Annotated in this window: 56 protein-coding genes and 1 pseudogene (1 of these 57 only partly in view); 25 read left to right on the forward strand and 32 right to left on the reverse strand. The window is 70.1% G+C overall.

Going from position 1 to position 56,109, the window contains the following annotated elements; all coding sequences use genetic code 11:
• The 7 genes and pseudogenes from fbiC to DAI17_RS20080 all read right to left on the reverse strand — a co-directional run.
• Positions 1-317, reverse strand: a pseudogene (gene fbiC, locus DAI17_RS20050) (7,8-didemethyl-8-hydroxy-5-deazariboflavin synthase); the annotation flags it as partial.
• A 1-nt stretch (position 318) separates the two neighbouring features.
• The gene (npdG, locus tag DAI17_RS20055; protein WP_107775020.1) at positions 319-981 is read right to left on the reverse strand and encodes an NADPH-dependent F420 reductase; all 663 of its coding nucleotides are present in this window, start codon (positions 979-981) and stop codon (positions 319-321) included.
• A gap of 119 nt (positions 982-1,100) precedes the next feature.
• Positions 1,101-2,249 (reverse strand): acetyl-CoA C-acyltransferase, encoded by a 1,149-nt coding sequence (locus DAI17_RS20060; RefSeq protein ID WP_107775021.1) that lies wholly within the window; start codon positions 2,247-2,249, stop codon positions 1,101-1,103.
• 1 nt (position 2,250) lies between these two features.
• Positions 2,251-3,051: an enoyl-CoA hydratase/isomerase family protein gene (locus tag DAI17_RS20065; protein ID WP_107775022.1), complete on the reverse strand. Its 801-nt coding sequence runs from the start codon at positions 3,049-3,051 to the stop codon at positions 2,251-2,253.
• On the reverse strand, positions 3,048-5,180 hold the full coding sequence (locus DAI17_RS20070) for an acetate--CoA ligase family protein (RefSeq protein WP_107775023.1): 2,133 nt from the start codon (positions 5,178-5,180) through the stop codon (positions 3,048-3,050). Before DAI17_RS20070 ends, DAI17_RS20065 begins: the two co-directional genes overlap by 4 nt.
• Positions 5,177-6,025 (reverse strand): amidohydrolase family protein, encoded by an 849-nt coding sequence (locus DAI17_RS20075; protein ID WP_107775024.1) that lies wholly within the window; start codon positions 6,023-6,025, stop codon positions 5,177-5,179. Before DAI17_RS20075 ends, DAI17_RS20070 begins: the two co-directional genes overlap by 4 nt.
• Entirely contained in the window at positions 6,022-7,164 is a 1,143-nt protein-coding gene (locus tag DAI17_RS20080; RefSeq protein ID WP_107775025.1) for an acyl-CoA dehydrogenase family protein, read from the reverse strand. Before DAI17_RS20080 ends, DAI17_RS20075 begins: the two co-directional genes overlap by 4 nt.
• Positions 7,165-7,326: 162 nt before the next feature.
• Between DAI17_RS20080 and DAI17_RS20085 the strand changes: the two genes are divergently transcribed.
• The 3 genes from DAI17_RS20085 to DAI17_RS20095 are packed head-to-tail and all read left to right on the forward strand — an operon-like array spanning position 7,327 to position 10,102.
• On the forward strand, positions 7,327-8,529 hold the full coding sequence (locus DAI17_RS20085) for a thiolase family protein (protein WP_107775026.1): 1,203 nt from the start codon (positions 7,327-7,329) through the stop codon (positions 8,527-8,529).
• Positions 8,530-8,546: 17 nt separating this feature from the next.
• Entirely contained in the window at positions 8,547-9,311 is a 765-nt protein-coding gene (locus DAI17_RS20090) for an SDR family NAD(P)-dependent oxidoreductase (RefSeq protein ID WP_107775027.1), read from the forward strand.
• On the forward strand, positions 9,308-10,102 hold the full coding sequence (locus DAI17_RS20095; RefSeq protein WP_107775028.1) for a crotonase/enoyl-CoA hydratase family protein: 795 nt from the start codon (positions 9,308-9,310) through the stop codon (positions 10,100-10,102). Before DAI17_RS20090 ends, DAI17_RS20095 begins: the two co-directional genes overlap by 4 nt.
• A 17-nt stretch (positions 10,103-10,119) precedes the next feature.
• Here the strand turns inward: DAI17_RS20095 and DAI17_RS20100 are convergent, their stop codons facing one another.
• The 3 genes from DAI17_RS20100 to DAI17_RS20110 all read right to left on the reverse strand — a co-directional run bounded on the left by DAI17_RS20100 (position 10,120) and on the right by DAI17_RS20110 (position 13,138).
• Positions 10,120-10,869, reverse strand: a complete 750-nt coding sequence (locus DAI17_RS20100; protein WP_199905233.1) for a FadR/GntR family transcriptional regulator — start codon at positions 10,867-10,869, stop codon at positions 10,120-10,122.
• Between the two features lie 141 nt (positions 10,870-11,010).
• A complete protein-coding gene (locus tag DAI17_RS20105) occupies positions 11,011-12,210 on the reverse strand; it encodes an acyl-CoA dehydrogenase family protein (protein ID WP_107775029.1) in 1,200 nt (399 codons plus the stop codon).
• A 61-nt stretch (positions 12,211-12,271) separates the two neighbouring features.
• The gene (locus tag DAI17_RS20110; protein WP_159081664.1) at positions 12,272-13,138 is read right to left on the reverse strand and encodes a TIGR03619 family F420-dependent LLM class oxidoreductase; all 867 of its coding nucleotides are present in this window, start codon (positions 13,136-13,138) and stop codon (positions 12,272-12,274) included.
• Positions 13,139-13,212: 74 nt separating this feature from the next.
• Between DAI17_RS20110 and DAI17_RS20115 the strand changes: the two genes are divergently transcribed.
• The 3 genes from DAI17_RS20115 to DAI17_RS20125 are packed head-to-tail and all read left to right on the forward strand — an operon-like array spanning position 13,213 to position 16,138.
• Positions 13,213-14,325, forward strand: coding sequence for an acyl-CoA dehydrogenase family protein (locus DAI17_RS20115; protein ID WP_234412627.1), 1,113 nt, complete (start codon positions 13,213-13,215; stop codon positions 14,323-14,325).
• Between the two features lie 8 nt (positions 14,326-14,333).
• Positions 14,334-15,368: an acyl-CoA dehydrogenase family protein gene (locus tag DAI17_RS20120; protein ID WP_159081665.1), complete on the forward strand. Its 1,035-nt coding sequence runs from the start codon at positions 14,334-14,336 to the stop codon at positions 15,366-15,368.
• Positions 15,365-16,138 (forward strand): enoyl-CoA hydratase/isomerase family protein, encoded by a 774-nt coding sequence (locus tag DAI17_RS20125; RefSeq protein WP_107775033.1) that lies wholly within the window; start codon positions 15,365-15,367, stop codon positions 16,136-16,138. The genes DAI17_RS20120 and DAI17_RS20125 overlap by 4 nt, the downstream gene beginning before the upstream one ends.
• A 36-nt stretch (positions 16,139-16,174) precedes the next feature.
• Here the strand turns inward: DAI17_RS20125 and DAI17_RS20130 are convergent, their stop codons facing one another.
• Together DAI17_RS20130 and DAI17_RS20135 are read right to left on the reverse strand one after the other, a co-directional pair.
• Entirely contained in the window at positions 16,175-17,686 is a 1,512-nt protein-coding gene (locus tag DAI17_RS20130) for an aldehyde dehydrogenase family protein (RefSeq protein WP_159081666.1), read from the reverse strand.
• Positions 17,687-17,717: 31 nt separating this feature from the next.
• Positions 17,718-18,497, reverse strand: coding sequence for an SDR family NAD(P)-dependent oxidoreductase (locus tag DAI17_RS20135; RefSeq protein WP_159081667.1), 780 nt, complete (start codon positions 18,495-18,497; stop codon positions 17,718-17,720).
• Between the two features lie 145 nt (positions 18,498-18,642).
• Between DAI17_RS20135 and DAI17_RS20140 the strand changes: the two genes are divergently transcribed.
• Genes DAI17_RS20140 through DAI17_RS20165 form a run of 6 tightly spaced genes read left to right on the forward strand, consistent with a single transcriptional unit; the run spans position 18,643 to position 25,700 of the window.
• Positions 18,643-19,677 (forward strand): LLM class flavin-dependent oxidoreductase, encoded by a 1,035-nt coding sequence (locus tag DAI17_RS20140; RefSeq protein WP_159081668.1) that lies wholly within the window; start codon positions 18,643-18,645, stop codon positions 19,675-19,677.
• A complete protein-coding gene (locus tag DAI17_RS20145) occupies positions 19,674-21,095 on the forward strand; it encodes an OB-fold domain-containing protein (RefSeq protein WP_107775037.1) in 1,422 nt (473 codons plus the stop codon). Before DAI17_RS20140 ends, DAI17_RS20145 begins: the two co-directional genes overlap by 4 nt.
• The gene (locus DAI17_RS20150) at positions 21,092-22,282 is read left to right on the forward strand and encodes an acetyl-CoA acetyltransferase (protein ID WP_107775038.1); all 1,191 of its coding nucleotides are present in this window, start codon (positions 21,092-21,094) and stop codon (positions 22,280-22,282) included. Before DAI17_RS20145 ends, DAI17_RS20150 begins: the two co-directional genes overlap by 4 nt.
• Positions 22,279-23,214 carry an SDR family oxidoreductase gene (locus DAI17_RS20155; RefSeq protein ID WP_107775039.1) on the forward strand — a complete coding sequence of 312 codons (936 nt, stop codon included), beginning with the start codon at positions 22,279-22,281 and terminating at the stop codon, positions 23,212-23,214. Before DAI17_RS20150 ends, DAI17_RS20155 begins: the two co-directional genes overlap by 4 nt.
• Before the next feature lie 6 nt (positions 23,215-23,220).
• Positions 23,221-24,426 (forward strand): NAD(P)/FAD-dependent oxidoreductase, encoded by a 1,206-nt coding sequence (locus DAI17_RS20160; protein WP_107775040.1) that lies wholly within the window; start codon positions 23,221-23,223, stop codon positions 24,424-24,426.
• Complete coding sequence (locus DAI17_RS20165; RefSeq protein WP_107775041.1) at positions 24,423-25,700, forward strand: MFS transporter; 1,278 nt, start codon at positions 24,423-24,425, stop codon at positions 25,698-25,700. The genes DAI17_RS20160 and DAI17_RS20165 overlap by 4 nt, the downstream gene beginning before the upstream one ends.
• Before the next feature lie 29 nt (positions 25,701-25,729).
• On the opposite strand, the gene DAI17_RS20170 is transcribed toward DAI17_RS20165, so the two are convergent.
• From DAI17_RS20170 to DAI17_RS20210, 9 genes are all read right to left on the reverse strand, one after another.
• Positions 25,730-27,445 carry a UGSC family (seleno)protein gene (locus DAI17_RS20170; RefSeq protein WP_159081669.1) on the reverse strand — a complete coding sequence of 572 codons (1,716 nt, stop codon included), beginning with the start codon at positions 27,443-27,445 and terminating at the stop codon, positions 25,730-25,732.
• A gap of 79 nt (positions 27,446-27,524) precedes the next feature.
• The gene (locus tag DAI17_RS20175; RefSeq protein ID WP_107775043.1) at positions 27,525-28,370 is read right to left on the reverse strand and encodes an NAD(P)/FAD-dependent oxidoreductase; all 846 of its coding nucleotides are present in this window, start codon (positions 28,368-28,370) and stop codon (positions 27,525-27,527) included.
• Positions 28,357-29,991: an FAD-binding protein gene (locus DAI17_RS20180; RefSeq protein ID WP_325049886.1), complete on the reverse strand. Its 1,635-nt coding sequence runs from the start codon at positions 29,989-29,991 to the stop codon at positions 28,357-28,359. Before DAI17_RS20180 ends, DAI17_RS20175 begins: the two co-directional genes overlap by 14 nt.
• The gene (locus DAI17_RS20185) at positions 29,979-30,836 is read right to left on the reverse strand and encodes an ABC transporter permease (protein ID WP_107775045.1); all 858 of its coding nucleotides are present in this window, start codon (positions 30,834-30,836) and stop codon (positions 29,979-29,981) included. The genes DAI17_RS20180 and DAI17_RS20185 overlap by 13 nt, the downstream gene beginning before the upstream one ends.
• Positions 30,833-31,636, reverse strand: coding sequence for an ABC transporter ATP-binding protein (locus tag DAI17_RS20190; protein WP_159081670.1), 804 nt, complete (start codon positions 31,634-31,636; stop codon positions 30,833-30,835). Before DAI17_RS20190 ends, DAI17_RS20185 begins: the two co-directional genes overlap by 4 nt.
• Positions 31,637-31,695: 59 nt before the next feature.
• Positions 31,696-32,742, reverse strand: coding sequence for an ABC transporter substrate-binding protein (locus DAI17_RS20195; RefSeq protein WP_159081671.1), 1,047 nt, complete (start codon positions 32,740-32,742; stop codon positions 31,696-31,698).
• Positions 32,743-32,854: 112 nt separating this feature from the next.
• Positions 32,855-33,055, reverse strand: a complete 201-nt coding sequence (locus tag DAI17_RS20200) for a ferredoxin (protein WP_107775048.1) — start codon at positions 33,053-33,055, stop codon at positions 32,855-32,857.
• On the reverse strand, positions 33,055-34,293 hold the full coding sequence (locus DAI17_RS20205; protein ID WP_159081672.1) for a cytochrome P450: 1,239 nt from the start codon (positions 34,291-34,293) through the stop codon (positions 33,055-33,057). Before DAI17_RS20205 ends, DAI17_RS20200 begins: the two co-directional genes overlap by 1 nt.
• 26 nt (positions 34,294-34,319) lie before the next feature.
• The gene (locus DAI17_RS20210) at positions 34,320-35,099 is read right to left on the reverse strand and encodes an SDR family NAD(P)-dependent oxidoreductase (RefSeq protein ID WP_159081673.1); all 780 of its coding nucleotides are present in this window, start codon (positions 35,097-35,099) and stop codon (positions 34,320-34,322) included.
• Between the two features lie 99 nt (positions 35,100-35,198).
• Here DAI17_RS20210 and DAI17_RS20215 point away from each other — a divergent pair, with 99 nt between their 5' ends.
• From DAI17_RS20215 to trxB, 5 genes are read left to right on the forward strand one after another with little or no spacing between them, the layout of a single operon-like run.
• On the forward strand, positions 35,199-36,053 hold the full coding sequence (locus DAI17_RS20215; RefSeq protein WP_234412629.1) for a sugar phosphate isomerase/epimerase family protein: 855 nt from the start codon (positions 35,199-35,201) through the stop codon (positions 36,051-36,053).
• Positions 36,050-36,466, forward strand: a complete 417-nt coding sequence (locus DAI17_RS20220; protein ID WP_107775051.1) for an FAS1-like dehydratase domain-containing protein — start codon at positions 36,050-36,052, stop codon at positions 36,464-36,466. The genes DAI17_RS20215 and DAI17_RS20220 overlap by 4 nt, the downstream gene beginning before the upstream one ends.
• Positions 36,463-36,906 carry a MaoC family dehydratase gene (locus DAI17_RS20225; protein WP_107775052.1) on the forward strand — a complete coding sequence of 148 codons (444 nt, stop codon included), beginning with the start codon at positions 36,463-36,465 and terminating at the stop codon, positions 36,904-36,906. Before DAI17_RS20220 ends, DAI17_RS20225 begins: the two co-directional genes overlap by 4 nt.
• Complete coding sequence (locus DAI17_RS20230) at positions 36,903-37,466, forward strand: carboxymuconolactone decarboxylase family protein (RefSeq protein ID WP_107775053.1); 564 nt, start codon at positions 36,903-36,905, stop codon at positions 37,464-37,466. The genes DAI17_RS20225 and DAI17_RS20230 overlap by 4 nt, the downstream gene beginning before the upstream one ends.
• 21 nt (positions 37,467-37,487) lie before the next feature.
• Complete coding sequence (gene trxB, locus DAI17_RS20235) at positions 37,488-38,465, forward strand: thioredoxin-disulfide reductase (protein ID WP_107775054.1); 978 nt, start codon at positions 37,488-37,490, stop codon at positions 38,463-38,465.
• On the opposite strand, the gene DAI17_RS20240 is transcribed toward trxB, so the two are convergent.
• The 10 genes from DAI17_RS20240 to DAI17_RS20285 all read right to left on the reverse strand — a co-directional run bounded on the left by DAI17_RS20240 (position 38,396) and on the right by DAI17_RS20285 (position 47,006).
• Positions 38,396-39,181, reverse strand: coding sequence for a FadR/GntR family transcriptional regulator (locus tag DAI17_RS20240; protein ID WP_107775055.1), 786 nt, complete (start codon positions 39,179-39,181; stop codon positions 38,396-38,398). The two genes, trxB and DAI17_RS20240, sit on opposite strands and share 70 nt — an antisense overlap.
• Complete coding sequence (locus DAI17_RS20245) at positions 39,178-39,987, reverse strand: enoyl-CoA hydratase/isomerase family protein (protein ID WP_159081675.1); 810 nt, start codon at positions 39,985-39,987, stop codon at positions 39,178-39,180. The genes DAI17_RS20240 and DAI17_RS20245 overlap by 4 nt, the downstream gene beginning before the upstream one ends.
• A 1-nt stretch (position 39,988) precedes the next feature.
• Positions 39,989-40,309, reverse strand: a complete 321-nt coding sequence (locus DAI17_RS20250) for an AtuA-related protein (protein ID WP_107775057.1) — start codon at positions 40,307-40,309, stop codon at positions 39,989-39,991.
• Entirely contained in the window at positions 40,302-41,669 is a 1,368-nt protein-coding gene (locus DAI17_RS20255; RefSeq protein ID WP_159081676.1) for an acyclic terpene utilization AtuA family protein, read from the reverse strand. Before DAI17_RS20255 ends, DAI17_RS20250 begins: the two co-directional genes overlap by 8 nt.
• A gap of 99 nt (positions 41,670-41,768) precedes the next feature.
• Entirely contained in the window at positions 41,769-42,527 is a 759-nt protein-coding gene (locus DAI17_RS20260) for an SDR family NAD(P)-dependent oxidoreductase (protein WP_107775075.1), read from the reverse strand.
• Between the two features lie 23 nt (positions 42,528-42,550).
• The gene (locus DAI17_RS20265; protein WP_107775059.1) at positions 42,551-43,267 is read right to left on the reverse strand and encodes an ABC transporter ATP-binding protein; all 717 of its coding nucleotides are present in this window, start codon (positions 43,265-43,267) and stop codon (positions 42,551-42,553) included.
• Complete coding sequence (locus DAI17_RS20270; protein WP_107775060.1) at positions 43,260-44,054, reverse strand: ABC transporter ATP-binding protein; 795 nt, start codon at positions 44,052-44,054, stop codon at positions 43,260-43,262. The genes DAI17_RS20265 and DAI17_RS20270 overlap by 8 nt, the downstream gene beginning before the upstream one ends.
• A complete protein-coding gene (locus tag DAI17_RS20275) occupies positions 44,051-44,968 on the reverse strand; it encodes a branched-chain amino acid ABC transporter permease (protein WP_199905234.1) in 918 nt (305 codons plus the stop codon). The genes DAI17_RS20270 and DAI17_RS20275 overlap by 4 nt, the downstream gene beginning before the upstream one ends.
• Before the next feature lie 29 nt (positions 44,969-44,997).
• The gene (locus DAI17_RS20280; RefSeq protein ID WP_107775062.1) at positions 44,998-45,891 is read right to left on the reverse strand and encodes a branched-chain amino acid ABC transporter permease; all 894 of its coding nucleotides are present in this window, start codon (positions 45,889-45,891) and stop codon (positions 44,998-45,000) included.
• Positions 45,892-45,974: 83 nt separating this feature from the next.
• Positions 45,975-47,006, reverse strand: coding sequence for an ABC transporter substrate-binding protein (locus tag DAI17_RS20285; protein ID WP_159081677.1), 1,032 nt, complete (start codon positions 47,004-47,006; stop codon positions 45,975-45,977).
• Between the two features lie 448 nt (positions 47,007-47,454).
• Here DAI17_RS20285 and DAI17_RS20290 point away from each other — a divergent pair, with 448 nt between their 5' ends.
• From DAI17_RS20290 to DAI17_RS20320, 7 genes are read left to right on the forward strand one after another with little or no spacing between them, the layout of a single operon-like run.
• Positions 47,455-48,726 carry a cytochrome P450 gene (locus tag DAI17_RS20290; RefSeq protein WP_159081678.1) on the forward strand — a complete coding sequence of 424 codons (1,272 nt, stop codon included), beginning with the start codon at positions 47,455-47,457 and terminating at the stop codon, positions 48,724-48,726.
• Positions 48,727-48,737: 11 nt separating this feature from the next.
• A complete protein-coding gene (locus DAI17_RS20295; protein WP_159081679.1) occupies positions 48,738-50,270 on the forward strand; it encodes a class I adenylate-forming enzyme family protein in 1,533 nt (510 codons plus the stop codon).
• Positions 50,267-51,682, forward strand: coding sequence for an acyclic terpene utilization AtuA family protein (locus DAI17_RS20300; RefSeq protein WP_107775066.1), 1,416 nt, complete (start codon positions 50,267-50,269; stop codon positions 51,680-51,682). The genes DAI17_RS20295 and DAI17_RS20300 overlap by 4 nt, the downstream gene beginning before the upstream one ends.
• A gap of 3 nt (positions 51,683-51,685) precedes the next feature.
• The gene (locus DAI17_RS20305) at positions 51,686-51,991 is read left to right on the forward strand and encodes a DUF4387 family protein (RefSeq protein ID WP_107775067.1); all 306 of its coding nucleotides are present in this window, start codon (positions 51,686-51,688) and stop codon (positions 51,989-51,991) included.
• Positions 51,988-52,809: an SDR family NAD(P)-dependent oxidoreductase gene (locus DAI17_RS20310; protein ID WP_159081680.1), complete on the forward strand. Its 822-nt coding sequence runs from the start codon at positions 51,988-51,990 to the stop codon at positions 52,807-52,809. The genes DAI17_RS20305 and DAI17_RS20310 overlap by 4 nt, the downstream gene beginning before the upstream one ends.
• Before the next feature lie 20 nt (positions 52,810-52,829).
• Positions 52,830-53,594 carry an SDR family NAD(P)-dependent oxidoreductase gene (locus tag DAI17_RS20315; RefSeq protein WP_159081681.1) on the forward strand — a complete coding sequence of 255 codons (765 nt, stop codon included), beginning with the start codon at positions 52,830-52,832 and terminating at the stop codon, positions 53,592-53,594.
• A 28-nt stretch (positions 53,595-53,622) separates the two neighbouring features.
• Positions 53,623-54,183: a nuclear transport factor 2 family protein gene (locus tag DAI17_RS20320; RefSeq protein ID WP_159081682.1), complete on the forward strand. Its 561-nt coding sequence runs from the start codon at positions 53,623-53,625 to the stop codon at positions 54,181-54,183.
• Between the two features lie 61 nt (positions 54,184-54,244).
• Here the strand turns inward: DAI17_RS20320 and DAI17_RS20325 are convergent, their stop codons facing one another.
• Positions 54,245-55,069 (reverse strand): mycofactocin-coupled SDR family oxidoreductase, encoded by an 825-nt coding sequence (locus DAI17_RS20325; protein WP_107775071.1) that lies wholly within the window; start codon positions 55,067-55,069, stop codon positions 54,245-54,247.
• A 98-nt stretch (positions 55,070-55,167) separates the two neighbouring features.
• Between DAI17_RS20325 and DAI17_RS20330 the strand changes: the two genes are divergently transcribed.
• On the forward strand, positions 55,168-56,109 hold the 5' portion of the coding sequence (locus tag DAI17_RS20330; protein WP_159081683.1) for an FAD-dependent oxidoreductase. It continues 762 nt past the right edge of the window; only the first 942 of its 1,704 coding nucleotides appear in the window; the start codon lies at positions 55,168-55,170; the stop codon falls past the right edge of the window.

The following is a 56,109-nucleotide window of genomic DNA, read 5'->3' on the forward strand; positions in this document are numbered from 1 at the left end:
TCGGGAGACATGTACGGCGCCCGGCCTTCGCGCTCGGCCTGCGCGGGCGTCTCGACGAACGTGCAGTAGTGGCACCGGTCCCGGCACAGCCGGGTCACCGGGATGAACACCTTCGGCGAGTAGGTCACCACGCCCGGGCGACCCGCTGCCACCAGCCCGGCGTCGCGGACCCGCGCCGCGACGGCCGTCAGGCGGTCGAGGTCCTCCCCGGCCGCCGCGAGCAGCACGGTGGCCTCGTCGACGTCCAGCGCGGCGCCGCGCTCGGCGCGCGCCAAGGCGCGGCGCACCTGCTGCGGGGTAGGTGTCTCGCGGCTCATCTCACACGTCCGTGACCCGCACGCCCGCGTGGGCCTCGTAGCGGCGGTTGATGCTGATCAGGTTGGCGGTCAGGGCCTCGACCTGGTGGGCGTTGCGGATGCGCCCGGCGTAGATCCCGCGCATGCCGGGCACCGCATCGGCGAGCGCCTGGACGGCGTCCGTGGCCTCCCGGTCGTCACCGAGCACCAGCACGTCGGTGTCCACCGACTCCACCTCGGGATCCTCGAGCAGCACCGCCGACACGTTGTGGAAGGCCCCCACCACGCGCGACTCGGTGAGGATCGCGGCCGCCTGCTGAGTCGCCGACCCCTCGGGCACCGGCAGGGCATAGGCACCCTGCTTGTCGAAGCCCAACGGGTTGACGCAGTCGACGACGATCTTGCCGGCGAGCTCGCCCTTCAGCGACTCGAGCAGCTCGCCGTGGCCGTCCCACGGCACGACCACCAGCACGATGTCACCGGCCGCCGCCGCGCCCGCGTTGGACGCGCCCTCGACGTGGCCGCCGGTCACTTCCGACAGCTCGGCGGCCGCCTTCTCGGCGCGCTCGGCGGCCCGGCTGCCGAGGACCACGTGGAGGCCGGCCTGTGCGAAGCGGCGCGCCAGGCCGCGTCCCTGGGGGCCGGTGCCACCGAGCACGGCCACGGTGCGTCCGGGAGAATCCATGATGACTCCTTGCGTGTGAAGAATGCCGCACACGATAGCAAACCATGCATATCATTCGGCGCTTACTGGTTGTCGTCCCACATGTGGGGACCGCAGTGCCGACCGACTAACCGAGCACCTCAGATGATCTCGATGACCGTGGCGTTGGCAAGGCCGCCTCCCTCGCACATGGTCTGGAGCCCGTAGCGCCCGCCGGAGCGGCGCAACGCATGGACCATGGTCGTCATGAGCCGTGCGCCGGTCGCACCCAGGGGGTGACCGAGGGCGATCGCACCCCCAAGAGGGTTGGTCCGCTCGGGGTCGGCGCCGGTGGCCTTCAGCCAGGCGAGCACGATGGGGGCGAACGCCTCGTTCACCTCGAAGTGGTCGATCTGCTCGAGCTTGAGCCGGGACCGCTCCAGCACGCGGGCAGTCGCAGGGATCGGGCCGCTCAGCATCGTCACCGGGTCGCAGCCGACCACCGCGGTCGTGTGGACCCGAGCCAGCGGCTCGAGCCCGTGGCGCTCGACGGCCTCGCCGGAGGCGATGACCAGGGCCGCTGCCCCGTCGGAGATCTGGCTCGCGACGGCGGCGGTGAGCACGCCGCCCTCGGTGACGGGCGCCAGCCCAGCCATCTTCTCCAGGGTCGTGTCGGGCCGGGGACCCTCGTCCCGTTTCACGCCTTCCCACGGCTCGATCTCGTCGTCGAACGCGCCGGCCTCGACCGCGCGGGCCGCGCGCTGGTGGCTCTCGAGCGCAAACTCCTCCATCTGCCGGCGATCGACGCCGTACTCCGCGGCGATCATCTCGGCGCCACGGAACTGGCTGATCTCCTGGTCGCCGTAGCGTTCGGCCCAGCGGAGGCCCGAGCGCGGATGCCCCATGCCGGCCTCCTGACCGAGCACGGCCGGGCTGCCGATGGGCACCAGGCTCATCACCTCGACACCACCGGCGACCACCAGGTCCATGTCCCCGGACCTGATCGCCTGGGCGGCGAAGTGGACGGCCTGCTGGGAGGAGCCGCACTGCCGGTCCACCGTGGTCGCAGGCACCGTCTCCGGAAGGCCGGCGGCGAGGGTCGCGGTGCGCGCGACGTTGAAGGCCTGGGCCCCGACCTGCGAGACGCAGCCGAGGATGACGTCATCGACGAGCTCCGGAGCCACGCCGCTGCGCTCGACCGCGGCTCGGATCGCGTGGCCCGCGAGGTCGACGGGGTGGGCGCTGGAGAGTCCGCCCCGTCGACGGCCCACGGGGGTGCGGACGGCGGAGACGATGTAGGCGTCGGTCATGTCACTGCTCCGTGCTCGGGTCGGTCGGGATCCAGCTGGGGCGGCGCTTGCCGAAGAAGGCGTCGACGCCCTCGGCGAGGTCGGTCCCGAGGAAGAACGGCAGGTTGAGGAACTGCGCAGCGTCGAGCGCCTGCGAAGCGGGCATGTCGGCGAGCAGGGTGAAGGTCTTGCGGCCCAGCCGCAGCGCGACAGGGCTGACCTTCTCCAGCTTGGCGGCGTACTCGGCGAGCGCGTCGTCGAGCCCGGCTGCGGGCACGACCCGGTTTGCGAAACCGATGCGGTGGGCCTCGGCGGCGTCGATCGCGTCTCCCGTCATCATCATCTCGAGCAGGACCTTGCGCGGGATCGAGCGCGCGAGGTGAGCGACGATGATCATCGGGAAGAGACCGAGCTTGGCCTCGGGCATCGCGAAGCTCGCCCGGTCGCTGGCGATCACGATGTCGCACATCCCGGCGAGTCCCATGCCACCGGCGAATGCCGGACCGTTGACGGCCGCCACCACCGGCTTGGGGGCGTCGAGCATGTCCTTGTGGAGGTCGACGATGGCCTGGGGCCAGGCGTAGGCCTCCTCGACCGGGATCTCGCGGAAGCGGGCCATCTGGCGCAGGTCGCCGCCGGCGCAGAAGGCGTCGCCGGCGCCGGTGATGCCGACGGACCGCACCGCCGGGTCCTCGAATGCCGCGTGCAACGCCGCGCGCAAGGCGCTCGAGGACTCCCGGTCCAGCGGGTTGCGCTCGCCGGGGCGGTTGAGGACCAGCACCTCCATCGATCCGCGGCGCTCGATGCGGACGAGGTCGCTCATGCCGGGCCCTCCGCCCGCAGGACGAGGGCGTCGACCGCGACCGCACCACGTCCGTCGGGGCGGACCAGAACGGGGTTGAGGTCGAGCTCGCTGATGGCGGTGGGGTGGTCCGCGCCGAGGCGCGAGAGGTCGGCGACGACCTGCGCGAGCGCCTCGACGTCGGCCGGGGGCGCGCCGCGGAAGCCGTCGAGGAGCGCGAAACCCTTGAGCGAGCGCACCATCGCGACGGCCCGCTCCGGCGTGACGGGCGCCGGGTGCAGCACGGCGTCGTCGAGGAGCTCGGTCATGACCCCACCGGTGCCGACCACGACGAACGGGCCGAACTGCGGGTCGACCACGAGACCGACGAGGATCTCGACCCCGTCCACGACCTGCTGCTGCACGAGGATCCCGTCGGCGTCGTCACCGCCGAGCGCCTCGCGAGCCCGCTCGGAGAGGAGATCGAAGGCGGACCGGGCACCGGCCTCGTCCTCGACGCGCAGCACGACGCCCCCCATCTCGGTCCGGTGCAAGATCCGGTCGCTGACCACCTTCATCGCGACGGGGAACCCGATGTCGCTGGCGGTCTTCGCGGCGCCGTCCGCGTCGGTGACGACGGTCTCCGCGGGGAACGGGATGCCGTAGGCCGCCAGCAGCGCCTTGGCGTCCTCGTCGGCCAGCGCACCGGTGCGACCGGCGGGGATCGCTGCGACCGGCTCGCGCTGCACTTCGAGCTCGAGGGTCGTCGGGCGCGCTGCGAAGTCCGCAAGACCGCGAACCGCAGCGAAGAGCTCGCTCGCCGAGGCGAAGACGGGTACGCCGTGCGTGGCATAGGTGGCGCGCTCGTCGTCGTTGCAGCTGCCGTCCATCGCGTAGACCACGAGCGGGAGGGAGGTGCGCCCAGCGGCCTCGGCCAGATGGGTCGCACTGTCGCGACCCATCGCGCCGGTCAGCTCCTTGCGCGCGTAGACCAGGAGGTCGACGCCGTTGTCGGCGGCGAATGCCTCGTAGGCCAGGGCGGCCAGGTCAGCGCGCTTGGCGACGTCACCGGTCAGGTCGCACGGGTTGAGCGCGTTGCCGTGGGGGAACAGCGCGTCGAGCCGCTCGGCCGTAGCCGGCGACACGGCCGGCAGCCGGAGGCCGAAGTCGGCCGCGCGGTCGGCAAGCGCGCCGGCCTGGCCGCCGGACACCGACATCACGGCGATGTCGCGGCCCGCGACGTTCGCGCCCTTCGACTGCACCGCGAGGTGCAGCTTGGCGATCGCCACGACCTCGCTCAGCTCATCCACGCGGATCACGCCGAGGGAGTCGAAGAGCGCCTGGTAGATCCGGTCCTCACCGGCCAGGGCGCCGGTGTGGGCGGCGGCGCGTGCCGCCGCCTGGTCTGTACGCCCCACCTTGATGGCGACGATCGGCTTGCCGAGCTCGGCGGCGAGGCGGGCGACGGCGACGAAGTCGTCGGGGCGACGGATCGCCTCGACGAACGAGAGGACCATCTCGACCTCGGGGTCCTGCAGGGCGACGGAGAGGTAGTCGGCGTAGCCGAGGTCGATCTCGTTGCCGGCGCTGGCGTAGTACTTCACGCCGATGCCCTCGTCCGCGAGGCGGGACACCAAAGACCCGGCGGTCGCGCCGCTCTGCGTGATGACGGCGACCTTGCCGGGGGATACACCCTGGCCCAGGACGGGCTGGATGGAGAGCACCGTGCCGTTGGCGAAGTTGGCGATTCCGTCGGAGTTCGGGCCGTGGATCCGCATGCCCGCCGCACGGGCGACCTCGAGTATCTCGCGCTCGACGCGCTTTCCGTCCTCGCCACCCTCACCGAAACCCTGGGCGGGGAGCACGACCGCGCCGACACCGGCGGCGGCACACTCGGCGACAGCGCGGGCGGTCCCGATGGCGTCCATCGTCACGACCGCTACGTCCACGTGGCCCTCGACGTCGGCGATCGAGGGCGCGCAGCGCAGCCCGCCGATCTCGTCGCGGTTCGGGTTGACGGGGATCAGATCCCCGGCGAAGCCGTACTGCTGCAGGAGCCGCTGCGGCCACCAGGCCAGGCTGTGTTCGCGGCCGCTGGCGCCCACGATCGCGACCCGCTCGGGGTGCCACATACGGTGAATCGACTCCTCGGAGCCGGTGACGAGCCTCATCGGGGGTGGTCCTCCTGCAGGTCGGTGCTGGTCTGTGGCGTGGTGGTGCTTGGCGTGGTGACCCCCATCAGGCCCGCCAGGGTGTCCCCGAGGATCGCGTCCTCATCAGCGGTCGGGAGCCCGAGGGAACGAATGAAGGCGATCTCGTCGCTCGGGTCGGCCATGGGCCAGTCCGACCCGAAGACGACCCGCCGCGGTCCGTGCCGCTCGATCAGTGCGCGGACGCGGTCGGCGCCCAGGTCAGCCAAGCGCGGCGGCCACGACGTCTCGACGTAGATCCGCGGGTCGCCCAGCGTCTGCTCCTCGCTGCCTGACAGGTCGTGGTAGCCGCCGTAGTGGAAGGCGACGAAGACCAGGTCGGGGACGGCGTCCATGATCGCGGAGACGTGCTTGGTGGCACCGCGCTCGGTCGCGGCGTCGTCGTTGCCGTGGCCGACGTGCGCGAGGACGGGGATGCCCTCCTCGGCGAGCGCCGCGAAGATCTCGTGGACCGCAGGGTCACCGAGGGACAGGCCCTGGAAGTTGGGGTGGAACTTGACGCCCACGATCCCGTTGTCGCGGAGGTGACGCAGGTTCTCCTCGACGCTGATGCCGGTGTGGACGGTCCCGCACGGGATGAAGCGGCTCCGGTCGAGGCCGCCGACGAACTCATTGGTCCGCGCGACGTGGCGCGCCTCGTTGGCGATCGCGAGAGTGCAGCCGTAGTCGATCCCGGCGGCGTCCATCGCCCGGAGCAGGCCTGACACGGTCCCGTCGCCGACGGCGTCGAGCCCCGCCGGACGGGCGGCGACGAGTCGCGCGGCAAGGGCGTCGGGCCAGACGTGACAGTGTGCGTCGACGATCACCGCGGGCCTCGCTTCATCAGCTGACGTGCCAGCGAGTCGAGGATGACCTCGGTCGAGCCCTCGTAGATGCGCATCGGTCGCACCTCGCGATAGAGCCGCTCGACGGTGCCACCGGTGACGAGCCCGAAGCGCCCCATGACCTGGACGGCGCGGTCGACGACCCTGCCGGCGACCTCAGTGGCACCGACCTTCGCCATCGACGAGAGGTGCAGGTTGGCCTGCGGGTCGCGGGCTGCGGCCGCCGCGGCGCGGTAGGTCAGGGAGCGGGCCATCTCGATCTCGACCCATGACATGGCGAGGGTCGCGGGCACCCCGCCGAGGCGGGAGAGGGTGGTGCCGAACATCTCGCGGCCCTGCGCGTGCGCCATCGCCTCCTCCAGCGCCCGGTCCGCCACGCCGATCGCGGCGCCGGCGACCGATACCCGGAAAGTCGCCAGGGTTGCCAGCACGTGTGTGAAGCCCTCGCCCGGCTCGCCCACACGGTTGCCGACCGGGACGGTGACTTCGTCGAGCACGACGTCGCCGAGCACGTGCTCGTCCATCACGTCATGCGGGCGACTGATGGCCAGGCCCGCGCTGTCGGCGGGCACCAGGACGAGCGAGTACCCCTCGCCCTCGCGGGCCAGGATGCAGTAGAAGTCGGCTTCGCCGGCGTTGGTGATGAAGGACTTGTGCCCGTTCAGGTGGAGGACGCCGTCGCGTTCCTCGACCGTGGTCGACAGGGCCTTGAGGTCCGAGCCGATGTGCGGCTCGGTCAGGCCGAGCGCAGGAACGGCGTCGAGCCGGGCGACCCGCGGGAGCCACTCCTTCCGCAGCGCGTCGCTCCCGGCGCGGGTGAGGGCGAACGAGCCGATCCCCTGCATGGCGAACATCGAGTCGAGGTGCCCGCTCTCGGCCGCGAACGCCTCGCGGACGATGGTGACGGCGAGCGAGTCGACCTCGTCGAAACGACCTCCGTAGGCCCGGGGGACCGTGGTGCCGACCAGCCCGCTCGCGGCGAGCACACGGCGTACGTCGGGGTTGAAGCCCCGCTCGAGCGGCCCGTCGTCGCCGAGCTCGGCGATCGACGCGGCCACGGCCCGCGCCTCGGCCTGGAGCTCGAGATAACGCTCGGGCAGCGCATAGAGCGCGTCAGACATCTGCGATCCACCTTCGGTCGTGTTGGCCCTCGAAAGGCGACCATCCTGCACCGGAAGCGTGCCACTCCCAGACGAATCAGATCTACGGTCGACATTCATGATCACCATATCTACTATTATCCCGAAGTCAACGCAGCCCATCACCTGGACCAGGAGGTCCCCATGGCCCTATCGGCCCCCACCGGACTGGCCGACGCAGTGGTCGTCGGCGCGGTGCGCACCCCGATGGCACGAGGGAAGGAGTCCGGTGCCCTGGCGGCCCTCCACCCCGTGGAGCTCCTCGCCCAGACGTTCACCGAGCTCTTCGACCGCACCGGGGTGGACCCCGCGCTTGTCGACGACGTGCTGGTCGGGTGCGTGAGCCAGAGCGGCGAGCAGGCCTCGACGCCCGGCCGCCAGGCCTGGCTGTCGGCGGGCTTCCCCGTGCACGTGCCCGCGACGACCATCGAACGCAAGTGCGGCTCGGGGCAGCAGGCCGTGGACTTCGCCGTCCAGGCGATCACCTCCGGCGCCAGCGAGATCGTGGTCGCAGCCGGGCTGGAGGTGATGAGTCGGGTGCCGATGGGCTCGTCCACCCTGGGCAAGGACCCCTTCGGCCCGGGCGTCCGGGCCCGGTTCCCCGAGCTCACCTCGCAGGGCGTGGCCGCCGAGCTCGTCGCCGACAGGTGGGGCTTCACGCGGACCCAGCTCGACGAGTACGCCGCGCGCTCACACCAGCTCGCAGCCGCCACGCGCGACGCCGGTGGGTTCGACCGCGAGATCGCCTCGATCCTCACGCCCGCCGGCGCGGTATCCACGGACGAGACCATCCGACCCGGCACCACGTCCGAGGGCCTCGCCGGCCTGCGCACCGCGTTCGCTACCGAGGCCAACCTCGAGCGCCACCCGACGATCGACTGGAAGATCACCGCCGGCAACTCCTCACAGATCACCGACGGCGCAGCGGCACTCCTGCTGATGAGCGCCCGCAAGGCGGCCGAGCTCGGCCTGCGTCCGCGGGCACGGGTCCACATCGGGTCCGTCGCCGCCGACGACCCGGTCCTCATGCTCACCGCGCCCATCCCGGCGACGGAGAAGCTGCTCAAGCGCACGGGGCTCACGCTCGACGAGATCGACGCCTACGAGGTCAACGAGGCTTTCGCGCCGGTGCCGCTCGCGTGGGCGGCGACCCTCGGCGCCCCGCTGGACCGCCTCAACCCCCGCGGTGGCGCGATCGCCCTGGGCCACCCGCTCGGCGCCTCCGGCGCACGCCTGATGACCACCCTCCTCCATCACCTTGAGGACACCGGCGGCCACTTCGGCCTCCAGACCATGTGCGAGGCCGGCGGGATGGCGAACGCCACCCTCGTCGAAGTCCTCTCCTGAACCGAACGGACATCCAGATGGATCTCACCTCAGCATCGGCGATCGTGACCGGCGGCGCCTCCGGCCTGGGCCGGGCGACCGCTGCCCGCCTCGTCGAGGCCGGCGCACGGGTCGTCATCCTCGACCTCCCCTCGTCGGCTGGCGCCTCCGTCGCCGAGGAGCTGGGCGATCACGCGACCTTCGCCCCCGGCGACGTCACCGTGGCGGCCGACGTCGCCGCCGCGGTGGAGACCGCGGCCGCCCTCGGCCCGTTGCGCGCGCTGGTGCACTGCGCCGGGCGCGGCGCCACGGTTCGGGTGCTCGACCGCGAGGGACGCCCGGGGGACGCCGGGGCATTCGAGGAGGTGGTACGCCTCAACCTCGTCGGCACCTACACGGTGCTCTCGCACGCCGCGTCTGCGATGGTGCAGAACGAACCGGTCGACGGGGAGCGCGGTGCGTGCATCCTCACCGCCTCGGTCGCGGCGTGGGAGGGCCAGATCGGCCAGACCCCCTACGCCGCGTCGAAGGCGGGGATCGTCGGCATGACTCTCGTGGCGGCGCGTGACCTCGCGGCCAAGCAGGTGCGCGTGTGCTCGATCGCTCCGGGCATCTTCGACACCCCCATCCTCGACCGGCTCGGCGACGACCTGAAGGCCAAGCTGGCCGCGGGTGTTCCGCACCCCGCGCGTCTGGGCGAACCCGACGAGTTCGCCCGCCTCGCGCTGGCCATCATCGACAACTCGATGCTCAACGGCGAGACGATACGGCTCGACGGCGCGATCCGGATGGCTCCGCGATGAGCGCCGCTCCCGACGTCGCGCCGGTCTCCTCGGACCTGCTCCTCCTGGAGCAGCATGGCGCGACCCTGGTCATCACGATCAACCGGCCCGAGGTGAAGAACGCCGTGAACCTCGCCCTCGCAATCGAGATCGCCGCAGCCATGGACCACCTCGACTCGCGGCCCGACCTGACCGTCGGTGTGCTCACCGGCGCCGGGTCGACCTTCTGCGCGGGCATGGACCTCAAGGCTTTCCTCGCGGGCGAGCGCCCCTCGCTCCCTGGGCGCGGGTTCGCCGGCCTCGTGGAGCAGCCCCCGGCCAAGCCGCTGATCGCGGCCGTGGAGGGTTACGCCCTCGCGGGCGGGTTCGAGATCGCCCTCGCGTGCGACCTCGTCATCGCGTCGCGTACAGCGGTCTTCGGGCTGCCGGAGGTCAAGCGCAGCCTCGTGGCGGCCGGTGGCGGTCTGCTCCGCCTCCCGGCCCGGATCCCGTACCACCTCGCCATGGAGTGGGCGCTGACCGGACGTCTCGTGCCCGCGGAGGAGGCACACGATGCGCGCCTGGTCTCCCGGATCACCGAGCCCGGCGAGGCGCTCGCGCAGGCCCTCGAGCTCGCCGGGACCATCGCCGAGAACGGGCCGCTCGCGGTCCGCGCGACCAAGCAGATCCTGTCGAGCGCCCGCGACTGGCCCAGCAACGAGGCGTTTGACCGGCAGCGCGAGATCAGCGAGCCGGTGCGGTCGTCCGCGGACGCGCGTGAGGGCGCCACCGCATTCCGGGAGCGCCGCACGCCAGTGTGGCGCGGTCGCTGAGCAGCCCGTGAGGGTGGTCAACCCTGGATCGCCTGGTCCCACAGGATCAGGCGGTCCAACACGTCCGGGAACTTCTTCTCGGCGTAGGTGACGTAGGCATCGATGTGCTGACGGCTCAGGATCTCGGCCTGGTCGACGTCCTTGCTGCGCATCGCGTCGAAGATGCCCACGTGGGCGTCCAGGATCGCCTTGCGGCGGGGCGTCGGGTAGTCGATGCCGATCGCGGTGCCGTCCATGATCCCGAGGATCGACTCGTTGAAGAAGCCGAGCATGGCGTTGCCCGATCCCCAGGCGATGATGTCGTGGAAGTCCTTGTTGGCTTCGAGGAAGAGGTTCTGGTCGTCGAGCCCCTCGCGCATCTGCTTGATCGACAGCTCGAGCCGGTCCATCGTCTCGGGGTCGTTGCGCTCGGTCGCCATCCGGGCCGTGATCGGCTCCAGCGCGTGCCGCACCTCGACGACGGTCCGGTACGGCGCCCCGTGCAGCTGCATGAAGAGCAGCAGGCTGCTCGCCAAGTGAGACGCATCGGGGCTGAGCAGGACGGGTCCGCCGCCCGGTCCGGGCTTCAGGGCGATCGCGCCCTGGAACTCGAGAAGGCGCAGCGCCTCGCGCAACGTGCCGCGCCCGATCTCGTACTGCTCGAGCATCACCCGCTCGGGCGGCAGCAGATCGCCGGGCTTCGCATTCGACCGCGCGACGTCGCGCATGATGCGCTGCGCCACGAGCATCGCGACCTTGCGAGGTCGCTGGTTGGCACCGACGGCCATGATGTGTCCTTCCTAGACTTCCCGAGTTCATGGCTATGTTTCCCATGAATGCAGCCAGTGTAGAGGCAGCGTGCCGCGAATACGCCAGCACGAGCGCAAGAACCGTCGAGTTCGTGCGCTCGTGCTGACGTGGGCGACGGATCAGCCCCGGACGCGCATCGTGGTCTTGTGCCGGTCCATGTCCTTCCAACCCAGGGCGTCATCCGCGATGAGAACGGCCTGGATGTTCGCCGACCCTTCGCCGGTCTGCCACAGTTTCGCGTAGTTGAGGTAGACGCTGATCGGCAGCTCGTCGCTGAAGGCGAAGCCGCCGAAGATCTCAGCGGTGGCCTGCGCGGCGCGGTTGCCGACCTCGCCGGCGTAGTACTTGGCGATCGAGCTCTCGCGGGTGGCGATGTTGCCCTGGTCGTACTGCACGGCCGCCGCGTGGACCAGCGCACGAGCAGCCGCGACCTCGACGGTCATGTCGGCGATCTGCTTCTTGATCAGCTGGAATCCGCCGATCTTCTGCCCGAACGCCTCGCGCTGGTTGGCGTACTCGACGGAGGCGTCCAGGCACGCCTGCGCCAGGCCGACCGTCCGTGCCGCGACCGACAGCCGCCCGAAGTCCATCGCGTTCATGGCCACCTTGAAGCCCTCGCCCTCCGCGCCGAGCAGGTTGCTCGCCGGGACCCGCACGTCGGTGAACGAGATCGCGTTGGTCGGCATCAGCTTGCCGAGCACCCGGCAGGGCACCCGCGTCGCCTCGAAGCCCGGGGTGTCGGTCGGCACGAGGAACGCCGAGACACCCTTGTGGGCCGCCGACGGGTCGGTCTTGGCATAGACGACGGCGACGTCGGCCACGTTGGCGTTGGTGATCCACATCTTGGCGCCGTTGATGACGTAGTCGTCGCCGTCGCGCACCGCTCGGGTGCGCATCGCACCGAGGAAGTCGGAGCCGCCGTCCGGCTCGGTCATCGCGTTGCAGCCGAGGATCTCGGCACTCAGCAGGCCGGGCACGTAGCGCTCGACGAGCTCGTCGGAGCCCCAGTTGTGGATCGTCAGCGGGACGGTGCAGGCCTGCAGGTTCATCCCCGCCGACATCGGCGGGTAGGCGTAGGCCAGCTCCTCGGCGACCGCCGCGAGAGCCCGGAAGCCCGCGTTCGTGCCGCCCTCGGACTCCGGGAAGATGCACCCGAACGCGCCGAGGTCGCCGAGCTCACGGTAGAGCTCGAACGGGAACTCCGCCTTGTCCTCGAGCTCCTTGAAGTGGGGGCGGACGCGCTTCTGGCCCCACTCCCGGATGAGCCTCCGGAGGGACTGGATGTCGTCGTCGGTCATCTGGTCGGCCAGCTGGGTCACGGTGTTCCTCTTCTCTCGTTCAGGTGCAATTCAGGCATGTCAGGCGTCATGAGGGGCCAGCTCAGGCGGGCACGGCCAGGACGGATTCGGCCATCGACTCAAGCCAGGCGACCTGGTCGTCGGGGTCGGCGAGGTCACGCGGGATGTTGACGACCACCTCGTCGTAGCCGGCCTCGAGCATCCGGTGGACGTCGCCGGCAGCCGCCGGGTCGGGGGCGCGCCCGACGAGGCGGAACCCCGCGCGGTCGCGGCCGGACTCGCGCACCGCCGCCAGGACGCGATCCCGGATCTCCAGGCTTGCCTGGAGATCTCCGGGCGGCGCGTAGAGGCCATCGGCGAGGCCCACGGCACGCTCGATCGAGACCGCACTTGCCCCGCCCCACAGGACCGGGATGGGCGTGGAGACGGCGGGCGAGAGCTGCAGCTCGTCGAAGGCGTACGCCGCACCGTCGGCCGGCGGGCGCGCGACGGCCGTGCCGGTCCAGGCCGCACGCATGATCTCCAGCATCTCCACGGCACGCACCCCACGTTGGCGGAAGGTCTGGTCGAGGGCGGCGAACTCGGCCGCGTTCCAGCCGACGCCGATGCCGAGGTCGAGCCGGCCCCTGGAGAGCTGCTGGACAGTCATCAGCTGCCGGGCGGCGTGTAGCGGGTGCCGCAGCGGCAGCACGAAGACGCCAACGCCGAGCCGGATCCGCTCGGTGTGCGCAGCCAGGTGGGCCAGCATGACCAGCGGGTCGCCGAACGGCGTCTCGCCCTCGAAGCGCGGGCGTCCCGTGGTGCTGTAGGGGTACGTCGTCGCGTCGGCGGTCATCGCAACCACGTGGTCGGGCACCCACACGCCGCCGAAGCCCAGGCGCTCCACGGCCCGGGCGGTAGCGGCGTAGTCGGCCAAGTCGCCGCCGAAGATCCGTACTGAGACTGTCATTCCGCCTCCTCGTCGGCTATATATAATCATGATTAGTATTGTTCTGGGAAGCAAGGTCACAGGAGGCGAATCAGGTGTTGCCCGAACCCGACCGGCTGCGCGCCGAAGTGCGTGCATTCCTCCGATCCGAAGTGGCGGAGGGGAAATTCGAGCCCCACTGCAACTCCTGGATGACGCAGTTCTCCCCCGACTTCAGTCGCGCGCTGGCCGGTCAGGGCTGGCTGGGGCTCGCCTGGTCGACCCAGTACGGCGGCCGGGGCGGGACCCCGCGTCACCGGCTGGTGGTGACCGAGGAGCTGCTCGCCCACGGAGCGCCCGTGGGCGCGCACTGGATCGCCGACAGGCAGATGGGCCCGAACCTGCTGGCCTTCGGCAGCGAAGAGCTCAAGCAGGACCTGCTCCCCCGCATCGCAGACGGCGAGGCGTTCTTCTGCATCGGCATGAGCGAGCCGGACAGCGGCTCCGACCTGGCCTCGGTGCGCACCCGGGCGACCAAGACCGATGGTGGCTGGCTGCTGTCGGGGGCGAAGGTGTGGACGACCGGCGCGCACGTCGCGCAGTTCATGATGACCCTCGCCCGCACGAGCACGTCCGAGGGGAGCCGGCACGCGGGCCTGAGCCAGCTGGTGGTCCCGCTCGACAGCCCGGGCGTCACGGTCTCGCCGATCATCTCGATGAACGGCGCCCACCACTTCAACGAGGTCGTCCTCGAGGACGTCTTCGTGCCCGAGGGACACCTCGTCGGCACGGAGGGCAACGGCTGGCGCCAGGTCACCGCGGAGCTCGCCTTCGAGCGGAGCGGCCCCGAGCGCTACCTCAGCACCTACCCCCTGCTGAACGCCTGGGCGCGGACCCTCACTACCGACGGATCGACGCCGGGTGCGCGTGAGGACCTAGGCCTGCTGGCGGCGCGACTGTGGTCCCTGCGACAGATGTCCGCCTCGATCGCAGTGTCGCTCGAGGCAGGACATACGCCCGACGTCGACGCGGCCAAGGTCAAGGACCTCGGCGCCCGCTTCGAGACCGACGTCATCGCGGTCGTACGGCGACACCTCCGCAGTGCCGCCGACCCCGTCGTCGAGAGGCTCCTAGCCGAGTCCCTGGCCGACGCCCCGACCTTCACGCTGCGCGGCGGCACCCCGGAGATCCTCCGCGGCGTCGTCGCCCGAGACCTGGGAGTGCGATGAACAGCCAGATGGACACTGAGGTGGAGAAGGAGCTCGACGAGCTGCGCGGCCTCGTCGTCGACGTCCTCGGCGACGCCACGACGACCGAGGAGGCGTGGCAGCGGCTGGCAGCGTCCGACCTCACCCTCGTCTCCGTGCCCGACGAGCACGGCGGGAGCGGCGGCTCACTCGTCGAGGCCGCGGCGGTGCTCGGCGCCACGGCCGAGGCGGGCTTCTCGCTCCCGCTCGTGGAGACGGCCTGGCTCGCGGGCTGGCTTGCTGCCGCGGCCGGTCGCGCAGCCCCTGACGCCGCCACCACCTTCGAGGTCGTCGAGGACGTCGACGTCGCGAAGGGCGCCGACGGGCGACACCTGACGGGCACCGTCGACGGCGTCGCTTGGTGGGACCACGTCTCCGAGGTGCACCTCGTGCTGCCCGCCCACGGAGCGGTCGCGGTCCTGCGCACTGATCCGGGCTCTGCCGGTGCGGCGCCCGTCGCCCTGCCGCGCGGCACCGTCACCGTCGACCACGTCGTCCCCGACTCCGACTGGTACGCCCTGCCTGCACCGGCTGCCGAGGTCGTCGCCGAGCTGGAGCTGCGCGCCGCCCTCGGTCGCGCCGTACAGATCGCCGGTGCGTGCCGGTCCGCGCTCGAGCTCTCCGTGCGCTATTCGACCGAGCGCGTCCAGTTCGGCCGCCCGCTCAGCGCCAACCAGGTGATCCAGCACTACCTCGCACGGATGGCCAGCCAGGCCCACGGCATCGCGGTCGCGACCCGCGCCGCAGTGGAGGCGTACGCCGTCGCTGGACCCGCCGCCGCGGCAGAGGTCCACTCTGCCAAGGCCGTGGCGTCGGTCGGCGTCGAGGAGGTGACCAGCCTGGCCCACCAGGTCCACGGGGCGATCGGCACGACGCTGGAGCACCCGCTGCACCGGCGCACGATGAGCCTCTGGTCGTGGCGCGACGACGCCGGCGACGAGTTCGAGCACGCCATCGCCCTCGCCGGCACCGAGACCACGCAGGACCTCTGGAACCACCTCGTCCCGACTGGAGCCGTCCGATGACCGGGCCGACCACCGAGCACGTCCACCTCGAACGGCGTGGGGCCGTCGCCGTCCTCACCTTCGACCGACCAGCGGTGAAGAACGCCTTCACGCTCGAGATGATGGACGCATGCGCCCGCCTCGTGCGCGATGTCGACGCTGACCCGGAGATCGGTGCGCTCGTCGTCACCGGCGCCGGCGACAGCTTCTGCTCGGGGATCGAGCTCGGCGCCCTGGCCGCGGTGGAGAACCACCCGGTCGCCCACAAGAGGATGCTGATCGACCACGTCCACCAGGTGCTCCACGCCCTCGAGGCCTGCGAGACGCCCGTCATCGCGGCGATCAACGGGGCGGCAGTCGGCGCCGGGCTCGACATGGCGCTCGCCTGCGACCTCCGGATCGCCGCCCTGACCGCCCGCGCCTCGGAGGGCTACATCCGCGTCGGCCTGGTCCCCGGCGACGGGGGCTGCTACCTGCTACCCCCGCTCGTCGGTCTCGGTCGCGCCCTCGAACTCCTGATGACCGGCCGCTTCGTCGACGCCGAGGAGGCCGAGCGGATCGGGATGGTCAACCGCGTTGTCGACGCCGACGAGCTCATGCCCGTGGCCCTTGAACTCGCCGCGCGGCTCGCCGCCCTGCCGACCACGCAGCTCGGGATGATCAAGCGCGCCGCCCGATCGAGCGCGCGGATGGACCTGCGCACCCACCTCGACCTGATGTCGTCCCACCTGGGCGTGGCGATGGCGACCCCCGAGGTGCAGGACCTGCTCGGCCGCAGCCGGCCGGCCTGAGCCATCCTCTCGGGGACGCCCCCGAGAGGACGTCGCTCAGACGCGGAACTGGACGTGCTTGACGTCGAAGAACTCGCGGAAGCCCTCCATGCCTCGGTCGACACCGATGCCGCTCTCGCCCATGCCGGGCCACGGGGCATCGGGTCGGTCCGCACCGCCGCCGTTGACGGTGACGGTGCCCGCGCGCACCCGGCCCGCGATCTCGAGAGCCTCGGACGTGGTCCCCCAGATGTTGCCGTTCAGGCCGAACCGCGTCGCGTTGGCGATGGCGACCGCCTCGTCGACCGAGTCGTAGGGCAGCAGCACCCCCACGGGGCCGAAGAGCTCCTCCTGGGAGATCTCGGCGTCGTTCCGGACGCCGCCGACGAGCAGCGGGTTCATGAAGAAGCCGTCGCCGGGGACTGCGTCGAACGACCCGGCGAGGACCATCGCGCCGGACTCCACCGCGCGGTCGACGTAGCCCCGCACGCGCGCGCGGTGCGGTGCCGAGATCAGCGGACCGATCGCGGTCGCCTCGTCCCATGGGTCGCCTACCGGCAGCGCAGACATGACGTCGGCCGCGCGCGCGGCGTAGGCGTCGTACCACTCACGCGGGACCAGCGTCCGCGTGGTCGAGCCGCAGCCCTGGCCGGCGTTGCGGGTGAAGCGCAACACGCTCGGCTCGACGATCGCGTCGAGGTCGGCGCTCGGGAGCACGAGGTTCGGCGACTTGCCGCCGAGCTCGAGGACCACCTTCTTCAGGCCGTCCGCGGCCTGGCGCATCACGTTCTTGCCGACCGGCACCGAGCCGGTGAAGGTCACCAGGTCGACGCCGTCGCTCTCGGTCAGCGCACGACCGACGTCGGCGCCGCCGGTGACGAGGTTGACGACGCCGGGCGGGAAGCCGGCCTCCTCGATGCAGCGCATCAGCAGCAGCGAGGCCGTGAGCGTCTGCGGGGACGGCATGAGCACCGCGGTGCAACCCGCGGCGAGCGCACCGCCGATCTTGAAGGCGCTGATGAGGAGCGGGTAGTTGTAGGCCGAGATGGCCGCGACGACGCCGATCGGCACTCGGTAGAGGTTGCTCATCGACATGTTCGGCGGACCGTGGTGCAGCCCTAGGCCCTCCTCGTAGCCGCCCAGCGGTCCACGCTCGGCTGCGTCGGCGAAGAAGTCGAAGTACGCCGCCGGGGCGGCGGCGTGCAGCCCGCGGCTCAGCGAGATCGGTGTGCCGACGTCGATGACGCCGAGAGCGGCGAAGTCGTCGGCGTGGGCACGGATCACCGCAGCGAGGCTCCGCAGGAGGCGGGCGCGCTCGCGGGGGGACGACGTGGCCCACGAGCCCTCGTCGAAGGTCCTTCGGGCAGCCGCGACCGTCTGCCGCACCCCGGCGGTGCCGGAGGTGACGACTGTGGCGACCGTGGCACCGGTGCCCGGGCTGACGACATCGACGGTGTCGTCGGAGGTGGCCTTCCACTGCCCGTCGACGTAGGTGCCGGGTGCGGTCCGGACGAGGTCAGCGACGGCGGGCGAGAGCCGCGACAGCTCGTCGGCGGACTGCTGGGTCATGTGCGGTGTCATAGCGAGGTCTCCTTCCTGTTCAACGGGCGGTGATGCCGCCATCGACGGGCAGGGCCACGCCGGTGACGAAGCTGGAGTCGTCGGAGGCGAGGAAGAGCGCGACCGACGCGATCTCCTCGGGCTGTCCTGCGCGCCCCATCGGGACCGAGCTCGCGAGGAAGCCGCGCAGCTCGTCGTCCAGGCCGCTCTCGCCGGCGGTGCCCTCCCGACCGAAGAAGCGCGGCAGCATGGGTGTGTCGATCGGGCCCGGGCAGATCGCGTTGGCGCGTACGCCGTCCGCGGCGGTGTGGACGGCCAGCGCCTTGGCCAGCATCACCACACCTCCCTTGGCCATCGAGTACAGCGGGCTGTAGGGCGAGCCGACGAGGCCGGTCGCGGACGCGGTGAAGATGACGGAGCCGCGGCCCTCGGCCTGCCGCAGCAGCGGCAGTGCGCGGGACGCGACGAAGAAGGCCGCCTTCATGTTGGTGTCGACCGACGCCGACCAGTCCTCCTCGGTGAGGTCCATGCCGGCGGCACCGGGCATGCCGACGTGGCAGTAGAGGACGTCGAGCCGCCCGCGGTCCTGAGCGACCTGCGCGATCATGGCCTCGACCTGCTCGACGTCGGTGACGTCGGCGTACGCGGGTGAGGCTGCCCCACCTGCCTCGCGCACCAGCGCGACCGTCTCGTCCGCCGCCTCGGGGCGGATGTCGTCGACGACGACGTGCGCTCCCTCCGCGGCGAACAGCAGCGCGGTCGCGCGCCCCATCCCCGAACCGGCACCCGTGATGAGTGCCACCCGCCCCTCGAGCTTCATCGCGCTCCTTTTGTCGGGCGCCGTCGTTCGGACAGACACTGGCGCCTGGTGGTTAATATGCTTATCATGCATATGAACTTGCTTTCACGGCAAGCGCAGTGGCCGATGACTTGAGGTCACCCGCTGCGACACCCACATTCCACTCGTGACGACCGAGGAGCTTCCCATGGACGCCGGCGTGCTGCTGACCGCGATCTACGGAAAGGGCGATGACCCGACCCGCCAGTTCCGAGAGCACAAGGAGACCGCGCAGGTCGCCGAGCAGCTCGGCTTCACGCACTTGGCCTGCGGGCAGCACTTCATCGGCACGGAGCTGCGCTACTACCAACCGATCCCCTACCTGGCCGCCGTCGCGCAGGCTGCGCCGACGATGAAGGTCGTCACGCACATCATGCTGCTGTCGATGGCCAACCCGGTCGAGCTCGCCGAGCAGGCCGCCACCCTGGACGCCGTGACCGAGGGACGCGCGATCCTCGGCGTCGGCCTGGGCTACTCCGACCGCGAGTTCCTCGCCCTCGGCGTCGACCCGAAGACCAAGGTGCGGCGCTTCGAGCAGGGCCTCGATCTCATCAAGCGGCTGTGGAGCGGCGAGCCCGTCTCCGACACCACCGACTGGTGGCACCTGGAGAACGCCGAGCCGTCGGTGCTCCCGACCCAACAGCCGCGGATGCCGATCTGGGTCGGTGGGCAGTCGACACCCGCCATCAAGCGCGCCGCGCGGATGGGTGATGCCTGGTGCGTCCCGCCCTTCCCGGACCACGACGCCCTCCGCGAGCTCGTCGACGTCTTCCGCGCCGAGCGCGAGGCCGTCGGCCTGCCTGTCGAGACCGAGCTCCCCGTACGCCGCGAGCTCCTCATCGCCTCCAACCGCGCCGAGGCTCGTGACCTCGCAGCCAAGCGCGCCGAGCTGCGATACCGCTCGTACGCCAACTGGGGCCTTCGCGGCGAGAACACCATGGCGGAGGCGGCGGCGGCCGCCAAGGCCGAGATGCCCGACCCGGAGAAGCGCTTCCTCCTCGGCTCGGTCGACGAGATCGTCGACCAGCTCGGTGCGCTCCGCGAGGGCATCGGGATGACCAACTTCATGTTCAAGCCGCACTGGCCGGGACTCTCGCACGCCGAGGCGATGAAGCAGCTTGAGCTGTTCGGCACCGAGGTGCTGCCCAGGCTTCGCGGATGAGCGGGATCATCGCCCTCGACGTCTACGTCCCGCGCCACCGTCTCCACCGCTCCGCCATCGCCTCGGCCCTCGGCACCCGCGCCACTCGCGGGGCCAGGGCCGTGGCCTCTTACGACGAGGACACCACGACGCTCGCCGTCGAAGCCGCCCGCGACCTGCTCGCGGACAGGGCGCCGTCCGCTCTGCTCTTCGTCACCGGCGACCCCGTCTACCTCGACAAGTCCAACGCCACCGTCGTGCACGCCGGCCTCGGCCTGTCCTCGACCATCACCGCCCACGACATGCACGGCTCGGGTCGGGCGGTCGTCGGCGCGCTGCGCGCGGCCCTCGACGCCGGCTCCGCCGGACGCGACGTCGTGCTGGTGACTTCGGACATCCGGACCGGACGGCCCGGCAGCACCGACGAGACCGCGGGCGGCGACGCGGCGGCCGCCGTCTACGTGTCCGCCGACGAGGAGCCGGTCGCCCGGCTGCTCGGGGCGGGATCGGCCACCGAGGAGTTCCTCGACCGCTGGCGTGAGCCCGGCCAGCGGTGGTCGCAGGTCTGGGAGGAACGCTTCGGTGAGTCGATCTACGTACCACTCGGTCGTAGCGCCGTCGACCGGGCGCTCGCGGACGCTGGCCTAACCATCGACGACGTCGACCACCTCGTCGTCGCTGGGCCGCACGAGCGAGCCGTCCGGAGCCTGAAGCGACTCCACGGCCTGCGGTCGGATGCCGACGTCGCGGACCGGATGACCGGGACGGTCGGCAACGCCGGAGGCACCGGCCTGCTGCTCGAGCTCGCCGACGTCCTCGACCGCGCAGCCGCCGACGCCGTCGTCCTCGTGGTGGCCCTCGCCGACGGGGCGGACGCCCTCGTCCTCCGCACCACCGACCGCGTCGCCGCCGCCCGACCGGTGGCCCCGGTCGCCGAGCGGGTCGGGCGGGGCACCCTCGCGGTGGACTACCCGACGTTCCTCTCCTGGCGCGGGATGCTCGACCGCGAGCCGCCGCGCCGCCCCTCGCCGGTCAAACCGTCGGCGCCCTCGTCGGCACGGACGTCGGCGTGGAAGTTCAGCTTCACCGGCAGCCGCTGCCTCGAGTGCGAGGCCGTCCACTTGCCGCCGTCGCGCGTGTGTCAGCAGTGCCACGCGGTCGACCGGATGGATGAGCTTCGGCTCGCCGACCGCCGCGCCAGCGTCGCGACGTTCACCGTCGACCACCTCGCCTTCTCCCCCAGCCCGCCATTCCTCGCGGCCGTCCTGGACTTCGACGGCGGCGGCCGCTTCCCGGCCGAGCTCACCGACGTGGACGCCGACGCGATCACGATCGGTGCGAGGTTCGAGATGACGTTCCGCTGCCTCTACGAGGCCGACGGCGTCCGCAACTACTTCTGGAAGGGCCGCCCGGTCCTCGACGCCGAGGAGGTCGCATGACGTCACGTGGGATCCGCGACCAGGTCGCGGTCGTCGGGGTGGGCTGCACACCCTTCGGCGAGCACTGGGACAAGGGTGTCGACGACCTTGTGCTGGACGCCGCATCCGCAGCGATGCGCAGCGCGCGGACCGACGTCGACGCGATCGACGCCTACTGGTTCGGCACGCTGGCCTCGGGGCCGAGCGGGGTCACCCTGTCCCGGACGCTCAAGCTCGACTACAAGCCGGTGACCCGGGTCGAGAACCTGTGCGCCACCGGCTCCGAGGCGTTCCGCAACGCCTGCTACGCGGTGGCTTCTGGTGCCTACGACGTCGCCATGGCCGTCGGTGTGGAGAAGCTCAAGGACAGCGGCTTCGCCGGCCTCATCGTCGACCGTCCGGTCGGCGACGGGACAGCGACCGCCACGAGCGCGCCTGCCCTGTTCTCGCTGCTCGCGCCGGCGTACGCCCGCAAGTACGGCGTCTCGGACGAGGTCCTGAAGGACGTGATGACCCGGATCGCGTGGAAGAACCACCGCAACGGTGCCCTCAACCCGCTGGCGCAGTTCCGCAAGGAGATGTCGCTGGAGACGATCCGGTCGTCGCCGGCCGTCGCGGGAAGCCTGGGCGTGCTCGACTGCTCCGGCGTCGCCGACGGTGCGGCCGCGGCGGTGATCGTGCCGGCGGAGCGGGCCTACGACTACACCGACAAGCCGCTGTTCGTGAAGGCCCTGTCGATGGTCGCCGGGCCAGCGAAGGGTCCAACCGACCCCACCTACGACTACACCTCGTTCGAGGAGGTCGTCCGCTGCGCGGAGGACGCGTACCGCCAAGCGGGGATCACCGACCCGGCGTCGGAGCTCGCCATGGCGGAGGTGCACGACTGCTTCACCCCGACCGAGCTCGTGCTGATGGAGGACCTCGGCTTCAGCCCGCGGGGCCAGGGCTGGCAGGACGTGCTCGACGGCCGCTTCGACCTCGACGGCGACCTGCCGGTCAACCCCGACGGCGGCCTGAAGAGCTTCGGCCACCCCATCGGCGCCAGCGGGCTCCGGATGCTCTACGAGTGCTGGCTGCAGCTGCGCGGCGAGGCCGGAGAGCGGCAGATCGACACCCCACGTACTCGTGCCATGACCCACAACCTGGGTGGCTCGCCGGGCAACTGCGTGAGCTTCATCGGCATCGTCGGATCGGAGAAGGACGCATGACCACCGAAGAAACCACCGCCATCCCCGGAACCGGCGACAGCATGGCGGGACGCGTCATCGCCGTCACCGGCGCGGGTCGCGGCATCGGACGCGCGATCGCCGTCCTGGCAGCCCGGGAGGGCGCGCACGTCGTGGTCAACGACCTCGGCGGCTCGACCGACGGCGGTGGCGATGGGGCGAGCCAGCCGGCCGACGAGGTCGTCGACGAGATCACGGCCTTCGGCGGCAGCGCCGTCGCGAACCACAGCAGCGTGGCCGACCCGGAGGGCGCCCGGAGCATCGTGGTCACGGCGGTCGACACCTTCGGCCGCATCGACTCGGTGGTCAACAACGCCGGCATCCTGCGCGACCGGATCTTCCACAAGATGGAGCAGGAGGACTGGGAGAAGGTGCTGGCCGTCCACCTCCACGGAGCCTGGAACACCTCGCGCGCGGCGGCGCCCTTCTTCAAGGAGCAGGGCTCCGGCAGCTTCGTGCACTTCGTGTCGATGTCCGCGCTCGTCGGCAACTACGGCCAGGCCAACTACATGGCGGCGAAGATGGGCATCGTCGGGCTGTCGAAGGCGATCGCGCTCGACATGGAGCGCTACGGCGTACGGTCCAACGTGGTGGCGCCGTTCGCCTGGAGCCGTCTCGTGCAGATCCCCGAGGACGACCCCCGCGTGGCGCGCCAGAAGACCATGACGCCGGAGACCGTCGCGCCGCTCGTGGTGTTTCTCGCCTCCGACCTCGCCCGGGACGTGACCGGGCAGATCTTCGCGGTGCGCAAGAACGAGGTGCACCTCTTCAGCCAGCCCCGCCCGATCCGGTCGGTCCACCGGTCGGAGGGCTGGACCCCGGCGACCTTGGCTGACCACATGCTGCCGTCGGTCGCGGGCTCGCTCTACCCGCTCGACCGGTCCGGCGACCTGTTCGCCTACGACCCCGTCTGAGCCACGGTGACCGGGACCATCGTTGTCGTCGGTGCTGGCCTGGCGGGCCTGCGCACGGCTGAGAAGCTGCGCACCGCCGGCTGGACCGGCGCCGTCCGGGTGATCGGCGCCGAGGACCACCTCCCCTACAACCGACCGCCGCTGACCAAGGAGGCACTGCGCGACGGGCTCGGGCACGAGCACGTCGAGCTCCGCCGGCGCGGCTCGGTCGGCGACGTCGAATGGCTGCTCGGCCGGGAGGCCGTGCGCGTCGACCTCGCGGGGCGCACGGTGCACCTGCGCGACGGTTCCGAGATGACGTACGACGGGCTGGTGGTGGCGACCGGCGTCGAGGCGCGTCGTCTCGACCTTGGCCCCGCCCGGCGGCACGTGGTGCGCACGGTCGACGACGCCGTCGGCCTGCACGCGGCGCTGACGGCCGCCTCGCGCGTTGTCGTCGTCGGTGCCGGCTTCATCGGGTGCGAGGTCGCCTGCACCGCCCGGCTGCTCGGGTGCGAGGTCACCGTCGTCGACCCGATGTCCTCTCCCCTCGAGCTCCAGCTCGGTCCGCTCGCCGGCACCGAGGTGGGTCGGCGCCACCGCGCGGCCGGGATCCGCTTCCGGCTCGGCCGGGTGGTGGCGGGCATCGAGGAGAGCGCGGGCGGCTCCGCGGTCACGCTCGACGACGGCACGATCCTGGGCGCCGACGTCGTCGTCGAGGCGGTGGGGTCGGTGCCGCGTGTCGGCCTCCTCGAGGGCCACGGGCTCGACCTGTCCGACGGCATCCTCTGCGATGCCGACCTCCACCCGGTCGCAGACGGCATGCCGGTGCCCGAGGTGGTGGCGGTCGGCGACGTCGCGCGCGTCCCCCAGTGGCTCCTCGGAGGCGAGGCACGGCGCATCGAGCACTGGTCGACGGCGGTCGACACCGCCGGCCACGCCGCCCGCAGCCTCCTCGCCACGCTCACCGGCACCGAGGTCGGCGCGGCGTACGCACCCGTCCCGAGCTTCTGGTCCGACCAGGCGGACCTGAAGATCCAGTCCTTCGGCGTACCCTCGGCCGGCCTGGCCGACGTCCGCGTCCTCGACGGCGACCTGGCGGGCAGCGTGGCCCTGGGCTACCACCGCGACGGTCGTCTGGTCGGCGTCGTCCTGCTCGACCTCACGGCCGAGCAGATGCGCTTCCGGTCGTTGCTCGTCGATAGCGCGCAGGTGCCCGTGACGAGCGCATGACCGCGCCCTTGCCGTGCCAGTCGACCCCGGACCTCCCAGTCCGCGACGCGCTGCGGCGACGTGACCAGCTCGTGCTGGCCGGCCTGGTGCTCGCCATCGGACTGAATCTGCGGCTACACCTGGGCACCGTCCCCGCGCTGATGTCGCAGATGGAGTCCGACCTCGGCCTGAGCAAGGCCGGTTTTGGCCTCGTCAGCTCGACGTGCATCGTCGCCATGGGACTGGCCGCGCCGCTCGGGCCCCGGATGAGCGCCCGGTTCGGGGTGGACCGAGCAATGACCCTGATGCTCTTCGCCCTCACCGCCGGGGCGTTGCTGCGACTCGGTGCGGGGACGCTCCCGGTCCTGTTCGTTGCGGTGGCAATCACCGGCGCCGCGATGGGCAGCGCCTCGTCACTGATCCCGGGCATCGTCGCCCGCGCCGTGCCGCGCCACGGCGGGGTGGTGACCGGGATGTACTCCTCCTGCATGGCACTCGGCGTCGGGGTCGCCGCGGTCGTGTCCCGCCCGCTCGCGACCGAGCTCGGATCCTGGCAGCGCTCGCTCGCGTCCTGGGGCATCCTCAGCGGCGTCACCCTGCTCGCGTGGTGGCTGTTCGCGGGCGACCCGGCCAATCGCCTGGGCGTCGCCGAGCAACGGGTCGCAGCCCGGCCGGCGGCCGGGCTGCCGTGGCGCTCCGGCACAGCCTGGCTGGTCACCTTGATGGTCGCCACACCGATGACGGTCGGCCTCGCCGGGCTGGCGTGGATGGACCCGCTCTACCAGGAGCGCGGCGGGTCGCCCGCCGCCGCGGCCGCCCTCCTCTTCGTCTTCCAGGGCGTGCAGCTCTTCGCGCTGATCGGGATCCCGGCCCTCTGCCAGGTCGTGACCGACCGCCGGCCGGTTCAGGCCGGCTGCCTGGCGGCGATCCTGGTCGGGCTCGTCGCGCTGGCCGCGCCCGACCGCACCCTCGCCGTCCCCGCCGTCGTGCTGATCGGACTCGGCGTCGGCGGAGCGACCTCCCTCGGGATGGTGCTCATCGGCGACGCCGCGCCCACTCCCCTGGCGTCGGCACAGCTGGGCGGCCTCGCCTACCTTGTCGCCTTCGTCGGCGGCGCAGGCGGGCCGGCCGCGCTGGGCGCGCTGCGGCAGCTCACCGGTAGCTTCGTACCGGGGCTCGCCGCCCTCATGGCACTCTGCCTGCTCGCGCTCTGCTTCGTGCCCCGGCTGCCTTCAGGCCTCGACAGGGTGCCCAGCGCGCCCGGCGCGACCCGTCGGGGCCGAGACCGACCTTGAGGTCGGTGCTCGGCGCCCGGTCGAGCCGGTCAGTCCAGGAACTGTGCCGCGACCGCCACACGGGGTCCGTGCTCGTGGTTGTTGACCAGGAACCGCGACTGGTTCCGCTGCGGGTCGCCCGCAAGGACGATTCCGACCTGGTCCGGGTAGCTGAGCGTGGGCACCATCCGGTCCCGATCGGTGGACTCGCCGTACGCCGCAGGCGCGGTGCCGTCGGCGACCATCTCGTCGAGCTTGAAGCCGTCGGTGCCGACCTGCCAGGGGTACTCCTCCCACAGGCGCGCGCTGACCTTCGAGCGCTCGGCGAGCTCGCGCCGCACGTCGTCCTTGCTCAGGCCGTTCGCCGCGAGCACCTCGGCGATGGCGGGGCTCATGACGAGCAGCGGCCACCACTCGTGGAACATCACGCCGAGGTAGGACCAGTGCCCGGTGGTGCCGGCGATGTGCTCGCCGATGAGCTGGAGGTGGTTCTCCGGGGTGTGGCCGCCGGAGTAGATCGGCAACGTCGAACCCATCATGCTCTGCACCGCGACCACGGTCTCGTCCACGCCGTAGCCCATCTCCTCGCGCATCGTCTTCCACCCGATCGCGTGCGTAGCCTCGTCGTTCTCAGCAAGCGCCACGTTGAAGCCGGCGCCGATGCAGCCCTTGTCGGTCGCGCCAGCCGGGGGGATCCGCAGGCCGGCGAGGTTGATGAAGCACAGCTTCATGAAACGGCCGATGGTCGAGTTCGCCCGGTTGCCCATCTTCAGGGCGCCCTGGCCGTCGTTGAGACCGAGCTCGCGGACCTTAGGTCCGCTGACGATGACCTGCGGCTCCCAACCCGGCGTCGCACCGGCGTCCTCAAGCCGGAAGAAGGGATCAGCGACCGCGGCGACGGCAGCGATGAGCAGCGGCATGTACTCGGGGCGACACCCGGCCATCACGCCGTTCACGGCGACGCTCCACACCGTGACCTCGCGACCCTCGGGCAGGAGGACGCCGACCACGTGGTCGGCCGGCAGCGGCGTGTGCTCCAGCATCTGCTCGCACAGCTCCCGGGTCGGCGGGATGACCGGCAGGCCGTCCGTCCAGCCCTTGTCGTGGAAGTGCTCCTGGACCTCGGCGAGCGACCCGCTGAAGACCGGCGACCCCGCGGCGAACTCCTCCGGGAGGGCGGCGTCGTGCTGATCGCTGATGATGCCGGCGCCGATCAGCTGAGCCTCGACCAGCGGGCTGATGACCTCGCGCGACTTGGCGCGCAGGGTCTGCTCGTCGTCGGAGGTCGGGACGCCGGGGTAGTGGGCGACGCGGGGCTGTGCCAGGCCCTGGGCGCGGGCGACCGCCACCGCCTGACGACCGAAGCCCTCGGAGATCAGGCCGACGGCCGGGATGCCGACCCGCTCGGAGACCACGCAGGCGCGCAGCACGGCGGGCGTGCAGCTGCCGCACGCGCCAACCCCGATGATCGCGGCGTCGGCGCCGAGCTCGCGGAGCCGGTCCGGCAGCTCCTTGACGACCCGACGCTCGTCGGCGCCGTGGATGTTCTCGAAGTTCTCGTGTCCGATGAACTCGACGCCCGGGTACCTCGACGTCAGGTAGGCCTGGATCTCCTCCATCATCTTGTCGCCGCTGAAGAGCAGGTCCCACACGAGCGCGACCTTGCGCCCGTTGAGGTTCTCGAGACCGGCGTTCTCGTCGAGCGTCTCGGCCGTGAGGCGACCGAGCGGCGAGACCACGTCGTGGGTGACATCGAGCATCGTCATGAACATCTTCCTTCGTGAGGTGTCAATCCGCCGGGGCGGAGCTGGGGTCGGAGGTGGGAGTAGGGCTAGGGGCAGGAGGTCAGGAGCTGGAGGTCAGGAGATCGGCAACGGCCTCGGCGTCGCGGAACGCGCCCGCGACTCCGTCGGCGCGACCTGCCCGGACGTCGCCGATGGCGAACAGTCCGCCGCGGCTGGTCATCAGCCGGTCGTCGACGACGACACCGCCGTCGGGAGCGAGGTCGACCAGGCCAGCGACCAGCTCGGAGCGCGGCCGCGTCTCGGCGCTGACGAACACGCCGTCCACCGGCACGTCCCGCACGGCGCCGTCCGGCGCGGTGATCCGGAGACCGGCGACGGCATCGTCCTCGGTCAGCAGCTCCAGAGCGGGCGCCTGCTCCGGTCCGAGCAAGTGGACCGTGCTCGCGTACGCCGACAGGGTGCGCGCGTCGGACGCGGCGTACGGGCCGCCGCCGACCACCGCCACCGTGCGGCCGCCGAACATCGGGCCGTCGCAGCCTGCGCAGTAGGACACGCCGCGGCCGAGCTGGTCGGCGGCGCCGTCGAAGGGCGCGGCACCGTGCTCGCCACCGGTCGCCAGCACCACCTCGGCCGCCTCGAGGTCACCGGCCTCGCCCGTCACCGTCCAGCCGCGATCGGTCGGCACCAGCGCCGTCACCTCGTCGAACTCGACCGCCACGCCGAGGCCCATGGCCATCTCGAGGAGGTCGGTGCCGAGGTCGGGACCGGCGACGTCCGCGCCGTCGGGGCCGGTGACCAGACCGAGCGACAGCAGCTCGCCGCCGGGCGCGAAGCGGTCGTAGACGGTGACGTCCCGCTGCGGTGCGAGCAGGACCGCGAGCCGCAGGCCCGCCGGTCCTCCGCCGATGACCGCCGTACGGGGCCTGGTCGGGTCAGACACTGACATGCACGTGCTCCTTCGTCATCGCGGCAGCCCGGCCCGCGAGGCGGCCGAAGACCACCGCGGGGCCGAGCGTGCCTCCGGCGCCGCCGTACACCATGCCGGTGGGTCCGGCCATGGCATTGCCTGCGGCGTAGAGCCCCGGGATAGGGTCACCGTCGACGTCGACCACCTGGCCGGCGACCGTGGTGCGGGGCCCGCCCTTGGTCCCGAGGCACGAGCTGATGACCTCGACCGCGTAGAACGGTCCGTGCTCGATCGGCCCGAGGGTCGAGTCACGACCGGGCGGCACTGCGCGGTCGCCGCACCACCAGTCGTAGGCGCTCTCGCCGCGGCCGAAGTCGAGGTCACGACCCTCCGCGACGAGGTCGTTCCATCGCGCGACGGTCGACGCGAGCGCCTCGGACGGCAGACCGACAACGTCGGCCAGCCCGGCCAGCGAGTCGGCACGAGCAATCCAGTCGGGGATCGAGCCCGGACCCGACCCGAACCCGCCGTACCGCCTCACGAACTCGTCGTCGAACACCAGCCAGCAGGGCTGGTTCGCGTAGTCGAGCGACACCGGATGCAACTCGTGCAGGGCGCTGCCGAGGGCGTTGTAGTTGACGGCCTCGTTCGTGAAGCGCCGCCCGGCCGTGTTCACCATGACGCTGCGTGGCAGCGTCCGCTCCCTCAGCAAGAGCGCAACGTTGTTGCCTCCGTCAACGCGCTCACCGGGCAGCCGCACCACCGGTACCCACCACGCCTCGCGCATGTTGCCGAGCGCCGCGCCCACCCGCATCGCCATCCGCAGGCCGTCCCCCGTGTTGCTCGGCACGCCGGGCGGCATGGACATCGGTCCGCGCAGGAAGTCACGCGTCAGGTCCGGGTCGTGCTCGAAACCACCGGTCGCGATGACGACTGCATCCGCCCGGACGACCTCCCGTCCGAGCGGGCTGTCCACCTCGACGCCGCACACCGTGCCGTGGTCGACGACGAGACGGATCGCGCGGGCTTCGGTCCGCGGCTCGATGCCGCGTTCCAGACAGGCGGTCAGCAGGCCTGCCACGAGCGCCCGACCTCCGCCCTCGATCGAGCGTTCCTCCCGCTCTCGTTGCACATCGGGCTCAAGCACACCGGTTCCGCCGCCGAGCGGGCTCTCGCGGTTGCGCAGCCGGCGCGGGGGCCCCGCGATGCGCTCGCTCCACGGACCGACCCGCTCGAGCGAGAACAGCTCAGGCTCGCACGAGCGACCACCCCCGGGCTTCCCTCCGGGGTGCTCCGGGTGATAGTCCGGATAGCCGTCGACCAGGTGGACGTCGAGAGGCGTGTGGGCTGCGATCCAGTCGAGGGTCTCGTCGACGTGATCGACGAAGGCCTCGGCGATCTCGGGCAGGATCATGCCGTTGGAGAGGGACCTCAGGTACGAGAGCGCGTCGTCGCGCGAGTCGTCGACACCCCCGGCACGAGCCAAGGAGTTGTCCGGCAACCACATCACGCCCCCGGACAGTGCGGTCGTGCCGCCGACCTTCGCGCTCTTCTCGAGGACGATCACCTCCGCACCCTCGTCGTACGCCGACAGCGCGGCGACGAGCCCCGCCGCCCCGGTGCCGAGCACGACCACCCGCGCGTTCGTCACTTCGCCCACCAGTGGAGAAGGCGCGCCCGGATGAGATCGGCCGCCACCACGATGACCACACCGAGGACGGACAGCACGATGACCACGGCGTAGGTGAGCGTGGCATTGGCCGTCGTCGAGGCCGTCGAGAGCAGCTTGCCCATTCCCTGGACGCCGGTGAGGATCTCGGCCGTCACGACCGTGATCACCGCGAAGGTCACCGCGAGCGGCAGGCTCGCCAGGGTCCACGCAAGCACGTAGGGGAAGCGGATCGTGCGCACGATCTGGAGCTGGCTCGCGCCGAGGAGACGGGCGTTCTGCACCAGCTCGGGCTTCACGCTTCGACCGCCTTCGTAGGCGTTGAAGAAGGCCACGAAGAAGACCACGAGCACGGAGATCGTGATCGTCGCCGTCGCCGATGGTCCGACGAGGATGACGACGATGGGGATCAAGGCGACGCGCGGCGTGGCGTTCGCCGCGATCAGGAACGGTCGGAAGATGTCGCTCAGCATCTCGAAGTTGCTGAGCACCAGGGCACACAGTGCCCCGAGGGCCATGCCGATCACGGTGCCGACCAGGGATGCCCAGATCGTCGGCCAGGCGTAGTCCCAGATCTGGAACGTGCCGTCAGAGCCGGTGAACATGGCCTGCATCTGCTCGAAGACTCGCGACGGCGAGCTGACGAAGAACGGGTCGAAGACCTTGCTCGTCTCTTGCAGCGCCTCGATCTTGGGCAGGAACTCCCACGCCGCCAGTAGCACTGCGACGACGAGCAGCCTCATCAGGTTGATGACCAACCTGCGGTTGCGACGTCGCCTCGAACGCGTCGGCTCGACGACGCCGACGACCGGCCGAGCGTCAGTCGCGACGCTCATCGGACCGACCTCCCGCCGGCGCCGCGACGAATCTGTTCCGAGAGCCGCTCCCACGTGGTGCCGTAGAGCTCGAGGAAGTCGCTGTGCTCGCGCAGCTCCATCATGTTGCGTTCACGTCCGAACGGAATGTCGTACTCCGCCACGATCGTCGTCGGCCTGGCGCTCAGCACCAGCACCTTGTCCGAGAGCGAGATCGCCTCGCCGAGGTCGTGGGTGATGAGCACGACCGTCACCCCCGACTCCTTCACGATCCGGAAGATGTCTTGGTGGATCCCGATCCTGGTCGGCTCATCGAGCGCCGAGAACGGCTCGTCGAGCAACAGCATGCGCGGATTGGGTGCGACCGCGGTGAGGAAGGCTGCCCGACGCCTCATCCCGCCGGACAGCTGGTATGGATACTTGCGCTCCCACCCCTGCAGCCCGGCGAGCTCGATGAGGTGCTGGACCCGCTCCTTCCGCTCCGCCCTGTCGGCGCGGCTGCCCCGCCGATACCGGAAGTGGAGGCCGATGTTGTCCTGGACCGTGAGCCACGGCAGCAGCGTGTCCTTCTGGAACATCATCGTCAGCGGATGGCGCGGCGGAGAACCCCGATCCGGTTCCCAGGTGAGGGTGCCCTCCCCGGGCTCCTCCAGCCCGGAGATCAGGGACAGGAGCGTGGACTTGCCGCACCCGCTCGGCCCCACGACGCCCACGATGGAGCCCACTGGGACATCCGCGGTGAGGCCGTCGATGATGGGAGTCGTCGCCTCGTAGGCGAACCGGACCCCGTGCATGGACACCAGCGCGGGCGCGGCGCCCACGTTCACTGACTCCTGCAGTGCTGCGGACTCGAGCATGTCATCTCCGGATCGTGGAGCGGTCAGGACTGAGCGGCCTCGTCGAAGTACGACATGTCGACTCGACTGTCGTAGGACCACAGCTCGTCGCCGGGCTCGATGGCCGGGTTGCCGATCTGGTAGTAGACGAGCGTCTTCTCCCAGTCCTCGTCGAGGATGCGACCATCGTTGGGGAAGAAGAACGGCACCTCCGCCTCTACGTTGGCGGCGAGCGCGTCGACTTCGTTGGCGGCGAAATCCGAGTGCTTGACCAGCTCGGTGGCCACCTCCTCGGGCGTGGCCGTCTCGAGGTAGTCCTGGACCTTGGCCAGTGCCCGCATCAGCTTGACCGTCGCATCCTTCTTCTCCTCGAGACCGTCCTTCATGCCCCAGAGGCCGACACCGGTCGTTCCCTGCACACTGTCGGGCGGGATCTGGGCCTCATCTCGGGCGTCGACGATGAGGTGGAGACCCTCCGAGAGACCCGGAGTGAGGATGCCGAGGCTGCTGCTGGCACAGTCCGACTGGCCCGACAACACGGATGCCACGACATCGGTGGGCGTCGTGAACTCCACGATCTCGTAGTCGGCGCCGGTCGCCTTCTTGTAGGACGCGGCCGACGAGTAGGCGCTCGAGCCACGCGGGTGGGTCGACACGCGCTCGCACTGCGACAGGTCGTCGATGCCGTCGCCAGCGGCCACGAACCCGGTCGCCCACCCGGCCTGCACGCCGAAGACGAGCGCTGTGTCCTTCCCTTCGCTGACGGGGGCCAGCGCGGAGCCTGAGCCGAACTCGGCCATGTCCGCTCGCCCGGCCACGACCGCACTCACCACGTTCGCTTCCAAGGACTGGACCTTGAGGTCGAGTCCCTCCTCTTCGGCGTATCCGAGGACCTCAGCGAGGTAGGGCACCAGCTGGTTGGCGGAGGCACCGCCCGTGGCGATGAAGAGCGAGTCGCTCCCCTCCTCACCACCGTCGGCCGTCGCGCCGGAGTCGGCGCAGCCCGCGAGTAGGGCCGCACCGAGCGCCATGGTGGCGGTGACCGCGGCGACGCGGCGTCGGTGCGCTGCAACCGTGACAGACAACTTCATCAGAACTTCCTTCCAGCGACGGTCCGAGATGTGACCTATGCAACATAGTGATGATGATCATCATTGGCAAGCATGTGTTGGGGCACAATGGACCGATCGCCCGGCTCGATGGTCAGGAACGCAGCAGGATCGCCTGCGCGGGACACATGTCCTCCGCCTCGGCCACGTGCTCGAGCTGCTCGTCGGAGAGATCAGTGGCGACGACGCGCGCCGGGGGCCGTGCGCCTTCGAGCGCGAAGACCGTCGGCGCGACCTGCACGCAGAAGCCCATCGCCTCGCACCGACCGGCGTCGACCTCCGCCCGCGGCGACATCAGAGGCTCCGGAGCACGACGGGCAACGACGCGTAGGCGTCGTAGAACGTCGAGTCGTCCGGGATCGGGGGGTGATGCGGATCGAGCTCCATGCCGGCCGCGAGCAGCCGCCGGATGATGATGAGCATCGTTCCGTCGGTGACGTCTTCCCCGCTGGCAATTCCGGTCACGAGCGGTCGCCCGAGACACGCGTGCATCCCTCCGCCGAAGGCCAGGCCCCAGGGGCTCGCACCCTCCACCTCCCGGTGTGGATTGAACGACAAGGCGTCGTCGCCGAAGAGCGACCGGTCGACGTTCGCCGCTCGGTAGAGCAGGCCGACGCGCTCACCCTCCGCGATCTGCCGACCGCTGGCCAGGACCACGTCCTCGGTCGCGCGACGGATTCGAACGGGTGATGCGACGAACAGGCGGAGCGACTCGTACAACGCTCGACGGAGGAACTCGGGGTCTTGCTCGGCCCGCGCCCGGTCCTCGGGGTGGTCGGCGAACCAGGAGAAGAGGTTGAGGACGAAGAGCTGCGTCGCCTGCGACGTGGTCTGCATGGAGCCGACGAGCAGCGCCGTGGTCTCCCGCAGGGGCAGCTCGTCATCCCAGTCCTCCTGCCAGTGCAGGTACAGCAGCGTGATCAGGTCCTTCGGCAGCTCCTCGCGGGCGATGCCTCCCGCACGGAAGTCCTCCACGAGCGCGCGGCGACGCGCGGCCGGCTTCCGGAACAGATCACGTTCGAACTCCGCTCGGGCGGCCAGCCCTTCGTCGATGATCCGGTCCTGGTCAGCGGTGGCCCATTCCACCGTCATGCCGGCCCCGAACTTGTCGACGTAGCTCGCGAGGCGGTTCGCGGGCTCCCCGAGCTCGACGTCGTCGAGGCCCGCGATCTTCGCCACCATGCGGCACAGCATCTGGCGCAAGAGAGGGACCAGGTCTACGCGCACGACGCCGGCCCCGGCCTCGAGCCGCAGGTCGGCGATGGCCGCGTCGACCATGGGCTCGAGGTGGTCGGCCTTATAGGCCGCGAGCGCCGTCTTGCTGAAGAGGTGGGCCTCCATCCGCCGCCGCTCGAGGTGCTCGGGCCCATCGAGGATGAGCAGGCTGTTGGTCAGGAAGTGGGGGGCGCTCATGTCGAACGCCCCCTGCACGAAGCTGCGTGACCTCAGCACCTCGTTGATCTCGGCATAGTCGGTGAGCTGCTGCAAGCCCGCGACGTACGGGACATCGACACGCTCGATGGCGAACTGCACGGTTCTCTCCTTGTGTGTGTGGGACATCAGGCCACGGTGTAGCCACCGTCGACGGCGATGGTTGTTCCGGTGGTGAAGGAGGCCTCGTCCGAAGCCAGGTAGACGACGGCACCGACAAGCTCCTCGGCCTCGGCGTAACGCCCCAGTGGCGTCCGGGAGATGAGGGGGTGGTCGGCGGGCAGCGACGCGAGCACCTCAGCGTTGCCGGGGGTCCTCGTCGCGCCGGGCGCCACCGCGTTGACGCGAACACCGTGCGGCGCCAGCTCGACTGCCATCGAGCGCACCAGCTGTCGGACTGCTCCCTTGGCCGCGCTGTAGTGCGACAGGTTCGCGGTGCCGAGCTCGGCCGACATGGACGAGATGGCGACGATGCTGCCAGCGCCCTGACCGGCGAAGTGGCGCGCGAAGGTCGAGCACGTGACGAACGTCGTGGTCACGTTGCGCCTCTGCATCTCCTCCCACCGCGGCAGGGTGAGGTCCAGGAAGGCCGTCCGATCGCCCGCTGCGCCGCCTGCCGCCGTGACGAGCACATCCACCGGCCCGCGCTCGTCCGTGATCGCAGCGAGGACCCTCTCCACCTGTCCCGGCTCTGCTAGATCGACGCCGTATCCGCTCCCGGCGCACTCCGAAGCAGCCCGGATCAGTTCTGCGGTCCCGGCCGCCCCGGCCTCATCGACGTCCAGGCACTCGACCAGGGCGCCCTCGGCTGCGAGTCCGAGCGCCAGCGCTCGGCCGATGCCGCGTGCCGCACCCGTGACGACGGCATGCCTGCCGCCCATGCGTCCGGTGGATCGGGAGTGCTCCATCAACGCGCCCTTTCTGCAAGTGATATGTACCATAGTCACGATTACTATGATTTACTAGCGCAGCGTGACGACGAGCAGGAGGACGGCAGCGTGGGCTCTATGACGGTCAGCTCCCGGAGCGGCGATCGACAACCCTTGGTGCTCGCAGCTGGGACTCTCGGCACCTACGACCTGGCTGAGCGCATCGATGCAGCCTCTGCGGCCGGATTCTCCGGACTAGGCCTCAGGCCTGAGGACTACACGATCGCCCGCGACAACGGATGGTCCGATGCCGACATGAGGTCGCTTCTCGACGATGCGGGTCTCAGCGTTGTCGAGCTCCAGTCCGTGCACGGCTGGGCCGGCCACGAGGACGAGCGCGCCCGCGGCAGCGAGATCGAACAGGGTTGCTACGCCATCGCGGACGCCCTCGGGGCCGACTACATGATGGTGAGCAACACGACCCTCGCGTGCGAGTGGGACGAGGCGGTCTCCCGCTTCGGGGGCATCTGCGACCGAGCCGCCACCCACGGGCTCGGAGTGGCGATCGAGTTCCTCCCCTGGGGACCGGTGCCGGACGCCGCCACGGCGTGGCGCCTGGTTTCGGAGTCAGGGGCGCCGAACGCGGGTGTGCTGGTCGACTCGTGGCACCACTTCCGCGGCGCCAGCGACGACGACATGATCCGCAGCATCCCCGCTGACCGGATCATGGCCGTCCAGATCGACGACGCCCTGGCCGAGCCGATCGGCTCGCTCTACGACGACACTCGACACCGGCGACTGCCCGCGGGTCACGGCGACCTCGACCTGGTGGGTTTCGTCCAGCTCCTCGACCAGCATGGAGTCGATGCACCGTGGTCGGTCGAGATCCTCTCCGACGAGCAGCGGGCACTGCCCCCTCTCGAGGGGGCGCGGCTCGCGGCCGACACGACGTGGGAGCTCCTGGCAGAAGCCCGCTCCGGGATACGTCGATGACTGCCGCGGAGCCGTTCGCGATGCCGATCGAGCTGGGGAAGGTCCGCGAGTTCGTGGCCGGCACCTTGGGTGACGTGGCGCGGTGGGAGGAGGAGCCGCGGGTCGTGCCGCCGACGTTCCTGGCGGTTGCTCGCCTCTGGCAACGTGGCGAGCATCGAGCCGCGCCCCCGGGCGATCCTGCACGGCTCCTGCACGCCGGGCAGCGCTACGTCTTTCACGGTCCGCCACCCGCGCCCGGCGACGAGCTCACCGGGCGCCAGCGCGTGTCGGACCAGTACACGCGCAATGGCCGCAAGGGCGGCCTGCTGGAGTTCACCGAGCTCACCACGGATTTCCACGACCCGTCCGGTCGCCTCGTGGCAACGGCCGTGACCACCACTGTCATGACGCAGAACGCCCCGGAGGGCCGATGACGACCGCAGCCAATATCGACTGGAACCTGGTCGAGGTGGGACAGCAGCTCGAGCCGCTCGCCGACGGGCCGCTGACCATCAACGACTTCGTTCGCTACCAAGCGGCCTCGGGCGACATGAATCCCATCCATCATGACCCGGACTTCGCCACCGCGGCCGGCTTCTCCGGCCCCTTCGCCGTCGGCATGCGACAGGCTGGCGTGCTCGGGACCCACCTCGCCGAGACCTGGGGGCTGACGTCGGTACGGGAGCTCGACCTACGGTTCCGCAACCAGGCCTGGCCCGGCGACGTGCTCACCTACCGCACCCTTGTCGTGGGCAAGCGGGAGGACGACGGACAGCACCTGATCGACCTCGAGCTCGTCGTCGAGCGGCAGGACGGCACGCCGCACATCACCGGGACCGCCGTCATCGCCCTGACCCAGGAGGTCGGTCGATGAGCCGGGTCCGGCCGGTGTCACATGAGCAGGCCGCCGCCATCTTCGGTCCGGACGCCCCGGTGCGGCAGCGGGTCTACGCCCAAGCGCCGCTGATGGCGGCGGCCTATCGCGAATTCGCCCGAGCGCTCGAGGCATCGACGACCGTGGATGGCCGTGTCGTCGAGCTCGTCCGACTCCGCATCGCCTTCCACAACCAGTGCCGAAGCTGCATGTCGCTGCGCTACTGCGTGGACGGCGCCGAGGGTGGCCTGGACCAGGAGACCGTCTGCTCGCTGGAACAGCCCTATGAGGCACCCAACATCACCCGCGCCGAACGCGCGGCCCTGTCCTATGCCGACCGCATGGCGACCGACCACCTCTCGGTCGACGACGCACTGCTCGACGAGCTGCACCTCCACTTCACCGAGCAGGAGGTCGTGGAGCTGTGCTTCCGTGTCGCGGTCTTCATCGGTTTCGGCCGGACCATAGCCGCGCTCGACCTGGTCGACGACCTCCCCGACGAGTACCTGACCACCGGTTCGCTGGCTCCGTGGAGCGTGCCCCCCGCCCAGCTCATCTGATCTCGAGGAGCCCCGTACCCCATGACCGACGTCCGCAACGTGATCGTCATCGGATCGGGCCCGGCGGGCTACACGGCCGCGGTCTACGCCGCGCGTGCCGCCCTCGAGCCGCTGGTCTTCGAGGGTTCGGTCACCGCCGGCGGTGCCCTGATGAACACCACCGAGGTGGAGAACTTCCCCGGCTTCCGCGACGACATCATGGGCCCGGCGCTGATGGACGAGATGCGCGCCCAGGCCGAGCGCTTCGGCGCCGAGCTGGTCGCCGACGACGTGGTCGAGGTCGACCTCACCGGCGACGTCAAGGTCGTGAAGACCGCCACCGACACCTACACCGCGCGCTCGGTGGTCCTCGCGACCGGCTCGGGCTACCGCAAGCTCGGCCTCCCCCGCGAGGAGGAGCTCTCCGGCCGCGGCGTCTCCTGGTGCGCCACCTGCGACGGCTTCTTCTTCCGCGAGCAGGCCATCGCCGTCGTGGGCGGCGGCGACTCCGCGGTCGAGGAGGCCACCTTCCTGACCCGCTTCGCCTCGAAGGTCTACCTGATCCACCGTCGCGGCGAGCTGCGCGCCTCCAAGATCATGCAGGAGCGGGCGTTCGCCGACCCCAAGCTCGAGATCGTGTGGAACTCCGAGGTCGCCGCGATCAACGGCGCCGACAAGCTCGAGTCCATCACCCTGCGCGACACCACCAACGGCCAGGAGCGCGACCTCGAGGTCACCGGCCTGTTCATCGCCATCGGCCACGACCCCCGCTCCGAGCTCCTGACCGGCCAGGTCGACCTCGACGACGACGGCTACGTCCTCGTCCACCAGCCCTCCACCCGGACCAACCTCCCCGGCGTGTTCGCGGCCGGCGACCTCGTCGACCACCACTACCGCCAGGCGATCACCGCAGCCGGCACCGGCTGCGCCGCGGCCCTCGACGCCGAGCGCTACATCGCCCACCTCACGCCGCCGCCCGAGCAGTCCCAGCCCGTCGACGCGATCTTGACTGCGCCGTAGTTCGACTCCGTGTAGACGCGGTACGAGTCCAGGTGCGCAGCCATGCGGGCGCGCGCAGCCGGCCCGTCGCCGCGACGGACGGCTTCGAGGATGAGCTCGTGGTCGAGGAGCAGCTGGCCAGCGGCGTCGCGGGAGTACGAGATGCCCAGACCGCTGGCGCCGGTGAGCCCGTCGAACGTGCGGCCGATGGAGGCGAGCAGGAGATTGCCGCTCGCACGGCCGAGGAGGTCGTGGAAGTTGCGCGCACTCCACATCACCGCCTGCGGGTCGCTCACGCCCAGGCGCAGCTCGTCGACATTCGCCTCGAGCGCCGCGACCTCCGGTGCGGTCACCCGCGAGGCCGCACGACAGGCGAGGACCGGCTCGATCGCGACCCGGGCGGCAGCGATGTCCGCGAGCGTGGCTCCGCGCCCTTGGAGCAGAAGTTGTATCTGGCCCCCGAAGCCCTGCTCATCAGGGAGGCTGACCACCGGTCCCCCGTTGCGGCCCCGCCGCAGCTCGACCACACCCTGCGACTCAAGGATGCGCATCGCCTCCCGTACCGTTGCCCGCGCGACGCCGTGCTGGTCGCGCAGCTCCTGCTCGGTCGGGAGCGAGTGCCCCGGCCGCAGCCCCTCGGCGCCGATCAGCCGGACGACGGCACGGACGACGCGGAGCGCGGCCTTGTCCGGGAAGTCCGGTGTCGCCGAGCGGTCACCGCGCCACCCACCGCTCATCCGTCGCTCTGCGGGACCCAGCTGGGCGAGCGTCGCCCGAGAAAGGCATCGGCCCCCTCTTGCAGGTCCTCGCCGAGGTGGAACGGCAGGACGAGGAACTGCGCCGCGTCGAGCGCCTGGTCCGCGGTCAGCTCGGAGAGGAGACCGAAGGTACGGCGACCGAGCGCAATTGCCCCGGGGGCCGCGTTCTCGAACCACCCGGCATAGGTCCGGACAGCCTCGACGAGGTCCTCCCGGTCGTCGACGACCTTGTTGACAAAGCCCACCCTCTCCGCCGCCTCCGCGGAAAGGGGGCGACCGGTCATCATCAGGTCGAGGAGGACCTTGCGGGGCAGAGCCCGGCAGAGGTGCGCGACGATGATCATGGGAAAGATGCCGACACGGACCTCGGGCATCGCGAAAGTCGCCGAACGCTGGGCGATCAGCACGTCGCACATCCCGGCCAGGCCCATGCCACCGGCGAAGGCGGGCCCGTTGACGGCGGCGACCACGGGCTTCTCCGCCCGGAGCATCCGGCGGTGCAGATCGACGATGGACGCTGGCCACTCGAAAGCCTCGCGCGGCGGCAGTAAGCTAAATGCCCCCATCTGCCGGAGGTCGCCGCCCGCGCAGAACGCCTCACCCTCGCCGATCACGGCGAGCATGCGGACGCGGTCGTCGGCGAAGTGTTGCTCGAAGGCCGCCAGGAGTGCGTCGGCGGTCTCGCGGTCGAGGGGGTTGCGGCGGTCGGCCTGGGTGAGTCGCACCCAACCGATCACACCCTCGACGTTCGTCTCGACCGGGCGCGCGGCCTCCTCGCCGGCCACGTCAGTCGTCCGCGGGCACCGGCATGCGGAGCAGCCAGGCGTACATCGTCTTGCCCAGGTGGTCCGAGCGCAGCGACCGCGTGCCGCCACCGTCGAGCGCGCCCTGCATGACGAAGTTCAGCGCCCGGATGTGGGGCATCTCGTAGCGCCTGACCTCGCCCTGCACGAGGGAGCCGAAGTGCTCCTTCACGCGCTCCTCGGTGAGGTGGCGCCGCAGCCTGTCGAAGCCCTCGTCGTCCCAGGCGACGAGACCGACGTTGCACACGTCGCCCTTGTCGCCCGAACGACCGTGGGCCAGGTCGTGGACCTTCTGCTCACTCACCAGCGACCTCCATCAGCTCGACCTCCTGGGTGATCAGCTCGCGCGGGATGAGGCAGGGCCACAGCGCGTAGAGCTCTTTCAGCGGCGGGCGGGTCCCGATCCCGGCGACGCCGGCGGGCCCGTTGTTGTAGAGCGGGACGCTCTGCGTGAAGATCTTGGCCGCCTCGGACGCCGACTGGCAGCGTGCGGCGTACCGGACGACGATCTCGTCCAGGTCGGCGTCGACCGGCTCGGGGATCCGGTCACCGAACATCGAGTTGATGCCGATGTACTCGACCCTGTCGTCGTCGAACTGGAAGTCGGCACGCTTGAGGCGCTCGCGCAGGAACTCGAGCCCACGCTGCGCCTTGTCGTAGGCATCCGGCCAGGTGTAGGTGAACTGGACCTCGCCGACGAAGCCCGCGCGGTAGCCGATGTTGACCTTCAGCATCTCGGGCGCCTCTCGGCCGGTGACGCCGCCCAGCTCGACGCGGTCCTCGCCGACCTCGGTCAGCGTGATCTGCGTGAAGTCTCCAGTCACGTCGGCCGTCAGGTAGGTGCCGGGGTCGTGGATCTCGTAGACCATCTGCTCGCTGACGGTGGCGACGGTGACCGCGCCGCCGGTGCCGTCGGGCTTGGTGATCACGACGCTGCCGTCCTCGGAGACCTCGGCGATCGGGTAGCCCATCGCCTCCATCCCCTCGATGTCGCGCCAGCCCCCGTCGAGCAGTCCACCGGTCGCCTGGCCGCCGCACTCGGCGGCATGCGCCGCTGCAGCGGCGATGCCGATGCGGTGCCAGTCATCGGGAGCCCAGCCGAGCTCGTGCACCAACGGGCCGATGTAGAGCGCCACGTCAGTGACGCGACCGCAGATCACCACGTCCGCGCCGGCCTCCAGTGCTTCCACGATCCCCTCGGCGCCCGTGTAGACGTTGGCGTGGGTGAGGCGCTCGCGCACGTCGGCCAGCGGCCGGCCGGTCTCCATGTTCGCGAAGGGGACCCCCGCGTCCATGAGATCGTCGATGCGGTGCAGGATGTCATCGCCGGTGACGACGGCGATCTTCACCGTGACCCCCAGCTCACGGGCGATAGCGGCAACCGCCTCGCCGCACGAGCGCGGGTTCGCGCCGCCGGCGTTGGTGACGATCTTGATGCCCTTCTCGGTCGCGGTCGGGAGCACCGCGCGCATGAGGTCCAGGACGTCGCGGGTGTAGCCGCGCGACGGATCCTTGGCCCGCTGCTTGCCCAGGATGGACATCGTCAGCTCCGCGAGGTGGTCACAACAGAGGTAGTCGATCTGACCTCGCTCGACCAGCTCGACCGCTGCTCGGATGTTGTCACCCCAGAACGCCATGCCGGCGCCGAGTCGAACGGTTTTCACGATCACGTCCTATCTATGCATATCGTTCGTATGAACACTGTACGCGACCACCAGCCCTGGGAGGTACCTGGCACCTGACCGTCCCGGTGCGCGGACACGTCAGGGCTGACCGCCATCCACCTGGAGCACCGCTCCGGTGGTGTAGCTCGACAGATCGGAAGCGAGGTAGAGGGCTGCGCCCACGATCTCGTCTGGCTGCCCACCGCGACCCAGGGCGAAGGTCTCCGCACGGCGCGCGAACACCTCGGCGTCCCACGACTGACTGACGTCGGTGAGGAAGGTGCCGGCCATGATGGCGTTGACCCGCACGGCCGGCCCGTACGCGTGGGCAAATCCGACCGTCATCGCGTTGAGCCCGGCCTTGGCAGCGGAGTAAGGGATGATGTGGGGCCGCGGTCGTACGGCTCCCATGCTGGAGATGTTGATGATCGACCCGTGCCCGCGCTTCGCCATCGCCTCGCCGACCAGCGCGGTCAGCCGGAACGGGCCGCGAAGATTGACCGCGACGACCTTGTCGAAGAGCGCCTCAGAGACGTCGGTGACGGAGTCGTAGAGGGGCGACATCCCGGCGTTGTTCACCAGCACGTCGATCGGTCCCACGCGCGACTCGACGTCGAGCACGAGCGTCTCGCTCTCGCCCCACTCGCCGGCGTGGTACCTGGCGGCGTACGCCTCGCGCCCGGTTTCCTGCTCGAGCTCCACCGCCGCGACCTCGCACGACTCGACATCGCGGCTCGCCACAACCACCGTCGCGCCAGCCGCGGCGAACCCACTGGCCATCGCCCGACCGAGACCTCGACTCCCGCCCGTGATGACGACGACGCGCCCCTCGAGCCCAAAGCCTGGTGCCTGCTGCATCGACACGGTTCCCTCTCCGTATGTCAGTTAGAAAGCGCGGACTCGCCGAGGAACGCCCGCAGAATGGCGCGGTCCGCCCTCGCCGCCGCGACATCCCCGGTGAAGCCCACCTCGCCCTGCGAGATCGCGACGACCTCGTCGGCGACCTGCAGCCCGGCTTCGGCGTTCTGCTCGACCATGAGGACACCGATGCCGGAGTCCGCGATCTCGCGGGCGGTCATGAGCACGGTCTGCACGACGCTCGGCGCGAGGCCCATCGAGGGCTCGTCCATCAGCACGTACTTCGATCGCGACATCAGCGCGCGACCGAAGGCGAGCATCTGCTGCTCGCCACCGCTGAGCAGCCCGGCCGCGCCATCGCGGCGGTCGCTGAGAATCGGGAACATCCCGTAGACCTTCTGGAGGGTATCGGCCCGGTCGGTCGCGCTCGTGCTGTATCCGCCGAGAAGGAGGTTCTCCTCGACGGTGAGCGGGGCGAAGACGCGGCGCCCCTCTGGCACCAGCGACACACCAGCCCGCACGACCTTGTGGGTGTCCTTGCCGGTGATGTCCGTGCCGTCCACGCGAACGCGGCCCGAGTCGACGGACTGCAGCCCCATGACCGCGCGCAGCGTGGTTGTCTTCCCGGCACCGTTGGCGCCCAACACCAAGGTCACTCGGCCCGGCCGGGCCGCAAGACTGACCCCGCGCACGGCTCGCACCTTCCCGTAGGAGACGTGAAGTTCATCGATCTCAAGCATCCGCTCGCCATCCCTTGCCCATGTAGGCCTCCTGGACGGCGGGGGTCTTAACCACGTCAGCAGGGACACCCTCGCCGATCAGCTTTCCGAAGTTCATCGCATAGAGGTGGTCGCAGGTGTCCACCATCATCTGGACGTCGTGCTCGACGAGCAGCTGCGTCAGCCCCTGGGCGCGCAGGTCGGACAGCAGCGCGGCGATCTCCAGCTTCTCCGACTTCGTCATGCCTGCCACGGGCTCGTCGAGCAACAGCAGGCGTGGCTGCATGACGATGGCGCGCGCGATCTCGACCCGCCGCTGCACGCCGTAGGACAGCTCGGACGGCGTCCACTTCACGAACTTCGCGAGCCCGGTCCGATCGATGACGTCGGCGACGCACTCCTTCCGCTCGGTCGCGGCGGCGCGCCGCGACACACCGCTCGACCGGCCGACGTCGGCACCGAGCAGGATGTTCTGCTCGACCGTCAAGTCGCCGAGGAGTCGTACGGTCTGGAAGGTCCGTGCCATGCCCCAACGGGCGAGCTTGAACGTGGGTACGTCGTCGTAGGGGCGGCCGTCAAAGGTGAGCGACCCCGACTTGAGCGGGACGAGCCGCGTGATGCCGGCAAGGATGGTGCTCTTGCCCGACCCGTTGGGTCCCAGGAGCCCGAAGATCTTTCCCTCGGCGATCTCCATCGTCACGCCGTCCACCGCCTTGACGCCGCCGAAGTGGATGGCGACGTCGCGGGCGTCCAGGACGAGCGCAGACGCCGGCTCAGCGACTGTCGGTGGAACTGTGTGCTGCGTCATCGGGCCTCCTCCTTCCGGCTGGCGCCGACCGCGTCGACCACCGCCGCTCCGCCGGCGTCCTGCTCTGCGGCGGCCTCCTGGTCCTCGTGCTCGAGCTGGCGCCGGACGAGCCGCCGGCGTGCCTGGTCGGCGATCCCGAGCAGACCACCCGGCACGAATATGGCCGCGACGACGACGAAGAGGCCGTAGATGACCTGCTGGTAGCGCTCCATGGCCTGGAGGTAGAAGGGGAGCCAGGTCACGATCACGGCGCCGATCGCTGCACCAACCCAGGACCTGTAACCGCCGACGATGATGATCGTCAGCGCGGTGACGACGAGCGAGAACCCGACGTTGACCGGTGAGATCGTCGACCTGAGCAGGACCTCGAGCCCGCCTGCCAGCGAACCGAACACGCCGCTACCGACGAAGGCCACCAGGCGGTACCGGTTGACGTTGATACCCATGGAGACCGCGAGCTCAGGATCGTCACGGACAGCATCGATGCGACGACCGAGGGTGCCGCGCTCGGTCCAGGTGAGGATGCCGGCGGCGACCACGCAGACGACGATGACGCTGCCGATCGTCAAGTCCGAGATGACCCCGAACATGCCGGACGCGCCGCCGGTCAGCTCCCCACCGTTGAAGGCGATGACTTGCACGATCAGGCTGACCGAGATCGTCGCCATGGCCAGGTACAGACCGCGCAGTCGTCTGACGATCAGGGCGAGTATCAGACTGACCACGACTGCGACGAGCACGCCGGCTCCGACGGAGACGACCGGGCTGACGATCTCGTCACTGCGCACTACGACGATCGCTGCCGTGTACGCGCCGAGCGCGTAGTTGGCCACGCCGGCGAATGAGAACACTCCCATCCGCATGGGGAACTGGATGCTCAGTGCGACGAGGAAGCTGATGAAGGTCGCCTGCACCAGGATGAGGTGGGCGTCGTACCAGGCGCTCATGTGCGACGCACCTCCTGACGACCTAGGATGCCCTGGGGTCGTACGAGTAGGACGAGGAAGAGGAGTCCGAACGACACCGCGTCAACCCAGGTGCCCGACGTGTTCGCGATCAGCAAGGTCTCGGCACCGGCGAGGAAGAACGCTCCGATGATCGTGCCGAGCATCGAACCGACGCCGCCGAGGATGATGATGGCGAAGGCCTTGAGCAGGAGAACGTCACCACTCTCAGCGGTGAGCGCACCGAAGCTGACGCAGAGGAGCGCACCGCTCAGACCTGCCATGCCACCCGCCACGGCCATGGCTGCGACACCAAGGCGACCCTGATCTATGCCCATGAGAGATGCGACCTCCGAGTCCACGCCGATCGACCGGAGCGCGAGTCCACTGCGCGAGCGACGTAGCCAGAGCACGACCGCAGTGCCGAGCAGCACGCCGACGACCCAGATCACGATCTGAATGTTCGAGATCCGCGCGCCGAGGAAGTCGTAGCTGGCGACCTCGAACGAGCCTGCGCGGAAGCTGAACGGGTTGCTCAACGTCTGGATCTGGACGATCGCCACCGGGATGCCCGCCAGACCGATCCCGCCGATCAGGATCTGCCTCTCAGCCGAGTCCTTGTCTTTCGCTCGCCGGAGGATGGGCCGCAGCACCAGCTGATACGCCAGCACTGACATGAGCGCGCCGACCACGACCCCAACCAGCAGCAGTGCCGCCAGCGGAAGACTGTTCCCGGTTTCCTGCATGAGGTAGAAGCCACTGAAGGCCGAGAACATGAAGATCGAGCCATGGGCGAAGTTGAGGACGTCGAGGGTCCCCCACACCAGGCTCATACCCATGGCGAACAACATGTAGATGCAGCCGAGCGAGACCGCGTTGATGAGTTCTTGCACTGACGCTCCTTGGTCAGGCGGTGCGACCGAGGTCTATGACCGCTCGGTCGCACCGCCGGTTCGGGTGTCGTCGAACGAGCAGCTCACTGCTCGAGCACGACGATCTTCTCTCCGTCCCACTGGACGACGTACCCGTCGGAGCGGGCGTCGTGGCCGTTGGCCTCGAAGGTCAGCTCTCCCTGGGTGCCCGTGAAGCCTGCCTGTCCTACCTTCTCGAGACCCGTCTTGATCGCGTCACGGGTGGCGCAACCCTCTTCCTCGATCGCCTTGGCGACCCACATGAGCGAGTCGTAGCCCTCGGCGGCGTAGTTGGTGGCCGTGCCGTCGTATGCCTCGGTATAGGCCTCGTCGAAGGCCTTCACCTCCGGAGTGTCGATGGAGGAGTCGAAGTTGGTCGGCCATGTGACCCCCGCGGCCGCCTTGCCGATCTCCGCCACCGCCGGCGCGGCGTTGGGGTAGCTCACCACCTCGCCCTGGTATCCCGACTGGATGACTGCCTGCATGGCGGAGGAGATCTGCGCGCCGACCATGAGGAGCCCGAGCGCGTCGGGATCATCGGCGATGGCCTTGTTGACCGGTCCGGCGTAGTCCTGCGTGGTCGACTGCGTCGCGACCTGCTCTCCCACCTGGAAACCGGAGTCCTCACCCACGGACGGGAGGACGTCGTGGCTCAACTGCTCGAGCGTGGGGATGTCGGCGGCGAACACTGTGTTGACCGACGTCGCGCCCTGCTTCTCGAGGTACTGCCCGATCTTGGGGTAGTAGGTGACCAGGGGCGGAGTGGCCCGGAAGTTCCAGTCCTCGTCCACGATCCCCTCGCTGCCGGCCTGGGTGTAGACCACCGGGACCTCGGACTTGCCAGCGATGGGCGCGACCGCGAGGGCCTGGTCGCTGAGGACGGGTCCCAGGATCGCGGACACGCTGGAGTCCGCGGCGGCCTGCGTCACGTGGCTCGCGGCGGTCTGCACATCCCCAGCCGTGTCCTTGACCTCGACCTCGAGCTTTGAGCCGTCGAGCATGTCGCCGCTGTTGATCTCGTCGGCCGCGAGCTGGATGCCGCGCCAGGCTTCCGTACCCGTGTACGCCGCGACGCCCGTCTGGTCCTTGACCGTCACGATCTTGATCGTGTCGGGCAGACCCGACTCGCAGTCGCCGGTGGCAGCTGCCGACCCGCCTCCGGAGCCGCCACACGAGGCAAGGCCGCTGGCCGTCATGAGGGTGGCCCCAACGATGCCCGCTGAACGAAGCAGATTCTTGTTCACAACGAACTCCTGATGCGTATATATGGTGATTATGATTCGCACACCCAGTATGCGCGCTCCGAGGGGTGGTGTCCACCGTCACAACGAATTCTCTGCGCATGTTTTTACCCGACGGCGCCCACGGCACGCGACCAGGACCGCCACGAGAGACGCCAAGAGTCAGATCAGGCCAACGACCGGGCTACTGGCGACACCGAGGAGCGCAGCGAGCAGGCCGCCGAGTGCCGCCCCCTGCCCTTGTGGGGACCGTCCAAACTCGTTAATCTATGACAATCATTGTCTGGTTCTAGTGAAGGGGCCGGTGCTCAAGACCATGGTCGACCTCGATTCCCAGCTCGACGCGTTCTTCGCACAGGACCCCGCCGTCCTCGCGGATCCGTACCCGCTCTACGCGCAGCTGCGAGCCCAAGGGCCGACCTACCGGTACGAGAACGGCCCCGCCACCCTGGTGACCTCGCACGCCCATGTACGCGAGGCAATGAGCGGGTCCTTGCCGATCAGCAACAACGGGTGGCGTCACGGGGAGCACGCGGAGGGCGTCCTTGCCCGGCTGCCCCGACACCAGCTGACGCTCGCGATCGAGGTGCTCGACTTCGAGAGCACGTTCGTGAGCCGGCGCGACGGCGCCGACCACCTGCGGCTGCGTCGCATCGCCTCGCGCGCCTTCACGGCGCGGCGGATGGAGGCACTGCGGGACTCCGTGCAGTCCCGGACCGATGCGCTCCTCGACGACCTCGCCACGTCGGAGGCGCCCGACGTCAAGACACAGGTGGCGGACCGGCTCCCGCTCGCGGTCATCTGCGACACGATCGGGGTCCCCGAGACCGACCGTCACATGATCTGGCGATGGGCGATCGCGATCTCCGAGCACTTCAGTCTCACCGAGTCCAGCCTTCCGAACGCCGTCGACGCGATCGGCGAGTTCCGCGAGTATGTCGTGCGCATGATCGACCGGTTGCGCGACACCGGCGAGGGACCGGATCTCGCCATGCAGCTGCTCGCCGGCGGCGACCGCGAAGGCCTCACCGATGAGGAGCTCGTCGCGATGTACCTCTTGCTCATCTTCGGGGGCACGGAGACGACGACGAATCTGCTGGGCTCCGGATTCCTCAACCTCCACACCGGTCGTCGTCAGTGGCGCGAGGTGGTCGAGAGTCCCGAGCTGGTCCGTCCGGCCGTCGAGGAGATGCTGCGCTATGACCCGTCGGTCCACTTCCTTCCCCGCGTCGCGACCGACGACCTGGTGCTCGGCGGCCGTGCGGTGCGCGCGGGCGAGTCCCTGCTCACCATGATCGGAGCGGCCAACCGCGACGAGATGGTGTTCGAGGATCCCGAGACATTCGACATCCACCGCTCCAACGCCTCGGCCCACCTCTCCTTCGCGATGGGACCCCACTTCTGCTTGGGCGCCGCCCTTGCCCGCATCGAGGGTGAGATCGTCTTCTCGAGCCTGGCACGGCGGTTCCCCGACATCGAGCTCGCGTCGGCCGACGTCCACTACAAGGGCAGCAGCATGCAGCGGATGATCACGTCCCTGCCCGTCACCCTCTCCACCCGGAACCCGGCCGCCTGAGCATGACGACCATGGTTCCCGGCACTCTCGGTTTCGACCTGGCCGCCGTCGCCGCACGACGCGGCGATGCCACCGCGATCCGCTCGGGCGACCGCGAGGTGTCGTACGCCCAGCTCGACGGCCTGGCTGAGCAGGTTGCGGGCCGGCTCGCCGGGGAGGGACTCGGCAGGGGCGACCGGGTGCTCCTCCTCACCCGATCCGCGATCGACACGTTCGCACTGCTCGCCGGCGCGGCAAGACTGGGAGCGGTCACCGTGCCCGCGAACTGGCGACTCTCTGAGGCGGAGCTCTCAGGAGTCGTGGCCGACGCCCGCCCGGCGCTTGCCTTCGCCGACGCGTCGTACGCTGCCTCACTCCACGCCGCCGACGGATCCATGCCCGTGGTGGTGCTCGACGCCTCCGGTCTCGATGCCTGGCTGGACGGGCCCCGGGACGAGGTGACCGTCGATCCTGAGGGCAGACCAGTCCTGCAGATCTACACGTCCGGCACGAGCGGCCAGCCGAAGGGCGTGCTGCTCACGGACATCAACCTGTCCCAGAAGGTCGTACGGATGGGTGAGGAATGGGCCTTCAGCTCCGAGTCGGTGAGCCTGCTCGCCACTCCGCTCTTCCATATCGGCGGCCTCAGCTGGGGCCTCATCAGCCTGGCTGCGGGCAGCACCCTCGTCGTACCTCCGGTCGTCAGCACCGAGCGCCTACGGCACGACATCGAGAATGCCGGTGCCACGCACGCGTTCCTGGTCCCGAAGATGTTGACCGACCTCGTCGACGCGATGGCGTCCGCCGGCGCGAGCACGACCTCGCTCGAGGTGGTGGTCTGCGGCGCGGCCCCGGTCAGCGTCGCACTGCAGCAGAAGGCGTCTCGCACGCTCGGCTGCCGGCTCGTCCAGGTCTACGGCCTCACCGAGACGACGGGGGCCGTGACGCAGCTGGAGGCCTCTGCCGCACTCGCCGCGCCGGACCCCGAAGCGGTGCTGCGGTCGGCCGGCAGGCCGTACCCCTGGGTCGACATCGAGATCCGTGACCCCGAGACGTCGTCCCCCGTCGCGACCGGCAGCGCGGGCGAAATCTGGGTCCGCTCGCCCCAGAACTGCAGCGGCTACTGGGGTCGGCGCGATGACACGGAGGCGCTGCTCGTGGACGGGTGGCTGCGCACGGGCGACGGCGGTCTCATCGACGCGGACGGTCGTCTGCACATCACCGACCGCCTCAAGGACATGATCGTCTCCGGCGGGGAGAACATCTACTCCGTCGAGGTCGAGCGTGCTCTCCAGCAGCACCCCTCGGTACGGGACGTCGCGATCATCGGCCGACCCGATGACGCCTGGGGCGAGGTGGTGGTCGCGGTCGTCGAACTCGAGGACGGTCGGCAGATCACACTCGAGCAGGCCGCCGAGCACGTCGCCTCGCGCGTGGGCCGTTACAAGCGCCCACGCGACCTCGTGGTCGTGGACGCGCTCCCCCGCAACACCAACGGCAAGATCCTCAAGAACCAGATCCGGAGGCAGCTCGCCTCCGGCGACTCCGGGAAGGCACGACCATGACGTCTCCCATCAGCGATCCCGACGAGGTCCGCATCCTCTCCTTCGTCAACCACATCCCACCGGTGGCCGGGATCGAAGAACACATCGAGCGGGCGTTCTCGTGGGGGGTCGACGCAATCGTCGCCCAGGGCACGGGCAGCGACTGGGGGCCGTACTGGCTCGGCTCGGGCCTCCAGGTCGAGTCCGACGTCGCCCGCAACGTGCTGCCGTACGTCCGCGCCGCCAAGAAGCACGGAGTCCCCTTCGTCTTCTCCTTCGGCATCGCCGGCGGCAACGTGCACCTGGAGAAGTGCCTCGGCGACCTCCAGCGGGTGTGCGTCGCAGAGGGGCTGGACCTCGACGTCGCGGTGATCGAGTCCGAGCTCAGCAGCGAGTACCTCGCCGAGCGGATCCGCGTCGGCGCCCCCGTCCTCCCGGCCAGCGACGCCCCTCACCTCACGCCGCAGCTCACCGAGGAGGACGCTCACGCTGCCGAGCGCATCGTCGCCCTCATCGGCCCGGAGCCGGTGCAGGAAGCCCTGCACGCGGGAGTCGACGGCGTGATCACCGGACGCGCACTCGACATCGGGCTCTTCATGGCGGTCGCCATGAACCGCGGCATCTCGCGCGCGGTCGCTGGGCACGCGGCGAAGCTCCTCGAGTGCGGCGGCCTGGCCCTCGAGCCCGGTGACTCGGCCAACTGCATGTGGGCCCGCATCGACGCCGAGTCCGTCGAGGTGCGCAGCCCCAATCCGGCCTCGCGTCCCACGGTCGCCGGCCTGGTCTCACACGGCTTCTACGAGCGGTCCCACCCCTACGCCGAGGAGAACCCGGGCGGCACGCTCGATCTCAGCGGCGTCGTCTACACCGAACTCCCGGACGGCGGCATCCGCGGGACTGGCGCCCAGTGGATCGACGCCCCTTACACCCTTCTGCTGGAGGGCGCGACCCGCGTCGGCTATCGCTCCATCTGCCAGCTCGGCGTGCGCGACCCGGCCCTGCTGTCACAGGTCCGCACCTGGATCGGGACGGCGGAGGACCAGACCCGGGCGAGGTACGCCGACGAGTTCGGCGACGGACGCGTCCAGCTCAGCACCCGGGTCTTCGGCCTCGACGCCGTGCTCGGTGAGCTCGAGCCGGAGAAGACAGTCACGGGACACGAGGCCGCAGTCGTGGTCGACGTCGTCGCCGACGAGCAGGCGCTGGCCAACCAGGTCGGCTACTACGCCTTCATCCGGCTCTTCATCGGTCCCTACGAGGGCCGCAAGACCACCGCTGGCAATGCCGCCTCGCCGTACATGCCGGTCGTCATCCCCGTCGGGGAGGTCTTCACCTTCGGCATCTACCACCTGCTGCCGCTCGAGGACCCCGTGGCCCCGTTCCCGTTCACCGTTCGCCACTTCGGCGCATCCACCGCATCCCAGGAGGGCTGACCCATGCTGCTCGATGAAGCCGCCCGCGTGATCCGCAGCAAGAACGCCGGGCCATTCACCCTGACCCTGGACATCTTCTTCTCCTCCGAGGAGAACTTCCGTACGGCGCAGGCGAGCGCTCTAATGACGCCGGAAGGCGTGGCCGAGGCCTATGGCGTGCCGGTCTCGACGGTCAAGGGCGTCTACTGGGACGAACGCGTGATGGCGGCGAAGGTCTCGCTGGCCCGCTGGACCAGCAGCGCCGATCCCTTCTGCTCCGACATGTTCGGGGCTCACCTGCATCTCCCGCTCTCGCAGAGCTCACTGTGAGCGCCGGTCCGTCGACCTCCCTCGAGCGCGGCAGCATCGCCGCCATCACCGGCGCTGCGAGCGGGATCGGACGTGCGCTCGCGCTCGACCTCGCCGGACGGGGCGTCGATGTGGCGCTGCTCGACCTCGCTGGCTCAGCGCTGGCCGAGACCGCGGACCTCGTCTCGGCAATGGACGTACGCGCCCTACCGCTCGAGGTCGACGTCCGAAGCCAGGAGTCAGTCTCAGCCGCGGCCACGCGCGTGGCCGAGGACCTCGGCGACGTCGACCTGCTCTGCAACAACGCCGGGGTGCTCGGCCCCTTCCGTCCGGTCTGGGAGCAGAGCGCGTCGGACTGGCGCTGGGTCCACGAGGTGAACCTCCTCGGGGTCGTCCACGGCATCGTGGCGTTCGTGCCGGCCATGATCGCGCGCGGCTCAGGGCACGTGCTCAACACTGCCTCGATCAACTCACTGGTGCCACTGGAGGTGGGGGGCAACGGGCCCTACGCCGCGAGCAAGGCCGGCGCGCTCGCGGTCTCCGAGGTGCTGCGCACCGATCTGGGCCGGGCGGCTCCAGCCATCGGGGTCACGGTGGCCCTCCCAGGCCCGGTCCTGACCAACATCCGCCAGTCCGAGCGCTGGCGCCCCGACGAGCTCCCGGCGGTCGGTCCCAGCGAGGTGCTCCCGACGGTCGAGTTCGGCTACGAACGGATCACCCCCGAGACGGCCGCCGAGCGGATCCTCGCCGCCGTCGAGCGCGGCGACCGCTACGTCCTGCCCAACCACGGCAGCGAGGTCGACGTGCGGGCGGCGTTCGCCCACATCCTCGGCGACTGAGCCGAGTCCGCAACCGCGCCGTGACCACCCCGAAGGAGATGAACCCGAATATGCTGGAGAACCAGGTCGTCCTGATCACTGGCGCCGCGCGCGGGATGGGCGAGGCGGTGGCGACCAGGTGTCGCGAACGCGGCGCCCACCTCGTGCTCGTCGATCGTGACCCGCAGGTCAAGGAGCTTGCGGCACTCCTGGACGCGACCGCCGTGATCGGCGACGTCACCGACAGCACCCTGGCGCACACGACCGTCGAGGAAGCCGTCCGGTCGCACGGGCTGGTCACCGGTCTCGTCAACGTCGCAGGCATCCACGCGCACGGCGGCGTCGCCGACGTGACCGACGAGGACTGGGATCGTGTCCTGGCCGTCAACCTCACCGGCCCGATGGTCTGGATGCGCGCGGCTGTCCCCGCGATCGTGGCGGCCGGCGGCGGGTCGGTGGTCAACTTCGGGTCGATCGCAGGATCGCACGGCCGACCCGACTGCGCCGCGTACGTCGCGTCGAAGTCGGGACTGCTCGGCCTGACCCGCAGCGTGGCGCGCGACTACGGCCACGCGCACGTCCGCGTCAACACGCTGTCGCCCGGCACCATCGACACGCCGATGTTCCGCGAGCACGAGGCGAAAGGCGGGTCCAACCGCAACGACCACCTGCCGCGGATCCCGCTCGGGCGCCTCGGCACGACCGACGACGTCGCCAACGTGACCGCGTTCCTGCTGTCCGACGAATCCGCCTACGTGAGTGGCCTCGACGTGGTCGTCGATGGCGGCCGCGTGTCCTGGACCTGACCCCCGCCGCATCACCGAGAGGACGACCATGAACGACGACGACCTGACCCGACGGATCCGACGGCTCGAGGACCGAGTCGCGATCAACGAGCTGCTGGTGCGGTACTCCATCGCGTGCGACGTACGCGACTTCGAGGCGCTCGGCGACTGCTTCTCGGACGACGGCAGCTTCGAGGCGGTGGCAGGGAAAGTGGAGGGGCGCGAAGCGCTCGTGGACTACTACCGTGGCCGCTTCAAGCTCTACGGCCCGACCGTGCACATCCCCGAGGCCAACACCATCGACTTCGACGACGAGGACGACGACCGCGCGACGGGCACCGTCATCGCGCGATCGGAGATCATGATGGACGGCGCCTTCCTCGTCAGCGCCCACTACTACCGCGACGAGTACGCGAGGTGCGCGGACGGTGCGTGGCGGCTGCGCACCCGCGACAACGAGTTCATCTACGGGATGCCGCTCTCCGAGCTCCCGACCCACCCGTGGCGCGAGCCCCGTCGACGGTGGCCAGGGGTCGATCCGGTCGCTGCCGACGTACCGGAGGGCACCCAGACCTGGCAGGCCTTCGAAGCCGAGATCGACCGGCGCTGAGCCGATCCGAAGACGATGGCGGGGCCGGTGGACGTCCACCGGCCCCGCCGTCGTCGACGGATCAGAGGAGCAGCTGCCCGGAGTCGACGGCCAGAGCGGTGCCGGTCACGAAGCGCGCATCCTCGGAGAGCAGGAACGCCACGGCGTTCGTGATGTCCTCCGGCTCGACGAGCCCTTGCTGCATGGCGTTCGCCATCCACCCCGGAGGCGCGTCTGCGATCACACCTGCGAAGAAGTCGTTGACCACCATCTTGGTGTTCACGCCCATGGGCATCACGGTGTTGACACGGATGCGGTGCTGCCCCAAGGCCATGGCGAAGTTGCGCATGATGGCGAGCACGCCGTGCTTGGCAGCGCCGTACCCGACCTGACCGGGCGAGAGCATGTCCACCTTGTAGGCGACGCCGCGCATGCTGGACGTCGAGCCGGTGATGACGATCGACCCGCCCTCGCCGCGCTGGATCATCCCGGGGATGACGGCCTTGAGCGTGTAGAAGACCCCGCTGAGCATGGTGTCGACCGAGTCGTGCCACGCCGCGATCTCCTGGGCGGGCGGGCCGGTGGTCGCCATGATCCCCGCGTTCGCGCAGACCAGGTCGATCCGCCCGAACCGTTCCTCGACCGCCGCGACCGCCGCGTCGACCTCGTCCTTGTTCCGCACGTCGCCCTGGATCCCGATGAACTCCTGGCCGAGGTCGCGAACCAGCTTCTCGGTCTCGACAAGATCCTCCGGCGTCGCCATCGAGTGCTGGACCGAGGGGATCTGTCGGCAGATGTCGAGCACGGCCACGTCGGCGCCCTCTGCGGCGAGCGCCAGAGCATGCGACCGACCCTGACCTCGCGCACCTCCGGTGATGAACGCCGTCTTGCCTTCAAAGCGACCCATGGCTGCCACGTCTCTCTATGCGTATGGTTAGCACCAATGTAACCGTCGTCGCACCGCCTGCCAACACAGGGTGCGAGCGAGAACGAAGAGGTTCCACCGTGCGAGTCCCCGAACGCCGCCACGCACTGACACGCAAACCCAGCACGCCCGTCGCTCATGACTACGACATCATCGCTGTCGGGGCCGGGACCGGGGGGCTCGTCGCTGCCATCACCGCAGCCCACACGGGACGACGGGCCTTGGTCATCGAGAAGACTTCGCTGCTCGGCGGAGTGACGGCCTACTCCCAGGGACAGATGTGGGCCGCCGCCAGTGACCAGGCGATCGGCGCGGGAGTGACGGACTCGCCCGCTGCTGGATACCGCTACCTGCGCAGGCTCGGTCTCGGACACGGAGACGCTGACGTGACCGCCGCCTTCTGCCAGCTGGCTCCCGAGGTGCTCCGATTCCTCACCGACGAAGCAGGCGTCCCGTGGCGGCTCGTCGACCTGGCTGACTACTACTTCCCGGTCTTCGACGATGCGCTGGAGACCGGCCGCTACCTCGAGGTTGCCCCCTACATCGGCGCCGATCTCGGCCCGTGGCGGTCCTTGCTCAGGGTCTCCCCACACGTTCCCTACCGACTCACCCATGACGTCCTCTACGACCTTCCCTGCGGTGCTCGTTCACACACCTGGGACGCGCGCGTGACCGCGGAACGAGAGGCCGGCGACGAGCTCGCGATGGGAACCGGGCTGGCGGCGCACCTACTGCACGCTGCCGTCGAGCTGGGGGTCGACATCATCACGGACACGACCGTTCACTCGCTGGTGGCGCACGAGAACCGGGTGACCGGCGTAGAGCTTGAGACGGACGGCGGGCGACGCCCGGTTGCTGCGCGCGACGGGGTGGTGCTGGCCACTGGTGGCTACGACTGGCACCCAGAGCTCGCCCGCGAGTTCGAGGTCAACCTCGGCATGACCTCCGCCGCACCGCCGTCCATCGTCGGCGACCACCTGCGGCTGGCTGGTGCGGTCGGCGGTCGCCTGTCCCACCATCCG

Origin of the sequence: Nocardioides sediminis, assembly GCF_003047295.1 — a bacterium.
Taxonomy (GTDB): domain Bacteria; phylum Actinomycetota; class Actinomycetes; order Propionibacteriales; family Nocardioidaceae; genus Nocardioides; species Nocardioides sediminis.

Excerpts from the sequence above, each read along its gene's own strand:
- npdG (WP_107775020.1), bottom strand. The coding sequence starts at position 981 with ATGGATTCTCCCGGACGCACCGTGGCCGTGCTCGGTGGCACCGGCCCC.
- DAI17_RS20060 (WP_107775021.1), bottom strand. The coding sequence starts at position 2,249 with ATGACCGACGCCTACATCGTCTCCGCCGTCCGCACCCCCGTGGGCCGT.
- DAI17_RS20065 (WP_107775022.1), bottom strand. The coding sequence starts at position 3,051 with ATGAGCGACCTCGTCCGCATCGAGCGCCGCGGATCGATGGAGGTGCTG.
- DAI17_RS20070 (WP_107775023.1), bottom strand. The coding sequence starts at position 5,180 with ATGAGGCTCGTCACCGGCTCCGAGGAGTCGATTCACCGTATGTGGCAC.
- DAI17_RS20080 (WP_107775025.1), bottom strand. The coding sequence starts at position 7,164 with ATGTCTGACGCGCTCTATGCGCTGCCCGAGCGTTATCTCGAGCTCCAG.
- DAI17_RS20085 (WP_107775026.1), top strand. The coding sequence starts at position 7,327 with ATGGCCCTATCGGCCCCCACCGGACTGGCCGACGCAGTGGTCGTCGGC.
- DAI17_RS20090 (WP_107775027.1), top strand. The coding sequence starts at position 8,547 with ATGGATCTCACCTCAGCATCGGCGATCGTGACCGGCGGCGCCTCCGGC.
- DAI17_RS20095 (WP_107775028.1), top strand. The coding sequence starts at position 9,308 with ATGAGCGCCGCTCCCGACGTCGCGCCGGTCTCCTCGGACCTGCTCCTC.
- DAI17_RS20100 (WP_199905233.1), bottom strand. The coding sequence starts at position 10,869 with ATGGCCGTCGGTGCCAACCAGCGACCTCGCAAGGTCGCGATGCTCGTG.
- DAI17_RS20110 (WP_159081664.1), bottom strand. The coding sequence starts at position 13,138 with ATGACAGTCTCAGTACGGATCTTCGGCGGCGACTTGGCCGACTACGCC.
- DAI17_RS20120 (WP_159081665.1), top strand. The coding sequence starts at position 14,334 with ATGGACACTGAGGTGGAGAAGGAGCTCGACGAGCTGCGCGGCCTCGTC.
- DAI17_RS20125 (WP_107775033.1), top strand. The coding sequence starts at position 15,365 with ATGACCGGGCCGACCACCGAGCACGTCCACCTCGAACGGCGTGGGGCC.
- DAI17_RS20130 (WP_159081666.1), bottom strand. The coding sequence starts at position 17,686 with ATGACCCAGCAGTCCGCCGACGAGCTGTCGCGGCTCTCGCCCGCCGTC.
- DAI17_RS20135 (WP_159081667.1), bottom strand. The coding sequence starts at position 18,497 with ATGAAGCTCGAGGGGCGGGTGGCACTCATCACGGGTGCCGGTTCGGGG.
- DAI17_RS20145 (WP_107775037.1), top strand. The coding sequence starts at position 19,674 with ATGAGCGGGATCATCGCCCTCGACGTCTACGTCCCGCGCCACCGTCTC.
- DAI17_RS20150 (WP_107775038.1), top strand. The coding sequence starts at position 21,092 with ATGACGTCACGTGGGATCCGCGACCAGGTCGCGGTCGTCGGGGTGGGC.
- DAI17_RS20155 (WP_107775039.1), top strand. The coding sequence starts at position 22,279 with ATGACCACCGAAGAAACCACCGCCATCCCCGGAACCGGCGACAGCATG.
- DAI17_RS20165 (WP_107775041.1), top strand. The coding sequence starts at position 24,423 with ATGACCGCGCCCTTGCCGTGCCAGTCGACCCCGGACCTCCCAGTCCGC.
- DAI17_RS20170 (WP_159081669.1), bottom strand. The coding sequence starts at position 27,445 with ATGACGATGCTCGATGTCACCCACGACGTGGTCTCGCCGCTCGGTCGC.
- DAI17_RS20175 (WP_107775043.1), bottom strand. The coding sequence starts at position 28,370 with ATGTCAGTGTCTGACCCGACCAGGCCCCGTACGGCGGTCATCGGCGGA.
- DAI17_RS20185 (WP_107775045.1), bottom strand. The coding sequence starts at position 30,836 with ATGAGCGTCGCGACTGACGCTCGGCCGGTCGTCGGCGTCGTCGAGCCG.
- DAI17_RS20195 (WP_159081671.1), bottom strand. The coding sequence starts at position 32,742 with ATGAAGTTGTCTGTCACGGTTGCAGCGCACCGACGCCGCGTCGCCGCG.
- DAI17_RS20200 (WP_107775048.1), bottom strand. The coding sequence starts at position 33,055 with ATGTCGCCGCGGGCGGAGGTCGACGCCGGTCGGTGCGAGGCGATGGGC.
- DAI17_RS20210 (WP_159081673.1), bottom strand. The coding sequence starts at position 35,099 with ATGGAGCACTCCCGATCCACCGGACGCATGGGCGGCAGGCATGCCGTC.
- DAI17_RS20215 (WP_234412629.1), top strand. The coding sequence starts at position 35,199 with ATGACGGTCAGCTCCCGGAGCGGCGATCGACAACCCTTGGTGCTCGCA.
- DAI17_RS20220 (WP_107775051.1), top strand. The coding sequence starts at position 36,050 with ATGACTGCCGCGGAGCCGTTCGCGATGCCGATCGAGCTGGGGAAGGTC.
- DAI17_RS20225 (WP_107775052.1), top strand. The coding sequence starts at position 36,463 with ATGACGACCGCAGCCAATATCGACTGGAACCTGGTCGAGGTGGGACAG.
- DAI17_RS20230 (WP_107775053.1), top strand. The coding sequence starts at position 36,903 with ATGAGCCGGGTCCGGCCGGTGTCACATGAGCAGGCCGCCGCCATCTTC.
- trxB (WP_107775054.1), top strand. The coding sequence starts at position 37,488 with ATGACCGACGTCCGCAACGTGATCGTCATCGGATCGGGCCCGGCGGGC.
- DAI17_RS20240 (WP_107775055.1), bottom strand. The coding sequence starts at position 39,181 with ATGAGCGGTGGGTGGCGCGGTGACCGCTCGGCGACACCGGACTTCCCG.
- DAI17_RS20260 (WP_107775075.1), bottom strand. The coding sequence starts at position 42,527 with ATGCAGCAGGCACCAGGCTTTGGGCTCGAGGGGCGCGTCGTCGTCATC.
- DAI17_RS20265 (WP_107775059.1), bottom strand. The coding sequence starts at position 43,267 with ATGCTTGAGATCGATGAACTTCACGTCTCCTACGGGAAGGTGCGAGCC.
- DAI17_RS20270 (WP_107775060.1), bottom strand. The coding sequence starts at position 44,054 with ATGACGCAGCACACAGTTCCACCGACAGTCGCTGAGCCGGCGTCTGCG.
- DAI17_RS20295 (WP_159081679.1), top strand. The coding sequence starts at position 48,738 with ATGGTTCCCGGCACTCTCGGTTTCGACCTGGCCGCCGTCGCCGCACGA.
- DAI17_RS20300 (WP_107775066.1), top strand. The coding sequence starts at position 50,267 with ATGACGTCTCCCATCAGCGATCCCGACGAGGTCCGCATCCTCTCCTTC.
- DAI17_RS20305 (WP_107775067.1), top strand. The coding sequence starts at position 51,686 with ATGCTGCTCGATGAAGCCGCCCGCGTGATCCGCAGCAAGAACGCCGGG.
- DAI17_RS20320 (WP_159081682.1), top strand. The coding sequence starts at position 53,623 with ATGAACGACGACGACCTGACCCGACGGATCCGACGGCTCGAGGACCGA.
- DAI17_RS20325 (WP_107775071.1), bottom strand. The coding sequence starts at position 55,069 with ATGGGTCGCTTTGAAGGCAAGACGGCGTTCATCACCGGAGGTGCGCGA.